This is a genomic window from Halorubrum sp. SD690R, assembly GCF_005435035.1.
Lineage (GTDB): Archaea > Halobacteriota > Halobacteria > Halobacteriales > Haloferacaceae > Halorubrum > Halorubrum ezzemoulense.
On the sequence record NZ_SGTV01000027.1, the window covers coordinates 1 to 43,787 of the forward strand.

The 43,787-nt window shown below is 70.2% G+C and carries 50 protein-coding genes and 1 tRNA gene; 31 read left to right on the plus strand and 20 right to left on the minus strand.

The genetic code is table 11. The features are described 5' to 3' along the window. Positions 1–174: 174 nt before the first annotated feature. Positions 175–411 (minus strand): hypothetical protein, encoded by a 237-nt coding sequence (locus EXE41_RS14335; RefSeq protein ID WP_049930038.1) that lies wholly within the window; start codon positions 409–411, stop codon positions 175–177. 112 nt (positions 412–523) lie between these two features. Between EXE41_RS14335 and EXE41_RS14340 the strand changes: the two genes are divergently transcribed. From EXE41_RS14340 to EXE41_RS14405, 13 genes are all read left to right on the plus strand, one after another. Further along, positions 524–1,288, plus strand: a complete 765-nt coding sequence (locus EXE41_RS14340) for a phosphopantothenate/pantothenate synthetase (RefSeq protein ID WP_094583202.1) — start codon at positions 524–526, stop codon at positions 1,286–1,288. Positions 1,289–1,342: 54 nt separating this feature from the next. Beyond that, the gene (locus EXE41_RS14345) at positions 1,343–1,792 is read left to right on the plus strand and encodes an Lrp/AsnC family transcriptional regulator (protein ID WP_006113217.1); all 450 of its coding nucleotides are present in this window, start codon (positions 1,343–1,345) and stop codon (positions 1,790–1,792) included. A gap of 126 nt (positions 1,793–1,918) precedes the next feature. Further along, a complete protein-coding gene (locus tag EXE41_RS14350) occupies positions 1,919–3,076 on the plus strand; it encodes a DUF63 family protein (RefSeq protein ID WP_137691361.1) in 1,158 nt (385 codons plus the stop codon). Positions 3,077–3,743: 667 nt separating this feature from the next. After that, complete coding sequence (gene coaBC, locus EXE41_RS14360) at positions 3,744–4,922, plus strand: bifunctional phosphopantothenoylcysteine decarboxylase/phosphopantothenate--cysteine ligase CoaBC (protein WP_137691362.1); 1,179 nt, start codon at positions 3,744–3,746, stop codon at positions 4,920–4,922. Between the two features lie 84 nt (positions 4,923–5,006). Next, positions 5,007–6,140, plus strand: a complete 1,134-nt coding sequence (locus EXE41_RS14365) for a monovalent cation/H+ antiporter subunit E (protein WP_089307821.1) — start codon at positions 5,007–5,009, stop codon at positions 6,138–6,140. Then, positions 6,133–6,408 (plus strand): cation:proton antiporter, encoded by a 276-nt coding sequence (locus tag EXE41_RS14370; RefSeq protein ID WP_049930024.1) that lies wholly within the window; start codon positions 6,133–6,135, stop codon positions 6,406–6,408. The genes EXE41_RS14365 and EXE41_RS14370 overlap by 8 nt, the downstream gene beginning before the upstream one ends. After that, the gene (mnhG, locus tag EXE41_RS14375; RefSeq protein ID WP_049930022.1) at positions 6,405–6,722 is read left to right on the plus strand and encodes a monovalent cation/H(+) antiporter subunit G; all 318 of its coding nucleotides are present in this window, start codon (positions 6,405–6,407) and stop codon (positions 6,720–6,722) included. The genes EXE41_RS14370 and mnhG overlap by 4 nt, the downstream gene beginning before the upstream one ends. Next, positions 6,719–7,258: a DUF4040 domain-containing protein gene (locus tag EXE41_RS14380; protein ID WP_086215351.1), complete on the plus strand. Its 540-nt coding sequence runs from the start codon at positions 6,719–6,721 to the stop codon at positions 7,256–7,258. The genes mnhG and EXE41_RS14380 overlap by 4 nt, the downstream gene beginning before the upstream one ends. Next, entirely contained in the window at positions 7,255–7,749 is a 495-nt protein-coding gene (locus EXE41_RS14385) for an MnhB domain-containing protein (RefSeq protein WP_049930018.1), read from the plus strand. Before EXE41_RS14380 ends, EXE41_RS14385 begins: the two co-directional genes overlap by 4 nt. Next, complete coding sequence (locus EXE41_RS14390; protein ID WP_049930017.1) at positions 7,746–8,105, plus strand: cation:proton antiporter subunit C; 360 nt, start codon at positions 7,746–7,748, stop codon at positions 8,103–8,105. Before EXE41_RS14385 ends, EXE41_RS14390 begins: the two co-directional genes overlap by 4 nt. Then, positions 8,098–9,576, plus strand: a complete 1,479-nt coding sequence (locus tag EXE41_RS14395) for a monovalent cation/H+ antiporter subunit D family protein (RefSeq protein ID WP_137691363.1) — start codon at positions 8,098–8,100, stop codon at positions 9,574–9,576. Before EXE41_RS14390 ends, EXE41_RS14395 begins: the two co-directional genes overlap by 8 nt. After that, positions 9,573–11,252, plus strand: coding sequence for a cation:proton antiporter (locus EXE41_RS14400; RefSeq protein ID WP_137691364.1), 1,680 nt, complete (start codon positions 9,573–9,575; stop codon positions 11,250–11,252). The genes EXE41_RS14395 and EXE41_RS14400 overlap by 4 nt, the downstream gene beginning before the upstream one ends. Then, positions 11,252–13,066 carry a Na(+)/H(+) antiporter subunit D gene (locus EXE41_RS14405; protein ID WP_137691365.1) on the plus strand — a complete coding sequence of 605 codons (1,815 nt, stop codon included), beginning with the start codon at positions 11,252–11,254 and terminating at the stop codon, positions 13,064–13,066. Before EXE41_RS14400 ends, EXE41_RS14405 begins: the two co-directional genes overlap by 1 nt. Positions 13,067–13,090: 24 nt before the next feature. Here the strand turns inward: EXE41_RS14405 and EXE41_RS14410 are convergent, their stop codons facing one another. The 4 genes from EXE41_RS14410 to EXE41_RS14425 form a co-directional block, all read right to left on the minus strand. Continuing rightward, positions 13,091–13,450 carry a hypothetical protein gene (locus tag EXE41_RS14410; RefSeq protein WP_049930011.1) on the minus strand — a complete coding sequence of 120 codons (360 nt, stop codon included), beginning with the start codon at positions 13,448–13,450 and terminating at the stop codon, positions 13,091–13,093. Between the two features lie 120 nt (positions 13,451–13,570). Further along, entirely contained in the window at positions 13,571–13,924 is a 354-nt protein-coding gene (locus EXE41_RS14415) for a MarR family transcriptional regulator (RefSeq protein ID WP_137691366.1), read from the minus strand. 74 nt (positions 13,925–13,998) lie between these two features. After that, positions 13,999–14,883 carry a metallophosphoesterase gene (locus tag EXE41_RS14420; protein WP_137691367.1) on the minus strand — a complete coding sequence of 295 codons (885 nt, stop codon included), beginning with the start codon at positions 14,881–14,883 and terminating at the stop codon, positions 13,999–14,001. Between the two features lie 89 nt (positions 14,884–14,972). Continuing rightward, positions 14,973–15,797, minus strand: a complete 825-nt coding sequence (locus EXE41_RS14425; protein ID WP_086215346.1) for an NRDE family protein — start codon at positions 15,795–15,797, stop codon at positions 14,973–14,975. 105 nt (positions 15,798–15,902) lie between these two features. On the opposite strand from EXE41_RS14425, the gene EXE41_RS14430 reads away from it, so the two are divergent. The 5 genes from EXE41_RS14430 to EXE41_RS14450 all read left to right on the plus strand — a co-directional run bounded on the left by EXE41_RS14430 (position 15,903) and on the right by EXE41_RS14450 (position 19,574). Beyond that, the gene (locus EXE41_RS14430; RefSeq protein WP_049930005.1) at positions 15,903–16,973 is read left to right on the plus strand and encodes a glucose 1-dehydrogenase; all 1,071 of its coding nucleotides are present in this window, start codon (positions 15,903–15,905) and stop codon (positions 16,971–16,973) included. After that, entirely contained in the window at positions 16,960–17,595 is a 636-nt protein-coding gene (gfcR, locus tag EXE41_RS14435) for a transcriptional regulator GfcR (protein WP_049930004.1), read from the plus strand. Before EXE41_RS14430 ends, gfcR begins: the two co-directional genes overlap by 14 nt. Positions 17,596–17,677: 82 nt before the next feature. Continuing rightward, a complete protein-coding gene (locus tag EXE41_RS14440; protein ID WP_049930003.1) occupies positions 17,678–18,022 on the plus strand; it encodes a glutaredoxin in 345 nt (114 codons plus the stop codon). A 165-nt stretch (positions 18,023–18,187) separates the two neighbouring features. Then, entirely contained in the window at positions 18,188–18,757 is a 570-nt protein-coding gene (locus EXE41_RS14445; protein WP_049930001.1) for a hypothetical protein, read from the plus strand. A 103-nt stretch (positions 18,758–18,860) separates the two neighbouring features. After that, positions 18,861–19,574 (plus strand): diphthine--ammonia ligase, encoded by a 714-nt coding sequence (locus EXE41_RS14450; RefSeq protein WP_137691368.1) that lies wholly within the window; start codon positions 18,861–18,863, stop codon positions 19,572–19,574. 30 nt (positions 19,575–19,604) lie between these two features. Here EXE41_RS14450 and EXE41_RS14455 read toward each other — a convergent pair whose 3' ends face one another. Both EXE41_RS14455 and EXE41_RS14460 read right to left on the minus strand, forming a co-directional pair. Then, a complete protein-coding gene (locus tag EXE41_RS14455) occupies positions 19,605–20,858 on the minus strand; it encodes a Glu/Leu/Phe/Val dehydrogenase (RefSeq protein ID WP_049929998.1) in 1,254 nt (417 codons plus the stop codon). 173 nt (positions 20,859–21,031) lie between these two features. Then, entirely contained in the window at positions 21,032–21,895 is an 864-nt protein-coding gene (locus tag EXE41_RS14460; protein ID WP_086215342.1) for a CoA ester lyase, read from the minus strand. 87 nt (positions 21,896–21,982) lie between these two features. On the opposite strand from EXE41_RS14460, the gene EXE41_RS14465 reads away from it, so the two are divergent. After that, the gene (locus tag EXE41_RS14465; RefSeq protein ID WP_137691369.1) at positions 21,983–22,459 is read left to right on the plus strand and encodes a MaoC family dehydratase; all 477 of its coding nucleotides are present in this window, start codon (positions 21,983–21,985) and stop codon (positions 22,457–22,459) included. Between the two features lie 5 nt (positions 22,460–22,464). Here EXE41_RS14465 and cyaB read toward each other — a convergent pair whose 3' ends face one another. Further along, the gene (gene cyaB, locus EXE41_RS14470; RefSeq protein WP_049929995.1) at positions 22,465–23,043 is read right to left on the minus strand and encodes a class IV adenylate cyclase; all 579 of its coding nucleotides are present in this window, start codon (positions 23,041–23,043) and stop codon (positions 22,465–22,467) included. 176 nt (positions 23,044–23,219) lie between these two features. Here cyaB and EXE41_RS14475 point away from each other — a divergent pair, with 176 nt between their 5' ends. Then, positions 23,220–24,155, plus strand: a complete 936-nt coding sequence (locus EXE41_RS14475; RefSeq protein ID WP_137691370.1) for a peptidylprolyl isomerase — start codon at positions 23,220–23,222, stop codon at positions 24,153–24,155. 150 nt (positions 24,156–24,305) lie between these two features. After that, complete coding sequence (locus EXE41_RS14480) at positions 24,306–24,566, plus strand: hypothetical protein (RefSeq protein WP_049929993.1); 261 nt, start codon at positions 24,306–24,308, stop codon at positions 24,564–24,566. A gap of 22 nt (positions 24,567–24,588) precedes the next feature. Here the strand turns inward: EXE41_RS14480 and EXE41_RS14485 are convergent, their stop codons facing one another. The 4 genes from EXE41_RS14485 to EXE41_RS14500 all read right to left on the minus strand — a co-directional run bounded on the left by EXE41_RS14485 (position 24,589) and on the right by EXE41_RS14500 (position 27,209). After that, the gene (locus tag EXE41_RS14485; RefSeq protein ID WP_086215340.1) at positions 24,589–25,209 is read right to left on the minus strand and encodes a transcriptional regulator; all 621 of its coding nucleotides are present in this window, start codon (positions 25,207–25,209) and stop codon (positions 24,589–24,591) included. Between the two features lie 104 nt (positions 25,210–25,313). After that, positions 25,314–26,012 carry a P-loop NTPase gene (locus EXE41_RS14490; protein WP_137691371.1) on the minus strand — a complete coding sequence of 233 codons (699 nt, stop codon included), beginning with the start codon at positions 26,010–26,012 and terminating at the stop codon, positions 25,314–25,316. Between the two features lie 93 nt (positions 26,013–26,105). Next, the gene (locus EXE41_RS14495) at positions 26,106–26,480 is read right to left on the minus strand and encodes a YlbF family regulator (RefSeq protein WP_049929990.1); all 375 of its coding nucleotides are present in this window, start codon (positions 26,478–26,480) and stop codon (positions 26,106–26,108) included. 69 nt (positions 26,481–26,549) lie between these two features. Beyond that, entirely contained in the window at positions 26,550–27,209 is a 660-nt protein-coding gene (locus EXE41_RS14500) for an alpha/beta hydrolase (protein WP_049929989.1), read from the minus strand. Positions 27,210–27,439: 230 nt separating this feature from the next. Here EXE41_RS14500 and dph2 point away from each other — a divergent pair, with 230 nt between their 5' ends. After that, the gene (gene dph2, locus EXE41_RS14505; protein ID WP_086215337.1) at positions 27,440–28,483 is read left to right on the plus strand and encodes a diphthamide biosynthesis enzyme Dph2; all 1,044 of its coding nucleotides are present in this window, start codon (positions 27,440–27,442) and stop codon (positions 28,481–28,483) included. Between the two features lie 61 nt (positions 28,484–28,544). On the opposite strand, the gene EXE41_RS14510 is transcribed toward dph2, so the two are convergent. Together EXE41_RS14510 and EXE41_RS14515 are read right to left on the minus strand one after the other, a co-directional pair. Next, positions 28,545–28,757: a hypothetical protein gene (locus EXE41_RS14510; RefSeq protein WP_089307809.1), complete on the minus strand. Its 213-nt coding sequence runs from the start codon at positions 28,755–28,757 to the stop codon at positions 28,545–28,547. Continuing rightward, positions 28,754–28,954 carry a hypothetical protein gene (locus tag EXE41_RS14515; RefSeq protein WP_049929984.1) on the minus strand — a complete coding sequence of 67 codons (201 nt, stop codon included), beginning with the start codon at positions 28,952–28,954 and terminating at the stop codon, positions 28,754–28,756. The genes EXE41_RS14510 and EXE41_RS14515 overlap by 4 nt, the downstream gene beginning before the upstream one ends. A 235-nt stretch (positions 28,955–29,189) precedes the next feature. Between EXE41_RS14515 and EXE41_RS14520 the strand changes: the two genes are divergently transcribed. Continuing rightward, positions 29,190–30,266, plus strand: coding sequence for a HAMP domain-containing sensor histidine kinase (locus EXE41_RS14520; protein WP_086215335.1), 1,077 nt, complete (start codon positions 29,190–29,192; stop codon positions 30,264–30,266). Positions 30,267–30,272: 6 nt separating this feature from the next. Here the strand turns inward: EXE41_RS14520 and EXE41_RS14525 are convergent, their stop codons facing one another. Beyond that, positions 30,273–30,722 (minus strand): TIGR00725 family protein, encoded by a 450-nt coding sequence (locus EXE41_RS14525; RefSeq protein ID WP_137691372.1) that lies wholly within the window; start codon positions 30,720–30,722, stop codon positions 30,273–30,275. Between the two features lie 135 nt (positions 30,723–30,857). Here EXE41_RS14525 and EXE41_RS14530 point away from each other — a divergent pair, with 135 nt between their 5' ends. From EXE41_RS14530 to EXE41_RS19365, 3 genes are all read left to right on the plus strand, one after another. Continuing rightward, positions 30,858–31,514, plus strand: coding sequence for an HAD family hydrolase (locus EXE41_RS14530; protein ID WP_049929980.1), 657 nt, complete (start codon positions 30,858–30,860; stop codon positions 31,512–31,514). Between the two features lie 109 nt (positions 31,515–31,623). Continuing rightward, complete coding sequence (locus tag EXE41_RS14535) at positions 31,624–33,993, plus strand: ATP-dependent DNA helicase (protein ID WP_094552308.1); 2,370 nt, start codon at positions 31,624–31,626, stop codon at positions 33,991–33,993. A 160-nt stretch (positions 33,994–34,153) separates the two neighbouring features. Beyond that, a complete protein-coding gene (locus EXE41_RS19365; protein WP_167373063.1) occupies positions 34,154–34,306 on the plus strand; it encodes a hypothetical protein in 153 nt (50 codons plus the stop codon). A gap of 69 nt (positions 34,307–34,375) precedes the next feature. Here EXE41_RS19365 and EXE41_RS14540 read toward each other — a convergent pair whose 3' ends face one another. From EXE41_RS14540 to EXE41_RS14550, 3 genes are all read right to left on the minus strand, one after another. Beyond that, a complete protein-coding gene (locus tag EXE41_RS14540) occupies positions 34,376–35,551 on the minus strand; it encodes a Xaa-Pro peptidase family protein (protein ID WP_137691373.1) in 1,176 nt (391 codons plus the stop codon). A gap of 75 nt (positions 35,552–35,626) precedes the next feature. Continuing rightward, positions 35,627–36,238 carry a translation initiation factor IF-2 subunit beta gene (locus EXE41_RS14545; protein ID WP_049929975.1) on the minus strand — a complete coding sequence of 204 codons (612 nt, stop codon included), beginning with the start codon at positions 36,236–36,238 and terminating at the stop codon, positions 35,627–35,629. Between the two features lie 96 nt (positions 36,239–36,334). Beyond that, positions 36,335–36,409, minus strand: a tRNA-Met gene (locus EXE41_RS14550). 335 nt (positions 36,410–36,744) lie between these two features. Here EXE41_RS14550 and EXE41_RS14555 point away from each other — a divergent pair. After that, positions 36,745–38,361 (plus strand): long-chain-fatty-acid--CoA ligase, encoded by a 1,617-nt coding sequence (locus tag EXE41_RS14555; protein ID WP_137691374.1) that lies wholly within the window; start codon positions 36,745–36,747, stop codon positions 38,359–38,361. Positions 38,362–38,400: 39 nt separating this feature from the next. On the opposite strand, the gene EXE41_RS14560 is transcribed toward EXE41_RS14555, so the two are convergent. Beyond that, entirely contained in the window at positions 38,401–38,772 is a 372-nt protein-coding gene (locus EXE41_RS14560; protein ID WP_049929972.1) for a DUF5779 family protein, read from the minus strand. 112 nt (positions 38,773–38,884) lie between these two features. Here EXE41_RS14560 and EXE41_RS14565 point away from each other — a divergent pair, with 112 nt between their 5' ends. From EXE41_RS14565 to EXE41_RS14580, 4 genes are all read left to right on the plus strand, one after another. Beyond that, positions 38,885–39,562, plus strand: a complete 678-nt coding sequence (locus EXE41_RS14565) for a thioredoxin domain-containing protein (protein WP_137691375.1) — start codon at positions 38,885–38,887, stop codon at positions 39,560–39,562. Positions 39,563–39,664: 102 nt separating this feature from the next. Then, complete coding sequence (locus EXE41_RS14570; RefSeq protein ID WP_241987258.1) at positions 39,665–40,987, plus strand: MFS transporter; 1,323 nt, start codon at positions 39,665–39,667, stop codon at positions 40,985–40,987. Between the two features lie 178 nt (positions 40,988–41,165). Then, positions 41,166–41,939 carry a prephenate dehydrogenase gene (locus EXE41_RS14575; RefSeq protein ID WP_049929967.1) on the plus strand — a complete coding sequence of 258 codons (774 nt, stop codon included), beginning with the start codon at positions 41,166–41,168 and terminating at the stop codon, positions 41,937–41,939. Between the two features lie 25 nt (positions 41,940–41,964). Then, a complete protein-coding gene (locus EXE41_RS14580) occupies positions 41,965–43,431 on the plus strand; it encodes a small ribosomal subunit Rsm22 family protein (protein ID WP_049929966.1) in 1,467 nt (488 codons plus the stop codon). Positions 43,432–43,492: 61 nt separating this feature from the next. Here EXE41_RS14580 and EXE41_RS14585 read toward each other — a convergent pair. Continuing rightward, the coding region (locus EXE41_RS14585; RefSeq protein ID WP_137691376.1) for an SOS response-associated peptidase at positions 43,493–43,787 on the minus strand (295 nt) is incomplete at its 5' end.

A 43,787-nucleotide genomic window follows, 5' to 3' on the forward strand; every position in this document is an offset into this window, starting at 1 on the left:
CTATTACCCCAAGTTCCGCAAGTTCCGATAGCCTCTGGCCGAAGGCAGGACGGTCTTCATGCATACCCGCTTTTGCCGGGCCAGAGGCACTAATGCTCCTGGTTCCGCCAGTCTACTGAAGAGCGACCGAGGGAGTCGGACCGACTGCGCTGCGCCGTCCCGACCGGTCGCTCGCTACGCCGTCTCGACCGGTCGCGCGGACTCCGCGCACCACGCGTTGCCCCGGCGGCCCGCCCGCCTGAGGTCGAGTTCGACGACCGAGCCGGCGTCGAGCGCGGACAGCTCGGCCTCCACGTCGGGGTCGTCGTACTCGACGACGTACAGCGTCCCGTTGCGCGGGTACTCGCGGAGCGTGATCGCCCCGTGGTCGTTGCACGCGTCGACGACAGTGTACTTGCCAGTGCGGTCCATCCCGTCCCGAGCTACGCCGTGGTTTATGTTAACAGTTGTGCGTGTGGACGCGCCGACCGCACGCGACGGCCGCGAACGGTCCACTTTAATCGGCGCGTCGCCTCGCTCGCGTATGACGGAGACGGAGATCCCCGAGGACCACCCGCGGTACGCGTCGCTCGTGACGCGCCACCGGATCGAGGCGGGCGTCGAGCAAGGGATCACCTCGAAGCAGGGGCTGATCGCGCAGGGGCGCGGCGAGGCGTTCGACTACCTCCTCGGCGAGCGCACGCTCCCGAGCGCCGACGCGGCCGCGCGCGCCGCTGCCGCGACGCTCCTGCTCGCGGAGCGGCCCGTCATCTCGGTGAACGGGAACGTCGCGGCGCTCGCGCCGGCGGAGACGGTCGACCTCGCGGAGGCGGTCGACGCGGACTTGGAGGTGAACCTGTTCAACCACACCGACGAGCGCGTCCGGCGGATCGCTGACCACCTCCGGGAGTACGACGCCGACGAGGTGAAGGGGCTCGCCGGCGACGGCGAGATCCCCGGGCTCGACCACGCCCGCGGCGTCGTCGACGCCGACGGGATCGAGTCGGCCGACGCCGTCGTGGTCCCGCTGGAGGACGGCGACCGCGCCGCCGCGCTCGACGCGATGGGAAAGACGGAGATCGTGATCGATCTCAATCCGGGAAGCCGCTCGCCGCAGACCGCCGACGTGCCGATAATCGACAACCTGCTGCGCGCGGTGCCGAACGTCGCCGCTCACGCGCGCGACCTCGCGGACGCGACGCCAGCCGAACTGGAGCGGATCGCCGACGAGTTCGACGCGGACGCGGCCCTCGACGCCGCCGAGGCGGCGATCCGCGAGGGGTCGTTCGCCGACGGGGACGGGGCGTAGTCCGGGCACAACCCTCGCCGGAAGGCAAAAGCCTCCGCCGCTCCTAGCGGGAGTATGGAACTCGACGAGACGGACCGGGCGATCCTGCGGATCCTCCAGGAGGACGCGCGGACCCCGTTCTCGGAGGTCGCACGCCGGATCGACATGTCTAGCGCCACCGTCCACGACCGGGTCAGCCGCCTCGAAGAGGCGGGCGTCATCCGCGGGTATCACGCCGACATCGACCCGAAGGCGGTCGGTCACGGCGTCGGCGCCTTCGTCGGCCTGCGAGTCGAACAGGGCCGCGAGGAGGACGCGCTCGAACGGCTCCGGGGAATCGACGGCGTGCGCGAGATACACCTCACCACCGGCGAGTGGGACGTCATCCTCCGCGTCGTCGCGGCCGACACCGACCGGCTCCGGGAGCTGATGTTCGAACGGATCGCGGAGACCGAGGGATTCTCGCGCTCGCAGACGATGGTGATCCTCGGCACCGACTACGAACAGCCCGGACCGCCGTTATAACTCGACCCGGGGCGTGGACAGTCGTCGGGACCGCTCGGTCGTGTCGGCCTCCGGTCGCCCGTTCGCGCCGGCCTCCGGCCGTCCGGGACCGGAACGCTCAACTCGGGACCTCTCCGAACGGTGACCATGAGCACAGCTGTCGCGGACGGGTTCGACCTGTCCCCGGAGCGCGCGTGGGCGGCAGTCGTCGGGGGGGTCACGGCGCTTTTGGCGATCGGGTCGGTCGTCTTCCCGCGCGTCGTCTACGACCGGTTCCTCTGGCGCTACTTCTGGGGACCGGTGGTCGCGGACGGCGAGGGCGCGCAGTGCGCCGTCCGCGAGGCGGGCGGCACCACGGAGCTGCTCGGCAGCAGCGCGGCGTGCCAGTCGGCGCGGAGCGCGGGCGAGGTCGTCGCCGCTCCGGGGTACACCACCCTCTCGACGGTGAGCTACGTCGTGATCCTGTTGGCGATGCTGGTCGGCGTCGTCTTCCTCCTCCGCCGGCTCGACATCGCGACGGAGCTCCGGTTCTTCTACGCGCTGTTCCCGTTCATGCTGTTCGGCGGGGCGATGCGGACGGTCGAGGACGCGGGGGTCGCGGCGACCGCCGCCGGCGCCGAGCCGCTGATCCCGTTCCCGGCGAGCGCGGTGTTGATCAGCCCGTTCATCTACTTCACCGTGTTCCTGTTCACGCTGGCGTGCGTCCTCGCGGCGTACGGGCTCGAACGGCGCGGCGCCGTCGACGACTACGCGCGCCCGCTGTTTGGGTCGGGCGCCGCGGGGCTCGCGCTCGCGGTCGGCTACCTCGCGTACCTCGCGGCCACGACCGGCTACGTCACGTTCTACCCGCAGGTGCTCGTCCCGACGCTCGCCGTCGCGACCGCCGCGACCGCGGGCACGTGGGCGCTCGCGACGCGCCGGATTCCGACGATTCGACAGGGGACCGGCGCGGCGGGGGTCGTGATCATCTGGGGACACGCGGTCGACGGCGTCGCGAACGTAATCGGGCTCAACTGGATGCCCGCACTGACCGGCACCGCGAACCTCGTCCCGAAACACGTCGTCAACGCGCTCATCGTCGATTGGACCGGGCGGCTGCTCCCCGATTCGATCCTCGCCGTCACCGGCGACGCGTGGCCGTTCCTCCTCGTGAAGCTGGCGGCCGCGACGTTCGTCGTCTGGGTGTTCAACGGCGAGATGAAGGCGGAGTCGCCGCGCTACACGCTGCTGTTGTTGATTACCGTGCTGGCCGTCGGGCTGGGCCCCGGGACGCGGGACATGCTGCGCGCGACGTTCGGGGTTTAAATGGCGGGCGGTTAATCCCCGTAGTTCAGGACGCTCGCAGATCCGCTCGTTTATCCCGAGATCGGATTACTGGCAGTCGGAAACCGAATTTGACACAATGAACGGGCACGTCAGAATTATGCTTCTCGGAAGTCTCGGTCTGATTATTAGCGTCCCCATTTGGTATACGATTATATCCTCCGAGGAATTTTCACCGGACGTTTTCTTGAATCCGAGCCTGCTATTCTGGCTGATATTCGGGTTTGTCGTTTTCCTGTTCGGGTATTACAACACCGATGTAGAGTAATTCGGGTCCACTCACGAGGCGATCGTTCCCGAAGGCTCACTCGCTCATTTATAGATGGCTAACCGCGGATCAGTGGCGGACTCCTCCAAAGCCCCGCCCGCACAGCAACCGCGCCTCACGCCTCCCCAGCCTCGTCACCGGACGACGTCCGGTTGTAAGCGAGAGCGGGGCTCTCGCCCTGTCGGTGGTCCTCCGCTTCGCTCCGGACCACGGACTCCCTCGCGCGTCCTGTCTCGCGGCCGCCGGGGGCGGCCGCTCGCAGGCACGCGCCACCGCACCGCATGTTTATGAATGAATCTCGGGACACCACGTCGCGATCGGTCACTCGGGTCGCTCCGCAACGGCATCTTATAAGCCGTCGCGGGGGGAACGGTCTCGGTAATGCTGGACGGGGTCAACGTCGCGCTCGGCGTCTCGGGGAGCATCGCGGCGGTGAAGGTCGTCGAACTCGCGCACGAACTGCGCCGCCACGGCGCGAGCGTCCGCGCCGTCATGTCCCCGGCGGCGACGAACATCGTCCACCCGTGGGCGGTCGACTTCGCGACCGACGAGCCGGTCGTCACGGAGATCACCGGCAGCGTCGAACACGTCGAGTTATGCGGCCGGGAGGGGTGGGCCGACGTGCTCCTGCTCGCGCCCGCGACCGCCAACACCGCGGGGAAGATCGCCGCGGCCGTCGACGACACGCCCGTGACGACCTGTGCGACGACCGCGCTCGGCGCGGACGTACCGGTCGTGATGGCCCCGGCGATGCACGAGCCGATGTACGACCACCCGGGCGTCCTCGACGCCCTCGACCGCTTGGAGTCGTGGGGGATCCGCTTCGCGGACCCGCGTATCGAGGAGGGGAAAGCGAAGATCGCCGCCGAGGAAGACATCGTCACGGAGACCGCCCGCGCGACGACGCCCCAGACCCTCTCGGACGCGCATATCGTCGTCACCGCGGGCGCGACGAAGGAGCGGATCGACCCGATCCGCATCCTGACGAACCGCGCGTCGGGGAAGACGGGCCGCGCCCTGGCGCGGGCGTGCTACGTCCGCGGTGCGCGCGTGACGCTCGTTCAGGACGGCCCCGAGGTCCCCTACGCCGACGTGGTCGCCGTCGAGACCGCCGACGAGATGATGGACGCCTGTCGGCGGACCGCCGCGACCGCGGACGCGCTGGTGTCCGCGGCCGCCATCTCGGATTTCACCGCCGACGCCGTCGACGAGAAGATCCGGTCCGGATCGCCGCTGTCGGTCGATCTCAGGCCGACGCCGAAGCTCATCGACTCGGTGCGCGAGGCGTATCCCGACCTCCCGATCGTCGGCTTCAAGGCCGAGACGTCGGGCGACGACGCGGCGATGGTGGCGGAAGCGGAGCGCATCCGCGACCGCGTGGGGCTCTCGTTCGTGGTCGCCAACGACGCGAGCGTGATGGGCGAGGAGGCGACGCGGGCGCTGCTCGTCGGCCGAGGGGACACCCGCGAGTTCGTCGGTGATAAGGACGGGCTCGGCGCCCGCGTCGCCGACGAACTCGCCGGCGTCCTCGGGCGATCCGAGAGCGAAACCGTGGGATAACGAAATAGTTTTGACTTTGCCATTGTTTTGCCACACTGGATAGTCTCGCGTTTTTCACACGAAGACGTGAGAGACAGTTCACACATGTCAGACACAGACGCCCGCCGAATACTCGTTCCCGTCGGCGACTCGGACAGCCTCCGAGACACTGTCTCGTACGTCGTCGACTCGGCGACCGAGACGGCCCCGGCGCCGGTCGAGATTCACTTGGTCCTCGCGGCTCGGACGCAGGCCGTCAGCCCCGACGCCCCGACGGAGCTCGGCACAGCCCGCGAACAGTTGGAACGCGTCGCCCTCTGGGTCGAGGAGGAGACGGCCGAGGGGACGGTCGTCGCTCGGGAGGACCGAGAGGCGGACGCGGCGGGCGAGTCCGAGGCGGACGCCGACGGCGAAGCGCCCGCCGGTGCGGCCGATGCCCCCGGGTGGCTCACCGTCGTCACCGACACCGTCGGAACCGACCGGTACCTGTTCAGCCCGGGCGACTACGCCGACGCGCTCCTCGAGTACGCGGCCGCGGCGGGTATCGACCGGATCGTCGTCGACCCGGAGTACAAGCCCGGCGGCACCGCGTCGATGCTCCAGCCGATGTCGGTGGAGCTGGCCCGCGGCGACGTGCCGGTCGAGACGGCGCCGGTCGACCGACCGACCGAGGGGGCGGTGCTCGCCCGCGCGGCGTCGCTGTCGAAGTACCTCTCCGTCTTCGTCGTCTCGTACCTGTTTTACATGTCGCTGAGCGCCTGGAAGCCGCTCGACTTCTTCACCGGCTTCGTGACGGCGTCGATCGTCTCCCTCGTCCTCGCGCCGGTCGTGGCGAACCGCTCCGCGCCGCTCGGGGTGACGCTCCGCCGGCTGGCCCGACTGCTGGTGTACGCTCCGTACCTGGTCAAGGAGATCGCGGTCGCGAACCTTCAGGTCGCGTACGTCGTCCTCCACCCCGACATGCCGATCGACCCGGAGGTCGTTCAGCTCCGCGCCGCGGTCTGGGGCGACGGCGCGGTGACGACGCTCGCGAACAGCATCACCCTCACGCCCGGTACCTTGACCGTCAACGTCTCCGAGCGCTCGTTCGACATCCACTCGCTGACCGCCGACTCGCGCGCGGACCTCTTCGACGGCGGGTTAGAGCGCGCGGTTCGGTTCGTCTTCTACGGCCGCGCGGCAGCCCGGATCCCGACGCCGCGCGAACGCGGCGACGCCGGGGAGGGTCGAGATGGTTGAGTTCGAGACCGCGCTGCTGGCCATCGCGGCGGCCTTCGTCCTCTTCGCCGTCGTCGCGCTGTACCGGGTGTACGACGGGCCGACGACCCACGACCGCGTCATCGCGGTGAACGTCGCCGGGACGAACACCGTCATCGCCATCACGCTCGTGGCCGCGGCGTTCCAGCAGTCGACGTTCCTCGACGTGGCGCTCGTGTACGCCCTGCTGAACTTCCTCCTGTCGATAGCGTTCTCGAAGTTCAACGTCGAGCGCGGGGGTGTGCTATGACGCCGACCGAGTGGGGCATCGTCGCCCTCGCGCTCGCCGGGGCCTTCTTCGGCGGCGTCGCCGCGGTCGGCCTCGTCCGACTGCCGGACGTCTACACCCGTTCGCATGCCGCCTCGAAGAGCGACACGCTGGGGGCGATCCTCGCGATCGCCGCCGCCGCGCTCGCGCTCCAGTCGGGGCTCTCGACGGCGAAGTCCGTCTTCCTCCTGTTGTTCATGTTCATCACGAACCCGACGGCAGCACACGCCGTCGCCCGCGCGGCGCAGGACCAGGGAATCGAACCGTGGACCGCCGACGAGGGTGACGAGCCATGACGCTCTCGCTGATCGAAGCCGTGCTGCTGGTGTTCGTCCTCGGCTGCGCAGTCGGCGCGGCCCTGCTGAAGGACACGCTGGCGGCGGTGATGGCGTTCGCGGCGTACAGCCTCGGCGTCTCGGTGCTCTGGCTCGTGCTTCAGGCGCCCGACGTCGGGCTCACGGAGGCGGCCGTCGGCGCCGGCATCATGACCGTGCTGTTCCTGCTGGCGCTGTCGAACACCGCCTCGCCGGACGTCGACCGCCTGTTCGAGTCGATCGGGTGGCAGACGGCGGCGCTCGTCGCCGGGTTCGTCCTGCTCGTCGGCGCGACGGTCCCCGCGCTCCCGGCCATCGGCGACCCGAACTCGGCGGTCGTCGGCGGCGAGGTGACCCAGTACTACCTCGAGAACGCGTACGCCCAGACCGAGGTCAAAAACGCCGTGACGGCCGTCCTCGCCGCGTACCGCGGCTTCGACACGCTCGGCGAGGGCGTGGTCGTCTTCAGCGCCGTCGTCGTCACGCTGTCAGTACTGCGCCGCGAGGTGGTGGCATGAGCACCGGCGACGCGGACCCGGCGGCGGGCGACGACGAGGGGCCCGGGCTGTACGTCGAGTCGACGATCATCATGACCACCGTCCGGTTGGTCGCCCCGTTCATCCTCACGTTCGCGCTGTTCATCATGTTCCACGGGGCCGACTCGCCCGGCGGCGGGTTCCAGGGCGGCGTCATCGCCGGGTCCGTGGTGATGATGCTCGCCTTCGCGTACGGCATCGACTCGACCCGTCAGTGGCTCGACGTCCGCGTCGTCTCCGCGCTGGCCTCCGGGGGCGTGTTCGCGTTCGTCGGGATCGGTCTCGGCGCGATGGCGCTCGGCGGACAGTTCCTCCAGTACGCGGAGTTCGAGGCGCTGTTCGGCCACGCGATCAAGTACGCAATCGAACTCGTCGAACTCGGCATCGGCGCCATCGTCGCCGCTGTCGCGATCGGGCTATTCTTCCTGCTCGCGGCCGGCTTCGACGGCGTCGCCGAGGGGGACTCCTCATGACACTCGACTTACTCACGACGCACTACAACTACTACGCGGTCGTCCTGCTGCTCGGGATCGGGCTGTACACCGTGATCGAATCCAGGAACCTCGTGAAGAAGGTGATCGGGATGAACGTGTTCCAGACCGGGATCTTCCTGTTCTTCATCACGCTCGCGTACCGCGCAGGCGGCAATCCCCCGGTCGTCACCGAGGGCGCCGGCCCGTACGTGAGCCCGCTGCCGCACGTGCTCATCCTGACCGCCATCGTCGTCGGCGTGAGCCTGACCGCGGTGGCGCTCGCACTGGTCGTGCGCGTCTATTCCGAGTACGGCACGCTCGACGAGCACACCCTGGAGGAACTCTACCATGATTGACCACCTGATCGTCCTGTTGGTCGTCCTGCCGATCCTCGGCGCCGCGGTCCCGCCGCTGGCCAGTCTCCGCTACGACCGCGTCGGCTGGGCGGTCGCGACGGCGACGGCCCTCGGGCACGCCGCGCTCGCCGGCGCGCTCGCGTGGACCGTCTGGACCGACGGGGTCGTTCGGTACGCGGTCGGCGGGTTCGTCGCCCCCTACGGGATCGAACTCGTCGCCGACGGACTGACGATCCTACTCGTCGCCCTCATCAGCGCGGTCTCGCTTGGCGTACTCGCGTACGCACGTCACGCGGGCCCCCACGAGAACTCGTTCTACTCGCAGTTCCTGCTCCTCGTCGCCGGCCTGTCCGGGATGACCGTGACCGGCGACGTGTTCAACCTGTACGTCTTCCTCGAGATCACCGGGCTCGCGGCGTACGGGCTGGTCGCGAGCGGCCCCGGAGCCCGGTCCGCCGTCGCGGCCCTGAAATACCTCATCATCGGAACCATCGGCGCGTCGCTGTACCTGCTCGGCGTCGGCTACGCGCTCGCCGCCACTGGCACGCTGAACATGGCGGACCTCAGCGACAAACTCGCCGCCGCGGGATACGACTCGACGCTCGTCTTAACCGCGTTCGGCCTGATCGTCGCCGGACTCTTAGTGAAGGTCGCGCTGTTCCCGATCCACACCTGGCAACCCGACGCGTACGCGGACTCGCCGGACAGCGTGAGCGCGTTCATCTCGGCGCTCGTCTCCACGGTCTCTGCGTACGCCCTGGCGCGCGTGTTGTTCTCCGTGTTCACGGTCGACTTCCTTGAGGCGGTTCCGATCGCGCGCCAGGCGCTGGTCGCCGTCGCCTGCGTCAGCATCGTCGCCGGGAGCGCCCTCGCCGTCGCGCAGTCCGACGTTCAGCGCATGCTGGCGTACTCGTCGGTGTCGCAGTTCGGCCTCGTGATCGCCGGATTCGCGATCGCGACGCCGCTGGCGGTCGTCGGCGCGACCGTCCACCTCGTCGGGCACGCGGTGATGAAGGGCGGCCTCTTCGCCGCGACCGGGATCATCGAGCGGAAGACCGGCGCGACGACGGTCGGCGGGTACGCCGGGATCGCCGGTCGCGCGCCGGCCGCCACCGGCGCCTTCACGCTGCTGGCGCTCGCGATGGTCGGCGTTCCGCCGGCCGTCGGGTTCATGGGGAAGTGGTACATCGTCCTCGGCGCGGTGAACGCCGGGTCCTGGCCGGTGGTCGCCGTCCTCTTGGCGAGCACGCTGCTGACGCTGGCGTACTTCGCGCGGCTCGCCGAACGGCTCTACTTCGCCGAGGCAACCATCGCGCCGGAGGCGGTCGCCGCCGACGGGGGTGAGCGCGTCTCGACGGCCATGATCGTGACCGTCGTCGTCGCCGCCGTCCTCGCCGTGGGACTCGCGGCCGCCGTCCCGGTGATAGACCAGTTGATCGACATGACCGTGTTCGAGCTGATGCTCCAATGACCGACGTCACCTCTCTTCGACCGTTGTTCGCCGTGCTCGTGTCGGCCGTGGCCATCCCCGTCATCCTCTCGCTCCGATCGCGGCCGAACGTCCGTGAGGGCGTCACCCTCACCGTCGCCGCGACGAAGTTCGCCCTCGTCGCCAGCATGGTCCCCGGCGTCCTCTCGGGGACCACCTACGTCACGCGGATCGGCGAGCTGGGCGACGGTATCTCGCTCGTGCTCCGCGCGGACCCCCTCGGGATCCTGTTCGCGCTGCTCGCGAGCCTCCTGTGGATCGTCACGAGCTTCTACTCCATCGGGTACATGCGCGGACTGAGCGAACACGCGCAGACCCGCTACTTCGCCTCGTTCGCCGCGAGCCTCGCCTCGGCCGTCGGGGTCGCGTTCGGGGCGAACCTTGTCACGCTGTTCGTCTTCTACGAGCTGCTGACGGTGTCGACGTACCCGCTGGTCACGCACGACGAGACCGACGAGGCCCGCGCGGCCGGCCGGAAGTACCTCACGTACACCTTCGGCGGCGGCGTGGCCGTGCTCGGCGGGACCGCGCTCGTCTACGTGCTGACGGGCACCACGGCGTTCACGCCGGGCGGGATCGAGGCGCTCGCCGGCTCGGACCCGACGCTGGCGCGCGTGGCGTTCGGCCTCCTCGCCGGCGGGTTCGGCGTCAAGGCGGCGCTGATGCCGGTCCACTCGTGGCTCCCCGACGCGATGGTCGCGCCGACGCCGGTCTCGGGGCTGCTCCACGCGGTCGCGGTCGTCAAGAGCGGCATCTTCGGCATCGCCCGCGTCGTGCTCGACGTGTTCGGCACGGAGACGATGGCGGAGCTGGGCGTGGCGGCGCCGCTCGCGGTCGTCGCCGCGATCACGCTCCTGACCGCGAGCGTCATCGCACTGCGGCAGGACAACCTCAAGCGGCGGCTGGCGTACTCGACGATCAGCCAGCTGTCGTACATCGTCCTCGGGCTCGCGCTGCTGGAGGGTGAGGCGCTCGTCGGCGGGCTGCTCCACATCCCGGCGCACGCGTTCATGAAGCTCACCCTCTTCTTCTGTGCGGGCGCAATCCACGTCGAGACCCACACGGACGACATCAGCGACATGGCCGGCATCGGCGACCGGATGCCGCTGACGATGGCGGCGTTCGCCGTCGCAGCCGCGGGGATGGCCGGCATCCCGCTGATAGCCGGGTTCGTCAGCAAGTGGTACATCGTCATCGGCGCCCTGGAGGGCGGCGGCCTCGTGTTTGCCGGCGCGCTGCTGGTGTCCGGCGTCCTCAACATCGCGTACTTCTGGCCGATCGTGTACCAGGCGTACTTCGAGTCACCGGACGGGCACGACAAGAAGCCGCTCGTGACCGCGGCGCTCGGCGGCCGCGGGAGCCCCCGCGCCGACGGCGGCCACGAGGCCGCGACGCACGCGAGCGCTGACGAGACCGCAGCGCACGGCGATGACCACGAGGCGGCGACGCACGAGGGTCACGACGACCACCACGGCGGCCCGCCGGCGGGCGGGTGGGACGTTCGTGGCTGGCGCGGCGCCGAGAGCACGTGGTTCATGCTCGGGCCGATCCTGACGGCCGCGAGCCTCTCGGTCCTGCTCGGCGTCGTCCCGCGGACGGCGGTGTTCCTCCGGATAATCGAGACCGTCGTCGGTTCGCTCCCGGGGGTGATGGGCTGATGACCGCCGCGCTCACCGCCCTCCCGCCCGGTCCGGTCCTCCTCGTCATCGCCGCGCTGATCGCCCTCACGCCCTGCCGCGTCGGGCACGCGCTGGGCGTCGCCGCGTCCGGGGTCGCAGTGGCTTGGGCGTGGACCGTCCCGGCGGGCGCGCACCTCCAGGCCACGTTCCTCGGCTTCGACGCCGTCCTGCTCAACGTCGACGAGTTCTCGCGTCTCATGGGGCTGATATTCGGGATCATCGGCGTCGTCGCCGTCCTCTACTCGTACGCGAGCGAGGCCGAGAGCATTCAGACCGCGTTCGCGTTCTCCTACGTCGCGACGAGCTTCGGCGCGGTGTTCGCCGGCGACTGGCTCACGCTGCTGTTCTTCTGGGAGCTGATGGCCGTCACCAGCACGCTGCTCGTCTGGCACTACCGCGGCGAGGCGGTCCGGGCCGGCTTCCGGTACGCGCTGCTCCACGGCCTCGGCGGGACGCTGCTGATGGCGGCGATACTCGGTAACTACGTCGCGAAGGGGACCTTCCTGTTCGCCACGGTGCCGGGCGGCCCCGAGACGGCGGGGATCGTGGCAGGGCTCCCGGCCGCGCTCGCCGCCGTCGGCATCGGCGTCAACGTCGGGTTCATCGGCCTCCACGCGTGGCTCCCCGACACGTATCCGCGCCCGCACATCGCCGCCAGCGTCTTCCTCTGCGTGTTCACGACCAAGACGGGCGTCTACGGGATGTACCGGGCGTTCCCCGACGGGCACGTCGCGATCGCCTACATGGGCGGCGGGATGGCCGTGTTCGGGGCGACGTTCGCGCTGTTCCAGAACGACATGCGGCGGCTGCTCTCGTACCACATCCAGTCGCAGGTCGGCTACATGATTGCCGGCGTCGGCATCGGGTCGGCCCTGTCGCAGGCCGGCGCGTTCGCCCACGTGTTCAACCACATCCTCTACAAGGGGCTGCTCTTCATGACGGCCGGCGTCGTCGTCTACCGGACCGGCGAGGAGAGCCTGAAGAAGCTGGGCGGGCTGGCCCGCGACATGCCGGTCACCGCCGGCGCGTTCACGATCGCCGCGCTGTCGATCGCGGGGTTCCCCGGGTTCAACGGGTTCGTCAGCAAGGGGATCATCATCTCCGGGAGCCACTACACCTTCCCGAAGGGCCCGCTCCCGATCGGCGACTTCCATACGCTCGAATGGCTGCTCCTGCTCGGCGGGATCGGGACGTTCATGTCGTTCATCAAGTTCGGCTACTACGCGTTCTTCCACGGGAGCTACGACGGCGACGTGCGGGACGCCAACCGGGGGCAGAGCGTCGCGATGGGCGCGGTGGCGGTGCTCTGCGTCGCTTACGGCGTCCTCGTTCCTACCTCGCCGCTCGCGGCGGTCGTCCCGGCCGACGTGGGACTGTTCGGGATCCTCCCGTTCGACGTGACGAGCGAGGCCGTCGTCGAGAAGGTGTACAAGACGTACACCGTCGACCACCTGATCGAAGGCGTCGCCCTCGCCGTCCTCGGCCTGATCGGCTTCGCGCTCACCAAGAAGCCGCTCTCGAAGCTGGGGCGGGTCCCGGACGTCGACTCGCTGTACAACCCCGCCGTGTTCTACGGCACCCGCGGGCTCGTGGTCGGCGTCACGGAGCTTTACGCCGCCGTCGACCGCGCCGTCGTCGGGCTCACGACGGCGACCGTCCGGACGGTCACCGACCCGCAGGCGGCCGTCCGACGCGTCGGCAGCGACGTCGAGCTCAAGTCCGGGATCGGCCGCAGCGTGCTGATACTGACGCTGGCGGTCGGGATCGCACTGTTCGGAGTCCTGTTCCTCTGACCGCGGCCGAGCGCCGCCGCGGTCTCATTCTCCGCCGCCGCGACGGCGGCGCGCCTGTTCGCTGAGGGTGAGGAAGGCGACCGCGCCGAAGAACGCGATCACGAAGCCGAACACCGTCGCGTCGCCGCCGCCGGCGGACTGCGCGAACAGGATCGGGGTGACGCTCAGTCCGAAGAGGCCGACGCCGTACCCGAGCCTGTCGCTGCGGTCGTCGAACCGCGGTGCGGCGGCGAGCAGCGAGATGTCGAACGCGAAGTAGAAGTACGCCGCGCCGACGTAGACGGCGGCGGTTCCGAGCGCGGTCGGGACCGACGAGACCAGCGCGTACACGCCGAGCGCGGGGACGACGCCGACGCCGAGTGCGAGCGGGAGGGCCCTGTTCATACGGGATCGATCCGGATCCGATCGAGTAAAACCCTCGGGGCGGCGGTGGGCCGCGAACGTCGATGAAACTGGCAGGACCGTATTCGAAGCGGGGCGGCGCAGAGTCGCCCGCCGCCGGCCTCAGTACTCCTCGTACGCGAGGTTCATCATCCACTGCGAGAAGGCGTCCGCCTGTGCGTCGACCTCCTCCTCGCCGATGAACGGCGAGAGCATGTCGTCGGCCATAAGCAGCGAGAAGTCGAGGTCGCGCGGGGCGGGCTCCAGGTAGTAGGTGTTGTGGCCGTTGTAGACGGTGTCCTCCCGCTGGATCAGGCCCGACTGCTCTAACGCATCGGCGATGCGGCTCCCCTTCCGCGACGAGACATCGAGTTCCTTCCAGAAGTCGCTCTGGTGGATGCCGCCGGTCTCGCGGATGAGTTCGAGACCGGCGCGCTCGTCCGCCGACAGGTCGGACTCGATTTCAGACGCGCTCATACTCTCTCACGCCTCCCGAATCGGTTAAAACTGGCCTTCCGCTCGGCCCGCCCCGAGCCCGCGCGAGCGCCGCCTCACCAGCGCGTGAACGCGAACTCTCCCCGCGCCGGGCCGACAGTCACGACGCCGACGCCGCGGAAGCCGAGGTTGAGCAGGTGCGGTCGACCGCCGTCGCCGTCACCGGGGTCGTACCCGAACGCGTGCGAGTGACCGCTGAACGCGGCGAACACGTCGTGGTCTCGGACCGCGAGGGCGAGCGCAATCGACCCGGTGTGGAGGTGCTCGCGGTCCGTCTCGCGCGTACCGACCGCGTGGTGGCGATCGAAGGACGTACCGAACGGCGGCACGTGCGTCGCGAGCAGCACGTCGGAACGGCGCCGCAGGCGGTCCGAAAGCCGCTCGTACGTCGTCTCGATTTCGGCCATGCCGCGGTGGAACGCGACCGCCTCCTCGTCCGCGATGCCCAGCGACGCGGCGACCTCCTCGGTCGACGCCGCTCCGCTGACGACGCGGTGACACGCGTCGAGCAGGTCGTCCGCGAGACGGTCGGCGGCGTGTCTCCGGTCCTCGCGAGGGGCCGTCCGCGGGTCGAGCGCGTCGAAGTCGGTCTGCGGGAGCGACGGGGCGAGCGACCGGCGCTCGCAGCCCCACCCGACCACGGTGAGGTTCCCGAGCGTCCGCGCGCTCAGGTGCTCCGCGGTGGCCCCGAGAGCGGTGTCGACCACTTCCCTCGGCATCGGCGCTGGGTCGTGGTTCCCCGGGACGTAGACGACCGGCACGTCCGGCGCGAGTCGCCCGATGAACCGGCGGGCCAGCTCGGCATCGTCGTCGCCCGCGTGGTGCGTGAGGTCGCCGAGGACGAGCGCGGCGTCGACGTCCGCCGGCGGCGACACCGCGGCGAGGTCGTAGTCGTCGGCCGCGGGCTTCAGGTGGAGGTCGCCGAAGACGAGGAGCCGCATGACCGCTACGTCCGTCTCCGAGGTAAAAACGTCCCGCCCGTCTCGGTACCGAGTCGCACGGCGGCCGGGGTACGCTCCGCTCCGCCCCGCTACGCCCGGCCCGTCGCGAAGTCGGCCGGGAGCGGCACCGCCTCGGCCGGCGTCTCGCAGGGCGGTCCGTCGGCGTACGCGACGGCGGGGTCGCCGCCGGTCCGGATCCGGGTGAACGAGCGCGTTCCGAACCCGTCGCCGTGGAGGCAGGCGCCGTACTCGTGGTCCGCGAGGACGGCGCTCGCGCGGTCGAGCCACGACGCTCCCGACTCCCCCGGCTCCGGGGCGAGCGCGGCCGCGATCCGCCTCGTGCTGTCGGCCCGCTCCTCGCCGAACTCCCGGCGTCGCTCGGGGACCGCGAACCGCTCCGTCCCGTTGACCACGCCGCCGACGTTGCCGATCACGTGGACGCCCGGGTCGAGCCGGGTCACGGCGAGGCCGCCGTCGTACGCCAAGAGGAACGCCGCGCGGTCGTCGGCGAGGACGAGGTTGAAGCCGTCGTACGCGCGCTCGTCGAGTTCGCGCTCGACGGTCCGCACCGCGTCCTCCGCGGAGGCGGCCGTCAGGCAGTCGCGCACGAGCAGCCCACGGGAGCGGTCGCCCTCGCGGTCGGCGTCGAGCCAGCGGTTCGTGACGGCGACGACGAGACCGTCCTCGGAGAGGCCGATCCACGTACCGCCGGCCTCGGCGTCGCGCGGGGCCACGTACCGGCCGCCGCCGTCGAACCCCTCGCCGTCGTCTCCGCCGTCACCCTGCCCGCTATCGCCGTCGCCCTCTCGGAGTGCCGGCGGTTCGCTCGGGCGGTCGTGCGCCTCGTCGCGGGTGGCGGCGAGCGCGACGGGGGCGTCGCCAAACGTCCGCCACGCCAGAGTCAGTGTACACACGCCAGCGAGTACGGCCGACCGGGTGAAAACTCCACGGTGGAGTCCCCACGCGTGTTTACTCGAAATAAAAAAAATCTTTTGAGGGCCGACCGCTTGGGTCGTGGTATGGACGCGATTGCCGTCTACGAGGGAGCCGACGAACCGGTCGTGACAGAGAGACCGCGACCGGAGCCCGCGCCCGGCGAGGCGCTGGTTCGGACGCTCCGGGTCGGCGTCGACGGGACCGACCACGAGGTCATCGCCGGCGGACACGGCGGGGCGCCCGCGGGCGAGGACCACCTCGTGTTGGGTCACGAGGCCGTCGGCGTGATCGAGGAGCCGAACGACACGCCGTTCGAGGTCGGCGATGTCGTCGTCCCGACGGTCCGCCGCCCGCCGAACGGCGCCAACGAGTACTTCGCGCGCGGCGAGCCCGACATGGCGCCGGACGGCGAGTACCACGAGCGGGGCATCGTCGGGGCGCACGGGTTCATGGCGGAGTACTTCACCAGCCCGGCCGAGTTTCTCGTCGAGATCCCCCCGGCGCTCGCCGACTGGGGCTTCCTCGTCGAACCGGTCTCGATCGCGGAGAAGGCGATCGAGCACGCGTACGCCAGCCGGTCGGCGTTCCACTGGGAGCCCGAGTCGGCGCTCGTGCTGGGGAACGGGTCGCTCGGCCTGCTGACCGTGGCGACCCTCGACGAGTCGTTCGACCGGATCTACTGTCTCGGACGGCGCGAGCGCCCCGACCCGACGATCGAGATAATCGAGTCGCTCGGAGCGACGTACGTGAACTCCAACGACACCGCGATCCCGGAGGTGCCAGAGGTGTACGAACCGATGGACCTCGTCTTCGAGGCGACCGGCTACGCGCCCCACGCCTTCGAGACGATCGAGGCGCTCGCGCCCAACGGCGTCGGCGCGCTCCTCGGCGTCCCGGGGGACTGGGAGTTCGAAATCGACGGCGGCCGGCTCCACCGGGAGTTCGTCCTCCACAACAAGGCGCTCGTCGGCAGCGTCAACTCCGGGTACGGGCACTTCGAGTCGGCCGTCGAGTCGCTCTCGCGACTCTCCGACGGGTTCCTCGATGATCTCGTGACCGGCGTCCACGGGCTCGACGACTTCGAGGCCGCGTTCGCGGATGACGACACGACTATTAAAACGGCGGTCGAATTTGCCGCGTATGAAGAACGTTGACGACCTCATCGACAGCGCTGCCGAGCTCGCGGAGCGGGGGCTCTCGAAGGGAGAGATCGCGGACGAACTGAACGTCTCCCGCGAGACGGCGAGCTGGCTGGTCGAGCGCGGCGGCGGCGCCGAGACGGACGAGGCGGCCGCGGACGCGGCGGCGTCGGCCGACATCCACGTCGACTGGTCGGCGCTCGGGCGCGACTCGACCCGCCTCGGCTTCGCGGCGAGCGCGATGGCGGACCTGCTGGCCAAACAGGGCGAGGCGGTCGACCTGACCGTCGGCATCGAGAAGGCGGGCGCGCCGCTCGCGACCGCGGTCGCCGACCGGCTCGACACCGACCTCGGTACGTACGCCCCCGCGAAACACCAGTGGGATGAGGGCGACATCGACGAGCACGGCGGCGGCTTCTCGCGGAACTTCGCCGCGATCCGGAACCGCGACTGCTACGTCGTCGACGACATCATCACCTCCGGGACGACGATGCGGGAGTCGATCGACGCGATCCGCGAGCAGGGCGGCGAGCCGGTCGCGTGCGTCGTCCTCGTCGACAAGATGGGGTACGACGACATCGACGGCGTTCCGGTCTACTCGCTCGTCGACGTGGTGCGCGTCGACCGCGAGGAGTAAGCGCCGAGCCGGTCGGCGGTCGGCCCGTCACGTCGCCCGCCCGTGCGGAACCCATTTGCCTCGGCGTCGCGTATCGAGCCGTATGACGTTCAGCCCCGAAGCCGACGCCGACGCCGAAGAGATCGAACAGCGAGTCGAGACGGTCCTCGCCGACAACGACGTGGTACTCTTCATGAAGGGGAACCGCCTGATGCCCCAGTGCGGCTACTCCCAGCGCGCCGTCGAGCTGATCTCCCAGCACGTCGAGGAGTTCGAGACGGTCGACGTGTTGCCCGCGCTGCCGCAGTACCGCGAGGCGCTGGAGTCTCACAGCGGCTGGGAGACGATTCCGCAGACGTTCGTCGACGGCGAGTTCGTCGGCGGCAGCGACGTGCTCGGCGAACTCGACGAGCGCGGCGAGCTCGCCGCGGAACTGGGCGCCGAGTGAGCCGTCGCCCCCGCCGTTGATCCTCCGGTCCGGGCGCGACGTACACGCGGATGCTGACACCTCGAAGGGCAGTCCATATAAACCTACGGTGCGTAGCTACGGTAGGTGCGGCCGTTGCCGCCGCCGCCGTGACCACCGGTTCGACCCCACCGCATTCCACAAACAATGACAGGCCGCGTGTTCCGACTCCATTCGACGCTCGAACTGCCACTCGAAGACGTAGAGACGTACTTCGACGAAGACCCCGATCTGCCGGAGGAGATCGACGACATCGACATCACGCGTCGAAACAACACACTCATCATCAAGGCCCTGTCCGACGACGAGTCGATCAGCAAGTACACGCCCACGGCGCAGCTGAAGGCGTCGGTCACGGAGACCCGCGTCTGGGAGGAGGAGCCGCCCCGCGCCGGCGGTCCCCAGTGGATGGACGACGAGGAGGAGGAGATCCCCTCCGAGCTCGTCGAGTTCGCCTGCTTCAAGGGCGACCGCGAGACCGTCCTCCAGAACTCCGCGCTCCAGTACCCGATGTTCCGCGTGCTCCGCAAGATCGCGACGCTCTCCGAGAAGGGGACGCTGACCGCGATCACGGAGGAGGACGGCGAACTGGAGGCGACCCGGATCGTCGAAGGTGAACCCCGCCCCGCCAGCATCGAGGTCGTCGAGAGCCCGCAGGGCGCCGGCGAGGGCGACGGCGGCGTCAACTGGCGCGACAACGAGTTCATCTCCGACTGAGGCGGCGCGTTCGCCGCGGCCGGTCCCGCGTGCGGCGTGCGATCCGCGGCTCCCTCGCCGTCCGACCGCCGACTCTTTATCCGCGCGACTCCCTCTCCCGGTCATGAGCAACTGGGTGAGCCTCTTCTCCGGCGGCAAGGACTCCTCGTGGGCCCTGTACCGCGCGCTGGAGGAAGGGCTCGACGTCTCGCGGCTGCTGACCGTCCACCCCGCCGGCGACTCGTACATGTACCACACGCCGGCGACCGAGCTCGCCGAACTCGCGGCCGAGAGCGTCGGCGTCGACCTCGTCGAGGTGTCGCCGGACGACTTCGGCGCCGCAGACGTCGACGACGCCGGCGCGCAGGGCGACGCGGAGCTGGAGCCGATGGAGGCGGCGCTCCGAGAGATCGCCGCCGCGGACGACCTCGACCTCGCCGGCGTCACGGCCGGCGCCGTCGAGAGCGAGTTCCAGACGGACCGGATTCGGGGGATGTGCGACCGGCTCGGGATCGACCTGTTCGCCCCGCTGTGGCAGCGGGACCCGGTCGAACTCGCGGAGGCGATGTTCGACGCCGACTTCGAGATCCGGATCATCCAAGTGGCGGCGTACGGGCTCGACGAATCATGGCTCGGACGACGGTACGACGCGGACGCGCTCGACGACCTGCTCGCGCTCCGCGAGGAGTACGGCGTCCACCCGCTCGGCGAGGGCGGCGAGTTCGAGACGTACGTCGTCGACGGCCCGCACATGGACCGCCGCATCGACCTGGAGTACGACACGGTCTGGGAGGGTGACCGCGGTCACATCGAGGTCCGCGACGCGACGCTGGAGTAGAGCGCCCTCTGAAACGGCGAAAGAGCCCCGTTACGGCCAGTTTCCGGCCTGATCGTACGCGTCCACGATCCGACCGATACCGACGACGTACGCCGCGGTGCGGAGGTTGCGGACGTCGTTCGACTCGTAGGTGTCGACCAGCGTGTCGAACGCCTCCGTGATCACGCGTTCCAGTTCCTCGTTGACGCGCGCCTCGGTCCAACTGAATCGCTGTCGGTTCTGGACCCACTCGAAGTACGATACGGTGACGCCTCCCGCGTTCGCGAGGATGTCGGGGACGACGTTGACGTCGCGGTCGGCGAGCACGTCGTCGGCGTCGGGCGTGAGCGGACCGTTCGCCGCCTCGACGATCAGGTCGGCGCCGACGTCCGCCGCGAGCTCGGCGTCGACCGCGTTCTCCAGCGCGGCCGGGACGAGGCAGTCGACGTCGAGCGTGAGCAGCTCGTCGTTCGTGAGGCCGTCGGCGCCGGGGTAGCCCGTCACCGACCCGGTCTCGGCCTTGTGCGCCTTCACGTCGCGGGGGTCGAGCCCTTCCGGGTCGCGGATCCCGCCGGCGGAGTCGGAGACCGCGACCACGTCGGCGCCGAGGTCGTCGAGCAGCGCCGCCGCGATCGACCCGGCGTTGCCGTACCCCTGAACCGCGACGGTCGCGTCCGCGACGTCGCGGCCGAGCCAGTCGAACGCCTCGCGGGCCGACAGCGCGACGGAGCGACCGGTCGCCTCGACGCGACCCTCGCTGCCGCCGGAGTCGAGCGCCTTCCCCGTGATGACGCCGGGGGCGGTGGTGTTTTCGAGGGTCTCGTAGGTGTCTTTGATCCAGTTCATCTCCCGCTGGCCGGTGTTGACATCCGGCGCGGGGATGTCGCGGTCCTCGCCGATCAGCGGCCGGAGTTCCGTCGCGAACGCCCGCGTGAGTCGCTCCAGCTCGGACTCGGAGTAGTCCGCCGGATCGATCGCGATGCCGCCCTTGCCGCCGCCGTACGGGACGTCGACGACGGCGCACTTGTACGCCATCCAGCCCGACAGCGCCTTCACCTCGTCGCGGGTGACGCCCGGGTGATAGCGGATCCCGCCCTTGTACGGCCCCCGGTCGCCGTTGAACTGCGCGCGGTACGCGCGCACCGTCTCCAGCGAGCCGTCGTCGCGCTCGAACGTCAGGTTCGTCTCCAACACCCGTTCCGGGTTCTTCAGGCGCTCGATGACGCCCGAGTCGGCGTCGACGACCGCCGCGGCGTCGTCTACCTGCTCCCGCAGGCTCTCGAACGGATTCGCCTCCGTAGTCATACGATCAGTCTCGGTGGGCGGTGGTTAACTGTGGCGACCGGTACGGAAATTGTGCGTGCCGACACCGTCCGAACGACGCGCATCGACGCCGATCGAGCGATGCGGGTCGACCCCGTCCACAGCGACAGCCGGGCGGGTCGCGACCCGAACGCCGGCCGGGCCACCGATCCGACTCAGCGGGTCCCGTCGGGCGCGCGGTCGAGGATCCGCTCCGCCTGCGCGATCAGCGGCGCGTCGATCATCTCGCCGTCCACCTGGAAGACGGCGCGTCCCTCCCCCTCCGCCTCGTCGCGGGCGTCGAGGACCGCCGCGGCCCACTCGACGTCGTCCGGGTCCGGGGTGAACGCCTCGGTGATCGGGCCTACCTGCGCCGGGTGGATCGCCAGCTTCCCGTCGTAGCCGAGCCGGCGCGCGAACGCGGCGTCCTCCCGGAGCCCCGACTCGTCCGAGAAGTCCGTGTAGACCGTGTCGAGCGCGTCGACGCCGGCCGCGCTCGCGGCGAGGACGACGTGTTCGCGGGCGTACAGCACCTCCGTCCCCTCGTCGGTCCGGGTCGCGCCCACGTCCGCGGCGAGGTCTTCGGCGCCGAACGCGACCGCGTCGGTCGCCTCCGCCGCCGCGATCGCCTCCGCCGCGAGGACGCCCGCCGCCGTCTCGACGAGCGCGAACACCGCGGGATCGCGGCCCCGCTCGGCGCACAGTTCGGCGACGCGCTCGACCCGACCCGCGCCCTCGACCTTCGGGAGCATCACCGCGTCGAGGGTGACCGCGTCGCCGCCCCCCCCTCTGTCGGTACCGATCACCCCGTCGAGGTCGGCCGCGGGCGACTCGGCGGTGAGCCGGACGCAGACCTCCGCGTCCGGGTCGAAGGCGGGGTCCGCGAGCACCTCGCGGACCGCCGCCCTCGCCTCGTCCTTCCGGCCGGGCGCGACGGCGTCCTCGAGGTCGAAACAGATCACGTCGGCGCCGGTTCCCGGCGCCTTCCGCATGAGTTCGGGGCTGTCGCCGGGCGAGAACAGCAAGCTTCGGCGTGGCATGTGCGGGGGTGCGCGGGCGGGCAAATAAAACCCGACGGCCGCCCCGAGAGCGGTACCGATTTCACGCCGCCGGTCGAGCGGGGGCCCATGCCCGGACTGTACTACGAGGAGTTCGAAGTCGGCGAGACGATCGACCACGCGACGCGGCGGACGATAAGCGAGGCCGACAACCAGCGCTTCTGCGACATGACGATGAACCAGCAGCCGCTCCACCTCGACGCCGACTTCGCCGCGGAGACGGAGTTCGGCGAGCGACTGGTGAACGGACTGTACACGATGTCGCTCGCGGTCGGGATGTCGATCCCGGAGACGACCGACGGCACCATCGTCGCGAACCTCTCGTACGACGGCGTCGAACACCCGGACCCGGTGTTCCACGGCGACACGATCCGCGCCCGCTCGACGGTCACCGACAAGCGCGAGACGAGCGACGGCGAGCGCGGCGTCGTCACCATGCGCGTGGAAGCGTTCAAGATCGTCGACGGCGACGACGACGTCTTAGTCTGCGAGTTCGAGCGGACGGTCCTCTCCGAGAAGCGGCCGACGGGGGACGGGGACGGCTGACTGCCTCAGTCGTCCTCGCCGGCGAGCAGCAGCCCGAGGTAGGAGGTGCGAACCTGGTCGTCGGCGTCGAGGCCGAGCCGGTCGAGCGCCTCGATCGCTGCCTCGCGCGCCGCGTCGACCTCGCTTTCGGACTCGACGGCGCGTTCGATCTCGACGTACTCGTCGAGCCCGGTGACGGCGTCGAGCGTCACGGTGAACCCGTCGTACGCCCAGAACTCGCGCCGCTTCTCCACCGTCGCGGCCGGCTCGAAGCCGAGCCCGGAGAGGGCCGCCGCGAGCGCCTCTCCGTCGTCGACGCCCGTCTCGTGTTCGGCGCGGGTCTTCGAGGCCTCGTCGAGGAGGGGTCCCTTATACGTGATCGTCGCCGCCGGGTCGTCGGCGGAGGACGCCGACCCCTCGCCGTCCGACAGCGGCATCTCGCGCCGGATCCGGAGCGCCTCGTCCGTTTCGGCGAACTCGCGGTGCGGCGCGTCGTAGTACGTGTCGCGCTGTCGCTTGGCGGCGACGTGCTCGGCCCCGACCTCGCGGAGGCGCTCTCGCGTCGCGTCCAGGTCCGCCGGTACCTTGATCTCGACCTCGTACATGCCCGGCACTGCGGTCGGACCGCTCATAAGGAGCGCGGGACGCCGCCGTGCTCCGCGACGAACCGCCGCGACCCGTAGGCCGGCGCGTCGGCCGCCGAATCGCCGCTGTCGCCCGCTCGTCGGCGGGCTTCGGGCCGAACCGTGCTTCTTAAGGGTGTAACAGGTGACCTTCAGGTATGAGCGATCAGGAGCAAGCGGACGCGGCCGCCGAGGCCGAGGAGACCGAGACCGAGACTGACGCTGACGGACTCGAAGACGGCGACTTCGTCCGCGTCGCGTACACGATCCGAACGGCCGACGACGACCGCGTCATCGACACGACCGACAAGGAGACGGCCGAGGACGCCGAGATCGACGTCGACGAGTACGACTTCGAGCCCCGGATCATCGCGCTCGGTGCCGGCCACGTGTTCCCCTCCGTCGAGGAGGCGTTCATCGGCGGCGCCGTCGGCGACGAGGGAACGGTCGACGTCCCGGCCGACGACGCCTTCGGCGAGTACGACCCCGACGAGGTCGAGACCGTCAAGGCCGACAAGATCCCCGAGGACAGCCGCTACCCCGGCGCGCAGGTCCAGATCGACAATCAGCAGGGCCACCTCGAGACGATCATCGGCGGCCGCGCCCGCGTCGACTTTAACCACCCGCTCGCCGGCGAGGACCTCGAGTACGAGTACGAGATCCTCGAAGCCATCGACGACCGCGAGGAGCAGGCCGCCGGCATGCTCGGGATGTACCTCCAGGAGGCGCCCGAGGTCCGCATCGAGACGGAGACCGAGGAGGAGGAGACCGTCGCGGAGGACGAGGACGGCGAGGAGACCGTCGAGACCGAGGAGGTCGAGAAGGACATCCTCTACGTCACCGCGACGCAGGCGATGCAGATGAACCAGCAGTGGATGTTCCAGAAACAGCAGATCGCGCAGGACCTCATGGACCGCCTCGACCTCGACCGCGTCGTGATCGAGGAGGTCATCGAGGGCGGCGGCATGGGTGGCCTCGGCGGCATGATGGGCGGCATGGGCGGCGCCGGCGCCGACGATGTCGACATCGAGGAGGCGCTCGAGGACGTCGACGTCGACGCCGACGAGATCGTCGACGAGATCGACGAGGAGTAACGGACCCCGTCGCTGCCGGGTTTCGCTTCTTCGAGACGCTGGTGCCTCGAGCGGCCGCGCTACGCCGCCACTCACTCCGGTGGCTCAGCCCGCAGCGTCAGGTCGACCGACGAACGGATCGCTTTTGCCCGACGCCGCGCCCACACCGGTATGGAGATCGAACGGGCACGCGAGGACGCGCTCGTCGCCGCGGTCGCGGGCGCGACGACCGTCGCGGTCGCGTTGTTGTCGAGCTTCACCGCCGTCGTCTCGGTTGCGACGCTCCCGACGCTGGCGCCGCTCGCCGTGTACGCGTCGTACCTCTTCTCGCGGAAGGGCGGGCCGTACGGAGCGTTCGACACCGCGCGAAACTGGGCGATCGCTTCGGCCGTCGTCGGCGCGCTGACACTTCTCGCGTCCGTCGTGTCGTAGCCGAATCAAGCGATCGGCCGCGTCAGGCGATGTCGCGGCTCGTGTCGACGGCGACCTCGTCGGTGAGTTTCAGCTTCAGCGGCTCCTCCAAGGCGGCGCCGCCGCGGAACTTGGCGACGACGAGCCGGTTCGCGATCTCGGTCCCGGTGACCGTCGTCCGGAGGTCGAACACGATGTCCGCGACCTGTTCCGTGATCCGGCGCGCCTGCGGGTCCTCCCCGCCGCGGAGCGCGTGGAGCAGCGCGACGCCGTCGGCGTCGTCGACCCGAGCGCGCACGCCGTCGAGGAACTCGGCGTACGCCGCCGGAGACGCGCCGCGCTCCAGCGGCTCCACGGAGTCGACGATCAGCGTTCCCTCTTCCGGGAGATCGGTCGTGAGCGACGCCGCCTCGTCGAGGTCGCCGACCTCGTCGGTGGCCTCCACCGTCGTCTCCCCGTCCCCGTCGCGGCTGAGCGCCGCCTCCACCGCCCCGGCCGATCGGACGGTCGTGAGGTAGCGGCACCTCCGAACGCGGGCGAACCGGTCCAAGATGAGCTCGGACTGGCTGTCAGGGTTCGCCTTCAACACGACGACGCTACCGCTCGGGAACCCCCCGCCGAACTGTCGGTCCAGCACCGAGACCCCGGTCGGAAGCGTCTCCATATGATCGCTGCCGCCCGTGGAGGTTTGGGTCTGTCGGTGGCGGCTCTCTCGACCGGTCTCGCCACCGAAATCCGCCGCCCCGGAGTCGGCCGCGTCCGTGATTCTCACGCGATCTGCCACCCGTCCGCCGCCGCCGTCTCGCCGAGTCGCCGAGCGAGTTCGTCGTACGCGCTCCGGACCGCGGGGTCGGACAGCGGCTCGGCTCCGCCGTCGGGAACCGCACCGAGGACGGGACAGCCGAGCAGCGTCGCAACCGAGTCCGGTACGCTCGCCTCGCCGACGGCGACCGCCCCGACCGGCGGGCAGTCGAGGCGGCGAGCGATCGCCGCCGTCTTCGCGGCGTCACGGAGCGCGGCGCGGCGGAGCGGCGTCGCGATCAGCGCGCGGTCCGCGGCCCGAAGCGGCGCGGCCGCGTCCGCCGACGCGCCCGCCGGGCAGTCGAGCAACACCGGCGCGCCGTCGGGCGTCGCGCCGTCGAGCGCCGCGAGCGCTCCGAACGCGTCGACCGATCGCGGCGCGTCCGGGGCGGCGAGAACGGTCGGCTCGGAGCGGTCGGGACGGACCGGAACGGTCCCGCGGACCGCGTCGCGGACCGTCGTCTCGTCCTCTGGACCGCTAGGGAGATCGGGATCGGCCGGACCGCTGTCGGTCGCGGTCTCCGCTGCGAGCCGCGCGAGGTTCGGCAGATCCCAGTCGGCGTCGGCCGCGATGGTCCGCGCGCCGCGCCGCGAGAGTGCGCGCGCGAGCCCGAGGGTGGTCGTCGTCTTTCCGCTTCCGCCCTTGCCGCCGGCGACGGCTATCACGGGGGTGGTGCGTCGGTATTCGTCATAAGGAGCGGGCCGGTCGCCGGGGGTGCGGGCGTTCGGCTCGCCGGAACGACGGGCGTAGTCCGCGAGTCAGTCCTGACAGCAGCCGCCGGCTTCCCCGCCGAAGTCGACCGCGAGGGGCTCCGAGATGGCTTCGTTGATCGCTTCGAGGGTCTCGTTCAGCTCGTCTTGCGCGTCGAGGTACTCGCTCATCACCGGCATCGAGTGGAGCTCATCCTGCGCCTCCTGAACGCGCTGAAGTTCGGCGTTCGTCGCCTGCCCGGTCTGGCGGGCCTGCATGAACTCCGCGCGAAGCTGCTCGAACTCGTCGATCGCCGCTTGTACCTCCTCGTCTCGCTGGACCGCGGCCCTCGTCTCCTCGAAGCGCTCGTACTCCGGGGTTTCGGCGATGCGTTCGCCGAGCTCTCGACCGAGGTCCTCGATGGAGACCTGTTCGACGCTCATGTTCTGACATCGTGGCCGAGCGGTTTGAACCTGCCGGAGCCGGGGCTCGGCGGCGACGTTCGGGGTTCGCTACGCCGTCCGAGACGCGACGAACTCGACGACGGCATCGAGCTCTTGCGGGCCAATGCCGTGGCCGCCCGGGAAGCTCCCGCTCGCGACATCGGCGTCGAGAGTTTCGAACCGTTCGACGGCCGCGGTCGTCCGCGACTCGGGAATCACCCGGTCGCCGGCGCCGGCGCCGACGAAGACCGGCTTCCCCTCGATCCCGTCCGGGTCGAGGTCGGCGTGCGACTCCGCGAGGTACCCGTGGAGGGCGACGACCCACGCGTAGCGGTCAGGGTCCTCCAAGAGGAGCGAGAGGCTCGTTATCGCGCCCTGACTGAACCCGAGCAGCCCGAGCCGGTCGGCGTCGAGTCCGTAGGCGTCGACCGCGCGCTCGACGCTCTCACCGATCAGGTCGAGGCTCCGCCGGAAGTCGTCGGCGTCTGGTTGGCTGGACTCCAGCCCGCCCGCCGAGAGGTCCAGTTCGTACCACGTGTACCCGCCCTGAAGCGGATCGGGAGCGCGAAGGCTGACGACGTGGAGCTCGTCGGGCAGTTCGGCCGCGACCGGGAGGAGGTCCTCCTCGTCGGCGCCGCGCCCGTGGAGGACGAAGACGGCGGGCGCGGGCTCGCCGCCGGACTCCTCGTCGGGGGCGACGTGAACGTGTTCGAGCGGAATCTCGGTCATCGGTGCGGGGTTAGCGAGGGCGGCTGTTAGGTCCGTCGACCGCGGCAGCGCGTCGGTTCGTCGGGCCGCTCGTCGTCTCAGGATCGGCCGACTTGGACGCCGAGTGCGACGCGTCGAGACGCCGTGACGACCCCGGCGCGGGGCGAGGGATTCCGACGATCACGAACGTCTGGGACGAAACTCGGGGTCGAACGCGCCGTTTAACCGTCCTGCCGCACAATCCGGTCGACATGAGCGGCTCCACCGAGGGCGACCTGACGAAGACGGGGATGGCCCTCAAGCACGACCGCGAGTGGGACTACGAGCTCGACCGAATCTTGGAGGCCATCGAGGAGCGCGACGCTTCGAAGGTCGGCTTACAGTTCCCCGAGGGGCTCAAGCGCCGCGGTCCGAAGGTCGCGGACGACCTCCGCGAGGTCGCACCCGACGACGTCACGTTCATGCTCTCGGGGCAGCCCTGCTACGGGGCCTGCGACCTCGACACGTACCTGATGCGGCGGACGGACGTGTTCGTTCACTTCGGCCACACGCCGATGAAGGAGTCCGACAGCATCGTTTACGTCCCGCTGTTCTCGAACGTCGACCCGTTCCCGATCATGGAGGACGCGCTGGAGGAGGAACTCGCGTCCCCCGAAGAGGACGCCGACGTGGGCCTCGTAACGACCGCCCAGCACATGAACCGGTTCGAGGAGATGACGGACTGGCTGGAGGAGCGCGGCTACGAGGTCCACACCCGCCGGGGCGACGACCGCCTCACGAAGGAGGGGCAGGTGCTCGGCTGTAACTACGCCTCCGCGGACATCGACGCCGAGCAGGTGCTGTACGTCGGCGGCGGGAAGTTCCACCCGGTCGGGCTGGCGATGGAGCACCCGGACAAGCGCGTCGTCATCGCGGACCCGGTCAACAACGCCGTCTCGGTCGCCGAACACGACCAGTTCCTCAAGCAGCGCTACGCCGCGGTCCACAAGGCGATGGACGCCGAGAAGTGGGGCGTCATCTTCTGTACGAAGATCGGGCAGGGCCGCTGGGAGAAGGCCCAAGAGATCGTCGACAACAACGACAACGCCTACCTGATCACGATGGACGAGGTGACGCCGGACCGCCTCCGGAACTTCGACATGGACGCGTTCGTCAACACCGGCTGCCCGCGGATCACGACCGACGACGGCCCGCGGTTCCACAAGCCGATGCTGACGCCGGGCGAGTACGAGGCCGCGATCGGGGAGAAGCCGCTCGACTCGATCGAGTTCGACACGTTCCACGACACCTGGTAGGGCGGCGCACGGAAGCAGGAGACGCTATTTTTTGGGTACCGTCCTCGGAGCGGAATCGCCGTCACGCTTCGTTCGGCGGATGGAAAAAGAGCCCGTCGACCACGAGGGCCCCGGCCGCGAGCGACGCGCCAGCGACGGGAACCGCGTTCCCCTGCGCGAGGAGCGACCCGACCGCGTACACGGCGCAGAACGCGAGCGGGATCGCGAGCAGGACGAGGTCGGCGCGGTCGAGGCCGTCGAGGACCGCCCCCTGTCCGCGGTGGCTCCCGCTCATTCCATGTACCCGAGGTCGCGGAGCTTCTGTGCGATCTGCTTCGCCTCCGCCTCGGAGACCCCGTCGTCCGACTCCATCTCCTGAACAACGACGTGTTTCACGAACTCCTTGACGGAGCCGAACGGTTCGTCTTCAATGTACTCCTCCACGTCCGCGACGAACTCCTTCCGCAGCGAAATCGTGGTGTACTCGCTCATTGGCAAACATCTCCCGCTCCGCCGACAAAAATTTAATTATATCTAATTAGGCCGTTCCGCGGCCCGACACGCTCGATCGGTGAGCGTTCGTCGAAGGGGCCGGCCTCGCGAGCGATCGGCTCGGCGAGCGCCGAGCGGCGAACGACCAACATTCGATGGAAGCGGGCCTGCCGGCGCGCGTCGGAACAACGTTTATCTGCCGAGCGGACGGGCGTTGAGGGTAAGGTTCTCCGTGATGTCCACACCCAGCGGTTCGATCACCGTCGTCCTCGCCGCGGGAACGCCCGACCGAGCCGCGGAGCTGAAGGACTCGCTTGAGCGCGCGGACGACCGCCTCGCCGTCGAGCCGGTCGCGGGGGCCGACGCGGCCGCGGAGATAATCGAGGACTCGCCCGTCGATTGTCTGGTCACGGTCGGCGACCCGGCGGAACCGACCGGCCTCTCCCTCGTTTCGACGGCCCGCGATCGGCACCCGGAGCTTCCGATCCTGGTTTGCCCCGACCAGACGCTCGACGCGCCCGCCGTGTCCGCGGCGTTCGACGCGGGCGCCACCGACGTCGCGAGGGCGTGTCCCGATTCGGACCGGACGCCCGTCCTCGTTCACCGGGTATCGAACGCCGTCGCGTCCGCCCGCGCCGTCGCGGAGGCGGAGCGGCAGCGCGACCGGTTCGAGGAGTTCGTCCAGGGCGTCTCTCACGACCTGCGGAGTCCGCTCAACGTCGCGCAGGGTCGGCTCGCGATGGCGCAAGCGGAGGGCGGCGGCGAACACGTCGACGACGCGGCGTCAGCGGTCGACCGGACGCTGGAACTGCTCTCCGACCTGTTGACGCTCGCGGAACAGGGCGAGCGGCCGGAAGACCTCGATCCGGTCGAACTGGCGGCCCTCGCCGACGAGTGTTGGGCGAACGTCGCGACCGGCGACGCCACGCTGACCGTCGACACCAACCGGCGTATCCTCGCCGACAGCGGGCGGCTGAAGCGGCTGTTGGAGAACCTGTTCCGGAACAGCGTGGAACACGGCGGCGACGACGTGGTCGTCGTTATCGGCGACATCTCCCCGATGTACACGACGACGCGCGCCGGCGTGGTCCTGCCGGCCGGGTTCTTCGTGGCGGACGACGGCCCGGGAATCTCGCCGGAAGCGCGCGACCGCGTGTTCGAGGTGGGGTACACGACGGGCGCGAACGGGACCGGCTTCGGACTGAACATCGTCAGCGAGGTCGCCAGGGCCCACGGGTGGGAGGTCACCGTCTCCGAGGGGGCGCGAGGCGGTGCCAGGTTCGACGTGACCGGCGTCGAGTTCGACGACTGACCGGCTTCAGTCCGCACCCGCGGCCCGCTCGACGTACGTGACCGCCGCCGTTGGCGAGTCGACGGCCTCGACGCCGTCCACGTCGTGCGTGTCGATTCCGGCCACCGGACGGCCCTGCGCGAGTGCGAGCCCGATCTCGGAGAGCGTGCCCCCCGCCCCGTCGACCGCGACCGCGGCATCCCCATCCATGACGACGAGGGCGTTACGCGCGTGGCCGAGCCCCGTCGCGATCGGCGTCGTGACGTGGGGGTTGGCGTCTCTCCGGTCGTCGGTCGGGAGGATCCCGATCGTCTCGCCGTCGGCCGCCCGGGCCCCGCGACAGACAGCCGCCATGACGCCGCAGAGGCCCCCGCAGACCACGGCGTGGCCCCGCTCGGCGAGCCGCTCGCCGAGGGCCTCCGCGACCGCCGCCGTCTCCGGACCGATCGTACTCCCGCCGATGACGCTGACGCGCATGGCCCGTCGGTGGGTCCGCGCCGGGTAAAATCGGTCGGTCGCGGCCGCGAGGGGCGTCGAGACGGGCTCCCCGCTGATTCTCGTCGTCGAGACGCCCACTGAAACCCTTATCCCTGCCGGCCGTGAATGAGGGCTATGACGTACGATACCGTCGTGTTCGACAACGACGGTGTCCTCGTGGGCCGCACGCGCTTCGACGTGCTCCGGGATGCGACCCGGAACGCGTTCGAGGAGTGCGGCGTCGAGGAGCCCGATCCGGACGACGTAGAGCAGATGACCATCGGTGCGACCCCCGGTAGCGTCGGCACCGTCTGTCAGACGTACGACCTCGACCCGGGGTCGTTCTGGCGGACGCGCGACGACGTGGTGTCGCGGGCCCAACAGCAGGAGGCCCGTCAGGGACGCAAGACGCCGTACGACGACCTCGACGAGCTCCAGGACCTCGACGTCCAGATGGGGATCGTCTCGTCGAACCAGCAGGCAACCGTCGACTTCCTCGTCGATCACTTCGACGGGTTCGACCGGATCGGCGCCGCGTACGGTCGCGAGCCGACGATCCACTCGCTCCAGCTCCGCAAGCCGAACCCCCACTACATCGAGCAGGCGCTCGGCGACCTCGACGCGGACAACGCCCTGTTCGTCGGCGACAACGAGTCCGACGTGCGCGCCGCCGAGAACGCCGGGATCGACTCCGCGTTTATCCGCCGTCCCCACCGCCGCGACTGGGAACTGAACGTCTGGCCGACGTGGGAGATCGACCGGCTCTCCGACCTCCACGACATCGTGGAGTGAGGCCGAGCCCCTTCCGAGCGTCCGCTTTCCGGCAGCGACGCGTCGACGACGACCGCGGGCCGCGTCCGGCGATGAAGCGTTTAAATCGCATGGTGCGTAACTCGCCTCCGTGACCGACTCGCCCCCGTGGGCCGACCTCTTCGGCCATCCCGAACCGTACCCCGAGCAGGCCGACGGCATCGACGCCGCCGTCGACGCCGCCGCGGACGGCGGCTTCCTCGCCCTCGAAGGCGCCTGCGGGACGGGGAAGACGATGCTCGCGCTCACTGCCGGGCTCGACCGCGTCCGCGACCCCGACTCCGACTTCGAGCGGGTCTTCGTCCTCACCAGCGTCAAACAGCAGCTGCGCCAGTTCGAGACGGATCTGCGGGCGGTGAACGAGAACCTGCCGAGCGACTACGACCCCGTCTCTGGTCTCACCCTCGTCGGGAAGGCAGACGTCTGTCCGTACGCCCGCGAGAACCGGGGCGGGATCGACCGCGAGAACGTGTACGAGCGCTGCGAGGGGCTCCGCGAGCGGACCCGGAACCTCGTCGGCGACGGCGGCGCGACGACGACCGCGAACCTCGTGAGCGAGGCGCGGAGCCAGCAGGTGGGACTCATGGACTCGGGGTCGGCGGGACCCGCCGGCGGGACTGCCGCCGCCGACTCGGGCGCGCCCGACGCCGACTACCTCTCCGTCGACGGCGAGCCGACGCCGTATCGCCCCGACACGGAGGAGTACGACGACGTGGAGTTCTGCCCGTTCTACGCCGGCTTCCTCGACGACCTGCCGGAGGACGGCGAGCCCGCCGAGGCGGTCCCGTTCGACGTGACCGAGCTCGGCCACGTCGACGCCGACGAACTCGTCCGGCTCGCGGCGGGCCACGGCTCGTGTCCGCACTCGATCATGGGCGCGCTCGTCCCCGAGGTCGAGGTCGTCATCGGCAACTACTATCACGCGTTCGATCCGGTGACGACGGGGACGTTCACCGGCGCGCTCCTCGACGACTCGACGTTCGTCGTCTGCGACGAGGCGCACATGCTCGAACCGCGCGTCCGGGACCTCGTGAGCGACGCCGTCGCGGACGCGAGCCTCCGCGACGCCGAGAACGAGCTCACGCGCGTCGTTCAGCCCCTCTCGTTCGAGAGCGCGGGCGCCGAGTCGGACGACGCCGCCCTCGTCCGTGGCGAGCTGGAGGACGCGGACGTGACCGTCGAGGAGATCGAGGCGGTCCGAGAGTTCTACGCCGACCTCCGCGGCGAGCTCGACCGCCGCGTGACCGCGCACCTCGACCGCGAGCGCCCGGACTGGCGCGCGTCGATGCGCGACCTCGACGACGAGGAGATCCCGCTCCGCGACCCCGAGGAGCCGGGCGAAGACGCGATCACCGAGTGGGCCGACGGCGAGGGGTACGGCGAGCGCGTCTGGGCGCGCGCCGAGCAGGTCGGCGCGGTCGTCAAGCGCGTCCTCGACTCGCTCGAAGACGAGGACAAGCAGCGCGCCGCGCCCGGGGTCGGCCGCACCCTCAACGCCTGGTATCGCCAGGGACACACCGACTTCTTCCGCGCGATCGAGCTCGAACGCACGTTCGACGAGACGGAGCCGCCGGACTCGTGGCGGCGCGCGTACAACGCCCGCCTCGCGCTCCACAACTGCCTTCCGAGCGAACCGATCGGCGACCGGCTCGCCGAGTTCGGCGGCGGCGTCCTCATGAGCGCGACGCTGGAGCCGATGGACCTCTTCCGCGAGGTGACCGGACTCGATCACCTGGCCGAGCGCGGCCGCCCGGTCATCGAGCGGACGTACGGCCTCTCGTTCCCCGAGGAGAACCGCGCGAGCCTCGCGGTCGACGCGCCGAAGTTCACCCACCAGAACCGCGGCGCGCCGGGGGAGGAGAACCCGACGCGGCTCGCGCACCTCGACGCGACGGCCGCGGTCGCGCGCCGCGACGGGAACGTCCTCGTCGGCACCCCGAGCTACGCAGAGGCGACGTGGATGGCGGAGTCGCTCTCGGCGCGGCTCGACAAGCCTGTCCTCTTAGACGAGTCCTCCGGCGACCGAGAGACGGAGTCGCTGAAGGACGACTTCTTCGCCGGCGACGGCAAGGTGCTGGTGACGAGCCTCCGCGGCACCCTCACGGAGGGCGTCGACTACCGCGGGGACCGGCTCTCGGCGGCCGTCGTCTGCGGCGTCCCGATCATCAACACGGCGCGACCGCAGACGCGGGCGGTAATCACCGCCTACGACTGCCGGTTCGAGTCCGGCTTCGAGACGGCCCTGACGGTGCCCGCCGTCAGAAAGGCGCGGCAGGCGGTCGGCCGCGTCATCCGCGGACCGGACGAGCGAGGCGTCCGCGTCCTCCTCGACGCCCGGTACGCCCGCGACTCGTGGAACGCGGTCAGGGAGTACCTGCCCGATCACGAGCGGGAGGAGTACCAGCCGGTGAGTCCGGACATGCTGGATGTCGCGCTCGACCGGTTCGAGTCGCGCCGGTAGCCGGTGACTAACAGCGCGTTCAATGCGAGTAGGCAGCGCGTTCAATGCGAGTAGGCAGCGCGTTCAATGCGAGTAGGCAGCGCGTTCAATGCGAGTAGGCAGCGCGTTCAATGCGAGTAGGCAGCGCGTAACTACGTCTCCGGGGAACGTGTGTCAACGTATGGAACCACCCTCTCCCGGCGAACTGTACCACGTCGTCTGTCGCGAGTGCCCCTTCGAACGGCTGATCGGAATCGCGGGAGACGCGGACGACTACGGCCGCAACCACGCCGCAGACACCGGTCATCGAGTGGTGATCGACCGGGTCGAGTGAGTTTCGGCTCGCCCGGTCCGACGGTTTCGAGCGGGCCCGGTCACCCCGGCCAAGGCGTTTGAACGACCCTCAGACGACGTTCGAGTCGATGTCGCGCGGGAAGTTCGTGAGTCGCTCCGTTCCCGACTCGGTGATCGCCACCGTGTCCGAGTGTCGGTAGCCGTACTCGTCGGTGTACAGCCCGGGCTCGATCGTGTACACGTGGCCGGGCGCCATCACGGCGTCATCGCTGTCGTAGCGCTCGCCCCAGCCGCGGTCGATGTACGGCGGCTCGTGGGCGCCGAGACCGATGTTGTGGCCGACGTGGTGTTGCGCTAGGTCCGTCACGCCCTGCTCCTCGAAGTACTCCCAGACGACCTCGTCGACCTCGGCGACCGGCACGCCGGGACCCAAGGCGTCGATCGCGAGCGTCTGCGCTTCCAGCATGAGCTCGAAGTAGTGCTCCTGTTCGTCGGTGTAATCGCCGACGAACATCGTCCGTTCTAACTCCGAGCGGTAGCCGTCGACGTTCGCGGTCGCGCCCGTAACGAGCACGTCGCCCTCGGAGAGCCGCTCGTTCGGGGTGTGCCCGTGCGGGAGCGCGGTCTCCTCGCCGGAGATGTAGCCCGCGTGGACCGGCCCGTCGCCGCGGACGCGGACGCTGTAGGCGTCGCCGAGCGCGTCGAGCATAGCGCGCGACGCCTCCGTGGACGCGCGCTGCGAGACGGTCGCCGGGTGCGCGCCCGGTTCGGAGTAGTCGGCGAGGTAGCGGTGGCCGAGGTTCGCCCACTTCGCGGACTCGCGAATCAGGTCGACCTCCGCGCCGGACTTCGCCCAGCGCATCCGGTCGACCCACGCCTGGGCCCTGACGTCGACCGAGTCGGAAAACGCGGGCCCCTCGTACCCCATCACGCCCGGCGGGCCGTCGGCGTCGGCGGCTATCGTCTCGGCGCCGAGGTCGCGCAGCATCTCGACGGTGACCGAGACGGGCTCGCCACCGGGATAGTCGAAGTAGTGGTGGACGGCGTCGATCCGCGGGTTGGGCTCGACGCGCTCGACCTCCAGCCTCGGGACGGTTATCTCGACGCGGTCGTCGGTGACCGCGAGGACGACCGGCCGCTCCGTCTGGATGTGGTGGAAGCCGGTGAGGTACTCTATCGCCGTCGCGCCGACCCACGTCGCGGCGTCGGCGTCGGTGTCGGCGAGCCGGTCTCGGACGGCGGCGAGCCGGTCGTCGAAGGCCGACTCGGGAAGTCGCGTGGCCATGGCTCAGGGATGTGCGAACGCGCGCATAAAAAGTCGGGTAGCGGAACGCGAAGTACGGGCGTCTTCGGCGCCGGCTCAGCTCTCGCGGCGAGCGAAGGCGAGGTTGCCGGAGACGTTCTTGATGTAGGCGGTCACGGTCTCGCCCTCCTGCGCGCCGGGGACGAAGATGGTGTACTCGCCGCGCTCGGCGACCCCGTCGCCCTTGCGGCCGGTGCCGACGATCTCGAGCTCGTAGGTGTTGCCCGACTCGACGGCGTCCTCCTGCCGCTGGGTGTCGGAGGTGTTCTGCTTCGCCACCGGTCGGAAGGCCCCGCAGGCCTCACAGCGGAGCATCGGCGTCCGGTTCTCGGTCTCCAGTCGCGTGTCGGGGAGGCCGCACTCCGAGCAGGTGACGAACGACTCGATGTACGAGTCGATCGCGGCCTGGAAGTCGCGCTCGCGGAAGTTCCCGCTGTAGCGCGCGCGGCCGTCCTCGTACTGCCCGGCCGTCCCGAGCTCCTGCTGTATCTTCGAGTGGACGTGTTCGGGGTCGCGGCTCAGCGCGTCGGCGATCGCGGAGAGGTTCGTCAGTCGCGTGAACGCCCCGTCCTTCTGCGTTTCGGGGTCGGGTACCGACAGCCGCTCGTCGGAGCCGCCGAGGTCCGGCACCTCCTCCATCGCGCGGTCGAGGCTCGATTCGTAATCCATACGCGATGGAACGACAGCGCGACGGAAATCGCTTCCGGGTTCGGAGCGGCGGCCCGGAATGGACCCGGTACTAGGAGAGTGGCAGTCGGCCAGAAGTAGCGGGAGGTAGATTTGAACTACCGATCTCCGGGTTATGAGCCCGGCGGAATCTCCTGGCTATCCCATCCCGCTATCGTAGCACAATCGCGTGTGACTGTTAAGGGTTCTGATCCCGCCGCCGGTGTGCGATTCGTCCACGCGTCTGCGCCGTTCGCGTTCCCCCGAATCGGTGCCGCGGGGACGTTCGATCACTCCTCGCTCGCGGCTTCGCCGTCCTCCGCTCGCGCCGCGATGGCCCTGATCCGTACTCGCAGCGCGAGAACCGCATATCCATCGCTGAACACCGATCCGACGGACCCGTCGATCACTTCCCGACGGTCCGCGGCCGAGCGTAAAAATGATCCCGGGACCGCCCCTCCATTGCGTCGGCCGCAAACAATTTCACACATCATAGATAGTGATAGACGATGTACAAGCCGCTGTTGACGACGGACTTTCTGGACCGGGCGCGACGCCACTACGCCGACGAGGAGGCCGTCCTCGCGGTCGACGGGACGCGGTACACGTACGCCGAACTCGGCGACCGCGCCGACCGCTTCTCCGCCGCGCTTCAGGCGCGCGGGATCGAGAAGGGCGACCGGGTCGCGGTGTTGGACCCGAACACGCACTACCACTTGGAGGCCGCCTACGGCGCGATGCAGGTCGGGGCGATCCACGCCCCGCTGAACTACCGGCTTACGCCGGACGACTTCTCGTACATGCTCTCCGACGCCGGAGTCGACGCCATCTACGCCGACGCCGAGTACGCCCCGAACGTCGAGGCGATCCGCGACGAGGTGCCCACGGAGACGTTCCTCACGAACGACGCCGACGCGGTCGAAGGCGACTGGGAGTCGTTCGACGCGGCGCTCGACGACGCGGACCCGGACGCCTACGAACGGCCGGCAATGGACGAGGACGACGTGATCACGATCAACTACACCTCCGGCACCACCGGCGACCCGAAGGGCGTGTGTCGGACCCACCGGGCCGAGACGCTCCACGCGTACCTCATCTCCATCCATCAGGAAATAACGGACGACGACGTGTACCTCTGGACGCTACCGATGTTCCACGTCAACGGCTGGGGCCACATCTACGCGATCACCGGGGCCGGCGCTCGCCACGTCTGTACCCGCGGGGTCGACGTCGCCGAGACGTTCGACCGGATCCGGAGCGAGGACGTGTCGTACTTCTGTGCGGCGCCGACCGTCCTCAACATGCTCGGCGACCACCACGCCGAACACGGCGGCGCGACGGCCGGCGACAACGACGTGCGGGTCGCCACCGCGGGCGCGGCGCCGCCGGAGGCGACGATCCGCACCGTCGAGGAGGAGTTCGGCTGGGATCTCAAACACGTGTACGGCGCGACCGAGACGGGGCCGCTGATCACCACCTCCGACGCGAAGCGCCACTTCGAGGCGGACTCGGACGACCGCTTCGCCGTGAAGAAGACGCAGGGGATCGGCTACCTCGGCACCGACGTACGCGTCGTCGACGAGAACGGTGAGGACGTGGCCGCGGACGGCGAGACGATCGGCGAGATCGTCGTCCGCGGTAATCAAGTGATGGACCGCTACTGGAACAAGCCCGAGGCCACCGAGGAGGCGTTCTCCGAGCGGTTGGAGGGGTACTACCACATGGGCGATCTGGCCGTCGTCGACGAGGACGGGTTCGTCTCGATACAGGACCGCAAGAAGGACATCATCATCTCCGGCGGGGAGAACATCTCCTCGATCGAACTGGAGGACACACTCTTCGAGCACGACGTCGTCTCCGACGTGGCCGTGATCCCCGCGCCCGACGAGCGGTGGGGCGAGACGCCGAAGGCCTTTGTCGTCCCCGAGGGCGGCGACCCCGACGACGCGGGCGCGACGCCCGAGGACCTGAAGACGTTCGTCCGCGAGCGCGTCGCGGACTACAAGACGCCGGGCGAGGTGGAGTTCGTCGCCGAACTCCCGACCACCGCGACCGGCAAGATCCAGAAGTACGAACTGCGCGAGCGCGAGTGGGACGAGGAGGACCGGATGGTCGGCGAGGGATAACCGGCGCCTCTCCCGCGGTCGTACGAGAAAAGAAACCGTTCAGACCTCTTCGACGCCTTTCGGCTCTGCTTCGTCGGCGTCGTCCGCTTCGCCGGTCTCCGCCTCGGCGCCGCCGGAGTCGCCCAGTCGGTCCGTGTCGATGCTGACGCCCGGAGGAGTCACCACGAGGAAGCCGCGGAAGTGCATCAGCTCGCCGTCCATCTCCTTCACGTCGCGCGCGAAGGGGGCGGCGAGCTCGTTGAGGTCGCCCTCGATCGACAGCACCAGCGTGTTCCCGTAGTCGACGCTGCGGACCCACTCCTCCGGGTCGGTCGTGCCGTCCAGCACGCCGAGGACGACGTCGCCGGCCGCCGCGAACGCCTCGTCCATCTTCTCCTCGGCGTCCCGCAGGTCGAGGTCCCAGTCGCTCATACGTGGTCGTCGACAGGCGGCGGCAAAAACGTTCGGACGCGCGCCGCGTCTCCGGTCCGAGCCGCCGTCCGGTCGCGGAGTGGTTAAGTACGCACCGACCCCAGCGATAGGCATGGAACGCACGCGGCGGTCCCTGCTCGCGGCCGGGGCCACGGCCGGCGTCGTCGGTGTCGCCGGCTGCCTCGGCGGCGGAGGCGGCGACGGAAACGGCGGCGAACTCAGCCTCGACACGGGGTCGTACGACTGCTCGCTCTCTGAGCCGACGGACCCCGACCTCGACTACCGGCCGACGCTCGGGGACCCGGACGCGGACGTGGTCGTCCGGGCGTTCGAGGACTTCACCTGCGGGCACTGCGCGACGTACAACCTCGACCACTTCCCGACGATCCGCGAGGAGTACGTCGGCCCCGGACGGGTCCGCTACGAGCACTGGGATTTCCCGATCCCGGTCAACGAGCGGTGGGCTGTCCCGGTCGCCAGCGCGGCCCGCGGGGTCGGGATCCGTCACGACGACGAGGCGTTCTTCGAGTTCGCGAAGGCGGCCTACGAGTCGCAGGGGAACTACAGCGGCGAGGCGCTCGGCGCCGCCGCCGAGACCGCCGGCGCGGACCCTTGTGCGGTGTTGTCCGACGCGGAGTTCTCCACGTACGAGGCGGCTACGCAGGACGACAGGTCGGAGGGCTCGTCGATGGGCGTCGAGGGGACGCCGACGATCTTCGTGAACGGCGAGCCGGTAGAGGGCGGGTACGCCGCCGAGACGGTCGCCGCGGCGATCGACGCCGAACTCTGAGGCGCGTGACGGCCCCGGCCGGACCCGAGTCGTGAGGGAACTCTCCGGCCGATACTCTGCGGAGCGTCGGTCTTTTGCCCGTTCGCCCCGTCGTACCCGCAGATGAGCGACGGCGATTCCTCCGCCGCGACCGCGGCCGGCGGCGACCGCGCGGCCGAGATCGACACCGCCGGAGCCGCGGCCGACGCGACCGACCGCCGCCGGCTCGGCGCGGTCGTCCTCGCGGTGCTGATCTCGCAGGTCCTCCTCTACCCGGGCGTGCCGGACCTCGTGGTCGCGCTCGGCGCCCCGGCCGGCATCGACGCCGGGATGTGGTTCCTCGTCGCGGAGTTCGGCGCGTTCGTGACGTTCGCGGTCGTCTGGGGCGCGCTCTCGGACGCGCTCGGGACGCGAGTTCCGCTGATCGTCACCGGCGCGCTCGGCGGCGCGGCCTCCTACGTCGCGCTCGCGTCGCTGCCGGGACTCGGGCTCGGCTTCGGGGCCGCGCTCCTCGTCAGGGTCGTCGGGGGCGCCCTCACTATCGGCGCGTTCTCGCTGTCGATCACGCTGTTGATGGACCTTCGCGGCGGCAACGGCCGGAACATGGGGACCGCCGGGTTCGCCATCGGCCTCGGTGCCGCGGTCGGCTCCGTCGTCGGCGGTTCGCTCGCTGGCCTCGGCGCGCTGTACCCGGTGTACGCCGGGGCGGTCGTGCTGGCGGCGGCGGGGCTGTTGGCGGCGACGGTCGACGACCGAAGGAGGACCGCGGCCGCGAACAACTCGGAGGCGAGCGACTCGGCGAGTGAGACCGACGGGGGCGGCTTCCGGGACGTGCTCGCCCGCGCCCGGACGACGCCCGGCCTCCTCGTCCCGCTCGCGTTCGGCTTCGTCGACCGACTGACGGCGGGCTTTTTCGCTTTGGTCGGCGTCTACTACTTCCAGGACCCGGCGACGTTCGGGCTGTCAGCGGCCGGCGCGGGCGCGACCCTCGCGCTCTTCTTCGTCCCGTTCGCGCTCCTCCAGTCGCCGCTCGGCGCGCTCTCGGACCGGATCGGCCGCTTCCTCCCCGTGGTGGCCGGGTCGCTCGCGTACGGCGTCGCGACGGTCGGCGTCGGCGTGGCGCCCGCGTACCCAATCGCCGCGGCGCTGATGGTCCTCGTCGGCGTCTGCGGCGCCCTGATGGCCCCCGCGACGATGGCCCTCGTCACCGACCTCGTCGAACCGGAGGTGCGGGGCGCGGCGATGGGGCTGTTCAACGTGTTCGGCTCGCTCGGCTTCCTCGCCGGTTTCCTCGTCGGCGGGAGCGCCACGGGCGCGTTCGGGTACACGCCCGCGTTCCTCGCGGTCGGCGGACTGGAACTGGCCATCGCGCTCGCGCTGCTCCCGGCGGTCCGGTCTCTCTCGCCCGGCGCGGGCGTGATCGGTCGACTCGGCGCGGAGGGGTGAGACCGACGCCCCCGGCCCGGAGCGTCGCGTCGGGAGTCCTGCCGAGTCGGATCCCACCGCGCCCCAATCTCCGGCGCGTCCGAGCCTCCGGCGCGTCTAAGCCTCCGGCGCGTCCGATCCCTCGCCCGCCCCGAGGCGAGTCCTTTTAACCGGCGCGTCACCTCCGTTCGCGTAACCGATGGACCTCCTCGTGGTCGGCGCCGGCGAGATCGGTCGCTGGGTCGCCGACACCGTCTCGGCCGACGCCGCGCCGGTCGACGCGACCGTCGCGTTCGCCGACCGCGACCCGGCCGTCGCGGCCGACGCCGCCGCGGACCGCGACGCGAGGGCGGTCGACGCCGACGGGGACACCGCCCACGACGCCGTCTGCCTCGCGGTGCCGATGTCGGCGGTCCCCGCGGCGGTCGAGGCGTACGCGCCCCGCGCGGAGCGGGCGATCGTCGATGTCTCCGGCGAGATGACCGACGCGCTCGCGGCGATGCGCGAGCATGCCCCCGGCCTCGAACGCGCGAGCTACCACCCGCTGTTTGCCCCGCCGCGCGTTCCGGGGAACGTCGCGGTCGTCGTCGACGAGGGCGGCCCGACGGTCGACGGGCTCACCGACTCGGTCCAGGCGGGGGGCAACGACGTGTTCGAGACGACCGCGGACGAACACGATGCGGCGATGGAGACGGTCCAAGCGGGCGCGCACGCCGCGGTGCTCGCGTGGCGGCTCGCCGCGGACCCGGTCCGCGAGGAGTTCCACACGCCGGTGTCGGCCGCGCTGGAGGAGGTCGCCGACACGGTCACCGAGGGCTCGCCCGCGGTGTACGCGGAGATTCAGCGCGCCTTCGACGGCGCGGACGGGGTGGCCGACGCCGCGGCAGAGATCGCGGCGGCCGACGACGAGGCGTTCGCCGCCCTCTACGAGCGCGCCCGCGGCGACCGCGAGGGGCGAGACCGGCTGGAGTGAGCCGACGCGAAGCAGACGAGAAACCATGATCGACAGAACCGCGGTCCGGAACAACGCGAACTACCTGCGCAACGTCAGACCGATCGACCCCGAGGAGATCGCCGAGTACATCGAGGGGACGCCGCACCCGGCGGTCGTCCGCGAGACGCTCCGCGAGGAGGCGTTCGACCTCCGGCTCCGCGAGCGCGAAGACGGGGCGTTCGTCCCCGTCGAGGAGTCGCCCGTCGACCCACCGGGCTGGGCCCCGGAGGCACTTCCGGAGGCGTACGCGTTCGCGGTTGAGGACCTGCTCGTCCGCGAGTACGGCGCCAACTGGCACCGCGGCGAGTCCGGGGACGAGCTCCGCGAGCGGGTCCGCCAGCTGAAGACGGACTACCTCTACGAGAACGAGGTCGAGTACGACCGCGTCGCGGCGCTCGGCTACGCGATCTACCACCTCCCCGCGTACTACGCCACGGTCGGCCACGTCCTCGACGACCTGACCGAGAACGGCCTGCTCGACCGGACGCTCCGCGTCCTCGACGTGGGAGCCGGCGTGGGCGGCCCCGCGCTCGGCCTCCACGACTACCTCCCCGACGACGCGATCGTCGAGTACCACGCCGTCGAGCCGAGCGCCGCGACCGACGTGCTCGACCGGCTCTTGGAGGAGACCGGCCGCAACTTCCGGACGACGCTCCACGAGGCGACGGCCGAGGCGTTCCTCGGTCTCGACGAGGGCGAATCGCCCGCCGCAGCGACCGACGACCCCTTCGACATCGTGATATTCGGTAACGTGCTCTCGGAGCTCGCCGACCCGGTCACGGTCGCCGACGCCGCCCTCGACGCGCTCGCGCCCGACGGGAGCCTCGTGGCGTTCGCGCCCGCCGACCGGAACACCGCGGTCGGGCTCCGGCGGGTCGAACGCGCGCTCGTCGCGGGCGACGGGGACGGCGCCGGCCCGGGACGCGACGCCGAAATGTACTCGCCGGCGCTCCGACTGTGGCCCGACGCGGTCCCGAGCGATCCGGGGTGGTCGTTCGACGTGGCCCCGGACCTCGCGGTCCCGCCCTTCCAGCGCCGGCTCGACGAGGCGACGGCGCGCGGCGAGACCGACGAGCCGGGCGAGTTCGTCAACGTCGATGTCCAGTTCGCTTACTCGATACTCCGCCCCGACGGGCGGCGACGGGTCGACATCGAGGCGAGCGCGGAGCGGTGCGCGCGCATGGCCGAGTCCGAGCGCCACGTCACCGACCGGGTGAACCTGCTCGCGGTGAAGCTGAGCCACGACCTGAGCGAGGGAGACAACGCGCTCTACCGCGTCGGCGACGGCTCGCAGGCGACCGACCACTACCTCGTCTGTACCCGCGAGACCGCGCTGAACCGCGACCTCCGCGAGGCCGACTACGGGTCGGTGGTCTTCGTCGAGAACGGGCTCGTCCTCTGGAACGAGGACGAGGGCGCGTACAACGTCGTCGTCGACGACGAGACGGTGGTCGACCTCGTCGCGCCCTGAGCGGTCGCGGGCGCCGGGTCCGACGAGCCGGACCGCTCCGGCTCAGCCGTTGGCGTACGGTTCAGTCGCTGGCCACCGGTTCGATCAGGTCGGGCGCGTCGACGCTCGGCGAGTTCACCCGCGTCGACACCGGGTGCGCGGTGAGGTCGTCGCTCGGGTACGGGTCGAGCAGCGCTGCGGCCTCGTCGGGGCCCCCGTGGAGCCACGTCTCCTCCTCGCTCGCGTCGGGGTCGAGTATCACCGCCATCCGGTGGTGGAGGTCAGCCACGAGGTCGTTCGGCTCGGTGGTGACGATCGAGAACGTCTCGACCGCGTCCGGTTCGTCGCCCGTCTCGCCGCCCTCGCCCCCGCCGCCC

Bases quoted from the DNA above. Each gene is read 5' to 3' on its own strand.
- EXE41_RS14335 (WP_049930038.1), bottom strand. From the start codon at position 411: ATGGACCGCACTGGCAAGTACACTGTCGTCGACGCGTGCAACGACCAC.
- EXE41_RS14365 (WP_089307821.1), top strand. From the start codon at position 5,007: ATGTCAGACACAGACGCCCGCCGAATACTCGTTCCCGTCGGCGACTCG.
- EXE41_RS14570 (WP_241987258.1), top strand. From the start codon at position 39,665: ATGAGCGACGGCGATTCCTCCGCCGCGACCGCGGCCGGCGGCGACCGC.
- EXE41_RS14350 (WP_137691361.1), top strand. From the start codon at position 1,919: ATGAGCACAGCTGTCGCGGACGGGTTCGACCTGTCCCCGGAGCGCGCG.
- EXE41_RS14405 (WP_137691365.1), top strand. From the start codon at position 11,252: ATGACCGCCGCGCTCACCGCCCTCCCGCCCGGTCCGGTCCTCCTCGTC.
- EXE41_RS14565 (WP_137691375.1), top strand. From the start codon at position 38,885: ATGGAACGCACGCGGCGGTCCCTGCTCGCGGCCGGGGCCACGGCCGGC.
- EXE41_RS14455 (WP_049929998.1), bottom strand. From the start codon at position 20,858: ATGACTACGGAGGCGAATCCGTTCGAGAGCCTGCGGGAGCAGGTAGAC.
- EXE41_RS14370 (WP_049930024.1), top strand. From the start codon at position 6,133: ATGGTTGAGTTCGAGACCGCGCTGCTGGCCATCGCGGCGGCCTTCGTC.
- EXE41_RS14440 (WP_049930003.1), top strand. From the start codon at position 17,678: ATGACGTTCAGCCCCGAAGCCGACGCCGACGCCGAAGAGATCGAACAG.
- EXE41_RS14380 (WP_086215351.1), top strand. From the start codon at position 6,719: ATGACGCTCTCGCTGATCGAAGCCGTGCTGCTGGTGTTCGTCCTCGGC.
- EXE41_RS14530 (WP_049929980.1), top strand. From the start codon at position 30,858: ATGACGTACGATACCGTCGTGTTCGACAACGACGGTGTCCTCGTGGGC.
- EXE41_RS14525 (WP_137691372.1), bottom strand. From the start codon at position 30,722: ATGCGCGTCAGCGTCATCGGCGGGAGTACGATCGGTCCGGAGACGGCG.
- cyaB (WP_049929995.1), bottom strand. From the start codon at position 23,043: ATGTACGAGGTCGAGATCAAGGTACCGGCGGACCTGGACGCGACGCGA.
- EXE41_RS14345 (WP_006113217.1), top strand. From the start codon at position 1,343: ATGGAACTCGACGAGACGGACCGGGCGATCCTGCGGATCCTCCAGGAG.
- EXE41_RS14450 (WP_137691368.1), top strand. From the start codon at position 18,861: ATGAGCAACTGGGTGAGCCTCTTCTCCGGCGGCAAGGACTCCTCGTGG.
- EXE41_RS14510 (WP_089307809.1), bottom strand. From the start codon at position 28,757: ATGAGCGGGAGCCACCGCGGACAGGGGGCGGTCCTCGACGGCCTCGAC.
- coaBC (WP_137691362.1), top strand. From the start codon at position 3,744: ATGCTGGACGGGGTCAACGTCGCGCTCGGCGTCTCGGGGAGCATCGCG.
- mnhG (WP_049930022.1), top strand. From the start codon at position 6,405: ATGACGCCGACCGAGTGGGGCATCGTCGCCCTCGCGCTCGCCGGGGCC.
- EXE41_RS14515 (WP_049929984.1), bottom strand. From the start codon at position 28,954: ATGAGCGAGTACACCACGATTTCGCTGCGGAAGGAGTTCGTCGCGGAC.
- EXE41_RS14410 (WP_049930011.1), bottom strand. From the start codon at position 13,450: ATGAACAGGGCCCTCCCGCTCGCACTCGGCGTCGGCGTCGTCCCCGCG.
- EXE41_RS14540 (WP_137691373.1), bottom strand. From the start codon at position 35,551: ATGGCCACGCGACTTCCCGAGTCGGCCTTCGACGACCGGCTCGCCGCC.
- EXE41_RS19365 (WP_167373063.1), top strand. From the start codon at position 34,154: ATGGAACCACCCTCTCCCGGCGAACTGTACCACGTCGTCTGTCGCGAG.
- EXE41_RS14485 (WP_086215340.1), bottom strand. From the start codon at position 25,209: ATGGAGACGCTTCCGACCGGGGTCTCGGTGCTGGACCGACAGTTCGGC.
- EXE41_RS14430 (WP_049930005.1), top strand. From the start codon at position 15,903: ATGGACGCGATTGCCGTCTACGAGGGAGCCGACGAACCGGTCGTGACA.
- EXE41_RS14480 (WP_049929993.1), top strand. From the start codon at position 24,306: ATGGAGATCGAACGGGCACGCGAGGACGCGCTCGTCGCCGCGGTCGCG.
- EXE41_RS14445 (WP_049930001.1), top strand. From the start codon at position 18,188: ATGACAGGCCGCGTGTTCCGACTCCATTCGACGCTCGAACTGCCACTC.
- EXE41_RS14555 (WP_137691374.1), top strand. From the start codon at position 36,745: ATGTACAAGCCGCTGTTGACGACGGACTTTCTGGACCGGGCGCGACGC.
- EXE41_RS14575 (WP_049929967.1), top strand. From the start codon at position 41,166: ATGGACCTCCTCGTGGTCGGCGCCGGCGAGATCGGTCGCTGGGTCGCC.
- EXE41_RS14390 (WP_049930017.1), top strand. From the start codon at position 7,746: ATGACACTCGACTTACTCACGACGCACTACAACTACTACGCGGTCGTC.
- EXE41_RS14495 (WP_049929990.1), bottom strand. From the start codon at position 26,480: ATGAGCGTCGAACAGGTCTCCATCGAGGACCTCGGTCGAGAGCTCGGC.
- EXE41_RS14475 (WP_137691370.1), top strand. From the start codon at position 23,220: ATGAGCGATCAGGAGCAAGCGGACGCGGCCGCCGAGGCCGAGGAGACC.
- EXE41_RS14580 (WP_049929966.1), top strand. From the start codon at position 41,965: ATGATCGACAGAACCGCGGTCCGGAACAACGCGAACTACCTGCGCAAC.
- EXE41_RS14415 (WP_137691366.1), bottom strand. From the start codon at position 13,924: ATGAGCGCGTCTGAAATCGAGTCCGACCTGTCGGCGGACGAGCGCGCC.
- dph2 (WP_086215337.1), top strand. From the start codon at position 27,440: ATGAGCGGCTCCACCGAGGGCGACCTGACGAAGACGGGGATGGCCCTC.
- EXE41_RS14420 (WP_137691367.1), bottom strand. From the start codon at position 14,883: ATGCGGCTCCTCGTCTTCGGCGACCTCCACCTGAAGCCCGCGGCCGAC.
- EXE41_RS14460 (WP_086215342.1), bottom strand. From the start codon at position 21,895: ATGCCACGCCGAAGCTTGCTGTTCTCGCCCGGCGACAGCCCCGAACTC.
- EXE41_RS14385 (WP_049930018.1), top strand. From the start codon at position 7,255: ATGAGCACCGGCGACGCGGACCCGGCGGCGGGCGACGACGAGGGGCCC.
- EXE41_RS14465 (WP_137691369.1), top strand. From the start codon at position 21,983: ATGCCCGGACTGTACTACGAGGAGTTCGAAGTCGGCGAGACGATCGAC.
- EXE41_RS14400 (WP_137691364.1), top strand. From the start codon at position 9,573: ATGACCGACGTCACCTCTCTTCGACCGTTGTTCGCCGTGCTCGTGTCG.
- EXE41_RS14520 (WP_086215335.1), top strand. From the start codon at position 29,190: ATGTCCACACCCAGCGGTTCGATCACCGTCGTCCTCGCCGCGGGAACG.
- gfcR (WP_049930004.1), top strand. From the start codon at position 16,960: ATGAAGAACGTTGACGACCTCATCGACAGCGCTGCCGAGCTCGCGGAG.
- EXE41_RS14545 (WP_049929975.1), bottom strand. From the start codon at position 36,238: ATGGATTACGAATCGAGCCTCGACCGCGCGATGGAGGAGGTGCCGGAC.
- EXE41_RS14395 (WP_137691363.1), top strand. From the start codon at position 8,098: ATGATTGACCACCTGATCGTCCTGTTGGTCGTCCTGCCGATCCTCGGC.
- EXE41_RS14500 (WP_049929989.1), bottom strand. From the start codon at position 27,209: ATGACCGAGATTCCGCTCGAACACGTTCACGTCGCCCCCGACGAGGAG.
- EXE41_RS14340 (WP_094583202.1), top strand. From the start codon at position 524: ATGACGGAGACGGAGATCCCCGAGGACCACCCGCGGTACGCGTCGCTC.
- EXE41_RS14560 (WP_049929972.1), bottom strand. From the start codon at position 38,772: ATGAGCGACTGGGACCTCGACCTGCGGGACGCCGAGGAGAAGATGGAC.